Origin of the sequence: Rheinheimera sp. SA_1 (genome assembly GCF_001669775.1) — a bacterium.
Classification (GTDB): Bacteria; Pseudomonadota; Gammaproteobacteria; order Enterobacterales; family Alteromonadaceae; genus Pararheinheimera.
Genome location: NZ_LXWK01000021.1, coordinates 1 through 57,671, shown reverse-complemented (window position 1 = coordinate 57,671; position 57,671 = coordinate 1). Strand labels below are relative to the sequence as shown.

The window sequence follows — 57,671 nt, the reverse complement described above, 5'->3', positions numbered from 1 at the left end:
AGGCAATTTGCCCGACTAAAATAGCCAGCACCAGCCAGCCTAAGCGAGCCAGCCCGCTTTGTGCGGGTAACGATGCCGAAGGTTTGTGCCGGGGTGCTGTCAGTTGCCAGCGATAAATCACCAGTAAACAAAGCAAACTGAAACCACCGAGCAAATGCCCCATTACTACCAGCGGAAATAAATTCAGCGTCACTGTCCACATGCCAAGCGCCGCCTGAAACACGACCAAGCTCAGCAGAGCCGTTGGCAACAGGCAGATTTTGCGCTGTTGACGCCAACTGACAAAAAATATTGTAGCGATCAGTAAACCAAGGCTACCGGCAAAATACCTGTGCACCATTTCATTCCAGGCTTTATGTGCCTCCAGCGGCCGCTCCGGAAACCGGGCTTCAGCCACAGCCACATGCGTTTCATGCTGCGGCACTTTTAAAAAACCGTAACAACCTGGCCAATCGGGGCAGCCTAATCCGGCATCGGTCAACCGGGTATAAGCACCGAGAATAATGACCAACATGGTCAGTACAATCGCCAGACTGGCCAAAATTCGCTGCAACTTCATACCGGCCCCCGATCGTAGCTAATCAACTTTTTCAAATCGGACATCACGGCTTTACCGAGCAATGGCAATTGGCTGGCATCGGCCGGAAATTGATATTGCAGCAGTGCTAAGCCGTTATGCTCGACCAGAATAAGCTGACCTTCAGCTAAAACCGACGATTTGCCTTGTTGAAACTGCATGGTAGTCGCGAGCTCTTTTGGTGCCACATCACCCAGCACCACCAGCGTTAAATTGTCCTGTTTTCTACCCAAGGCAGTATAAATTTGCGTCATCAGATTCAGCGTCTGCTGGCACTGCTGCTGGCAGTCCGTTGGCGCCAAATACACTAGTCGCCAATGTGGCTGGTCGGCCGCTGTTGCTGGCAATAGTGTAATTTCCTCACTTAGCCACTGGCCTTTACTATTGGCACCTGCGGAAAACCAGCCTGCTGACAACACCAATTGCGCCATTGCCAACGGCACCAGACAACAAGCGGCGAACAACCACAAAAACTTCTTTTTTGGCATTTACACTTCCTTCTGATAACTGGCAGCCATCGCGACCATCACCACGGCGATGGCCAACAACAGCCACTGCAATGCATAAGCCCGATGTTTTTCCGGTGGCATCACCACAGGCTGATAATGATAAAGAAACGGGCTTTGTTGCTGGTAAAACACGCCGTTAAACATTGTATTAAACGCCTCACTAGACTGATTGCCAGACGCTTTATTACGCTCGTTATTTGTCAGCGGCTTGGATAGAGTCGACGCGAGCGATGGCACATCAATCGTTTGCACGCGCATCGGCCAGGAGCCGGTATCCTCCAAATTGTTGCCCAGTCGAAACGCGCCTAATTTAGTGCGTAGCACACCCTGTAATTCAATCCGGGCAGGAATTTCCACTTCGGGCAGTTGTAATCTGCTGTCCGGCGCCGCGACCCAGCCTAAATTCACCAGTAAGACCTCATCGGATGGCATCGGCATAGCGGTTTTATCCGTCGTGACTTGAACTGGAATAACCACATCGTAACCGGCTTTGCCGCGCCAGATTTGATTGTCCACCAACCACACTACTGGCGCGAGCCAATGCGCAGTACCGGTTAGTGGCGCGCCGTCTAAATCGGCTTCGCTGTAACGGGAAAACTCAGTAAAAGCGGGAGCGCCTTGTTGTTGCCAGTTCTGGATTTGGGTCAGGTGTTGCAGCTTTTCTTCAGCGCGTTGCCATTGCCATAGCGACAGCTTGATTAACAGACAAAAAGCGGCCAAAGTGATCACTACTAACCACCAGCGCAATACAAAATCCTGGTTAAACAACCGGATCTGCATTTGCGTCTCCTGCGAACTGAGGTCTTATGCTGATCAAATTACTGCTCATTGCGCTACTGCTCTTTATTGTTTTTAATTTGTTCCGCGCCTTGTGGCTAATGCTGAAAAACGATCCGGAAAAAGTCAGTATGTCGAAATTCCTCGGGCGTCGGGTGTTGGTCTCTGTCATCGTGATGATGTTTATCGTAATGGCGCTGACGATGGGCTGGATTAGCCCCCATCAGCGACCTTACTGATATTCCCTTCATCCTTGAAGTTGCAGGGTTGTTGCCATCCTGCAACTCCAATGATTTTGGATATACAGCACAGTGACTTACTAAAACCGCACTGCTTTAAGCGTTACAACACGTAGACAAATACAAACAAACATAACCAAACCACATCGACAAAATGCCAGTACCAGGCCGCTGCCTGAAACGCAAAATGGTGGTGTGCTGTAAAATGGTTTTTGAGCAAGATCCGCAGAAAAATCACCAGCAGGAAAATAGCACCCAGCGTCACATGCATACCATGGAAACCGGTCAGCAGGAAAAAGGTATTGCCATAAATCCCTGAATCCAGTTTTAAGCCAAGATCCTGGTAAGCATGGACATACTCGTACCCTTGTAACGTCAGAAAAGTTGCACCTAACAACACGGTTAACAACAGCATCAGTTTGAGCTGACCCCGTTTATTTTGCTCCATCGCGGTATGCGCAAACTGCAATGTAACCGACGATGTCAGCAGAATAATGGTGTTATACAGCGGCAACCCTTGCCATGGCATCGCCGTGGTTTCAGTGCCACCCGGCGTTTTGATCATCGGCCAGTGCGCAACGAACTCGGGCCATAATATTTCGGCAGTCATGGCATTGTTGCTGGCACCATCCAGCCACGGCATCGCGATCAGCCGGGCGTAAAACAAGGCGCCAAAAAAGGCAAAAAAGAACATTACTTCAGAAAAAATAAACCAGCTCATACCTTGCCGGAACGAGCGATCCATTTGTTTGCTATAAAGGCCGGTCATCGATTCATCAATGACATTTCGAAACCAGCCAACCAACATAAAGATTAAAATCGCGACGCCGGCTATCAGCAGGTAACTGCCATAACCTTCTTTATCGCGGGTCACTTCATTGACTAAATGCCCGGCACCAAAGGCGATTAAAAACAGCGCCACCGCACCCACAAAAGGCCACGGGCTTTGTTCGGGTACATAATATTTCTCGTAAGCGTTACTCATGATTGCCCCCTGTTGGGATCAGAGCTGCCACTGTTTCAGGCTGACTATGCTTGGTCATGTCGTACAAGGTGTATGACAAAGTAATAGTGCTGAACTGCTCGGGCAGAGCAGGATCCACATAAAATTGTAATGGCATCAACAGCTTCTGACCGGCAGTCAGCACTTGTTGGTTAAAACAAAAACATTCCATTTTATTCAGATACAAAGCAGCCTGACCTGGCGCCACTGAAGGCACCGCCTGACCGGTCATGGTCGCAGCGGTGATATTTTCAGCTTCGTAGTACACCAGTTTGATTTCGCCGGGATGAACTTTGATTTTTTGCGTCTGTGGTTTAAATAACCATGGCATGTCAGCATTGGGTCTGGCCAGAAACTCCACGGTAATTTCGCGTTTCAGATCAACCACTGCTTTATCGGCAGTGGCAGCCATCGAACTGGTTTTACCGTTAATGCCGGTCAAATCACAAAACACGTCATACAGCGGCACCAACGCATAACCAAAGCCAAACATCGCGAGCGTAATCACCAACAGCTTTTTGATCAGTGGTTTATGGTTCGGTTGAGCTATGTGTTGCTGCGAATCGGCCATCTGTAGTCCCTTATTTCACATGCGGTGGTGTAGTAAAACTGTGATAAGGCGGCGGTGACGATAATTCCCACTCCAGCCCTTCAGCACCTTCCCACACCTGATTAGTTGCTTTCTCACCACCCCGGATACATTTCACCAAAACCCAGACAAAGATCAGCTGCGACAGGCCAAAAGCAAAACCTCCGATACTAATAAAGGCATTAAAATCAGCAAACTGCAGAGCATAATCCGGGATCCGTCTTGGCATCCCCGCTAACCCGACAAAATGCATCGGGAAAAACAGCATGTTGACCGAGATCAGCGAACACCAGAAATGCCATTGCCCCAGGGATTCGTCATACATATGCCCGGTCCATTTTGGTAACCAGTAATAGGCCGCCGCAATAATCGAGAAAATAGCACCTGTTACCAGCACATAGTGGAAATGCGCGACCACAAAGTAGGTATCGTGATACTGGAAATCCGCCGGTGTGATGGCGAGCATCAACCCGGACAAACCACCTATAGTGAACAGCACAATAAAGGCCAGCGCGAACATCATCGGCACTTCAAAGGTCATCGCCCCCCGCCACATCGTCGCGACCCAGTTAAAGACTTTCACCCCGGTTGGCACCGCAATAAGCATGGTGCAATACATGAAAAACAGCTCGGCAAACACCGGCATGCCGGTGGTAAACATATGGTGCGCCCAGACCAGAAACGACAGTAACGCGATACTGGAGGTGGCATACACCATCGAAGCGTACCCAAACAACGGTTTACGGGCAAAAGTCGGCACAATGCTTGAGACAATACCAAAAGCCGGCAAAATCATGATGTACACTTCAGGGTGACCGAAGAACCAGAAAATATGCTGGAACAACACCGGATCACCGCCGCCGGCGGCATCAAAGAAACTGGTGCCAAAGTATTTGTCGGTTAAAACCATGGTTACAGTACCTGCCAACACCGGCATTACCGCAATCAGTAAAAATGCAGTGATTAACCAGGTCCAGACAAACAACGGCATTTTCATCCAGGTCATGCCAGGCGCACGTAAGTTGAAGATGGTTACAATCACGTTGATTGCACCCATAATCGACGAAATACCCATGATATGCACTGAAAACACAAACAAAGCTGTACTGTCACCGCTGTACTTAGTGGAGAGAGGTGCGTAGAAAGTCCAGCCAAAACCCGGACCACCACCCTCCATAAATAACGATGCCAGTAAAATGGAAAAGGCAAACGGCAGGATCCAGAAACTCCAGTTATTCATCCGCGGTAACGCCATGTCCGGCGCACCAACCATCATCGGAATGAGCCAGTTGGCGAGGCCGGTAAAGGCCGGCATTACTGCGCCGAACACCATGATCAGGCCGTGCACTGTCGTCATCTGATTAAAGAAATCAGCCTGTACCAGTTGTAGCCCTGGTTGAAATAACTCGGCGCGGATCACCATTGCCATCGCACCACCGATGAAAAACATCGTCAGAGCGAACAGCAGGTACAAAGTACCAATATCTTTATGGTTGGTGGTATACAACCAGCGTTTTAAACCGGCTGGTGGACTGTGGTGGTGCTCTTCATGGTGATCGCCATGAGCATGTGGATCGGTGGTGATTGTGCTCATCTGCTACTCCTTGTTGCCGGTTTTGGCTGCATGGATCGCAGCGGCCTGCACTAAATCGCCAGTATTGTTATCCCAGGCATTTCGCTCATAGGTAATGACGGCTGCAATTTCCTGCAGCGTCAGCTGCTTGCCGAAAGCCTGCATGGCGGTACCGGATTTGCCGTTAAGGACAATATCGATGTGGGCGGCAAGTTCGGTGGCTGTTGTGGCCATTTTGCTGCCTTTAAGGGCCGGGAATGCACCAGGTAAACCCTGTCCGCCTGGTTGATGACAGGCTGCGCAATAACCAAGGTAAGTTTTTTCGCCCAGAGCCATGGCTTCAGCCATCGTCATGTTCATTGACAGTAGTTCTTGCTCGGCTGCTTTGGCTTTGGCTTGCGTTTCAGCCTGTTGCTGGATCCAGCTCTCGAATTCAGCAGGCTCTTTCGCAATCACCACCACTGGCATAAAGCCGTGATCTTTGCCGCAGAGTTCCGCACATTGACCGCGGTAAATACCGGGCACGTTGACTTTGGCCCAGGATTCGTTGATGTACCCAGGGTTGGCGTCTTTTTTGACTGCAAAGGCTGGCACCCACCATGAATGGATAACGTCATCTGAAGTCATTAAAAAACGTACTTTTTTACCGGTTGGGATCACCAGCGGCCGATCAACTTCCAGCAGGTAGTTTTCGCCCTTGGCAATTTTGTTCTGAATTTGTTTTTGTGGGGTGGCAAGTAACGAATAATATTCAACCGGATAGTCGAGATATTTGTAATGCCACTTCCATTGCGAGCCGGTCACCAGAATGGTCACTTCAGCGTCGGAAGTATCTTCCATCGCAATCAGAGTTTTGGTAGCGGGTATGGCCATGACGACCAGAATAACCACTGGAATGGCGGTCCAGAGTATTTCTACTTTGGTGCTTTCATGAAATTGTGCAGGCTGCACTCCTTTTGCCTTGCGATGATGAAGAATGGCCCAAAACATAGCGCCAAACACCACCAAGCCAATTGCACAGCAGACGTACAATATCGTCATATGCAGGTCGTAAACCTGATGACTGATATCGGTAACCCCTTTGGTCATGTTTAGGGGTAACTCTGCGGCAGCAGCCGTTTCGACAAATAGCAAGGATAGCAGCGTGCAGCGATAACGACTCGTTTTCGCCACGTAACGTCTCCTCTGTCATTTTGCATAATACAAATTGCCAGAACCAGACACTACCACCCAAATTGCGCATCTTGTTCTGCAACTAATTGTTTTTTATTATTTATTTGTTACATCGCCTGTGACACAACATTTATCGTTCTGTGTTTTTTATCAGGCGCAGGTTAAGAATTGACCAGAAATAGCCCAATGTAAACCCCTTAAAGCAAAAAGCACCGGCGAAACCTAAAGGTCTGACCAGTGCTGTATTCGAAAAAGTATTGAGTTTACTAAAGTTTTAGCAAAAAACCTTACCAGGTTTGATTACGGATCACGCCAACCGCCAAACCTTCAATTGCAAAGAACTGCTGAGTTAAATCGACTTTTATCACATTAAAGTCGTTGTTTTCAGGGTGTAAGTATACAAATTGACCATCACGTCTAAAACGTTTTACTGTCACCTCATCTTCGACTCTGGCCACCACCACTTCACCCTGCCGGGCTTCCGTTGTTTTATGCACCGCCAGCAAGTCACCATCCATGATGCCAATGTCTTTCATACTCATACCAGAGACTTTTAACAGAAAATCGGCCGCCGGATGGAACAGATTCGCATCAAGCTGGTAATACTGGTCAATATGTTCGGTGGCTAAAATAGGCTGTCCTGCGGCAACACGGCCAATCAGCGGTAAACCCAGATATTCAGGTTCATTTGCCACCAGCTCTTCTTCAATCAACCGGATCCCCCGTGACGTACCCGGCATCATTTCTATAAAGCCTTTTTTGGCCAGTGCTTTTAAATGCTCTTCAGCAGCATTGGCTGACTTAAATCCAAGCTGTGTAGCAATTTCGGCGCGGGTTGGTGGCATCCCGGAGTGAGCCTGATAATCTTTCAGTAATTGTAATATTTCGGCTTGTCGTGGAGTAAGTGGACGCATGATGCTGAATGCCTATACAGTGAATACTGGGAGTATATACAGTGAAAATGCATGTGCCAAGTCGGATGTCGCAGAAAAATCAGCAAAAAATGCCAAAATTGGCGCTGATTTTAATCCATGGTATTCTAGCCGGCTGTTTTTGAGTGCAGGTAACGTATGTTTTCGCGATTAAAGTGGTTCGCCAGCATCTTACAATGGCTATTGTGGCCATTCGTTAAATATAAAATTATTCCATCCCAACCCGTCAGTAGCCTTGAGTTGCAGGCAAACAAGCCGCTGTTTTATATTACCCGGGTTGCCTCTGCCAGTGATTTAGCCACACTGAAACGTGCCTGCCTTGAGCAAGGGCTACCGGATCCGACCGCTTATGTCACACTGGGCGATATCACCTTACCCCGCACTTTATTTCTCGAACGTTCCGCTGCATTTTGGGGAAAAAGCCGCCCAACACTGGCACTGCAGCAGGGGCAAAAGTTATTGCAAGCCCATCTGGCACAGCCTGATCAAACCGCACAGCTAGTCCCGGTAGCCATCTGTTGGGGGCGTGCCCCTGGCAAAGAAGCCAGCGTCAAAGCCATTCTTGGCGAAAAAACCGCACCTGGCTGGTGGCATAAATTATTTGTGATACTGATTTCTGGCAGGCATACGCTAGTGCAGTTTTCCCGCGCAGTCTCCTTGCGCGAGATGGCCGACCAACATGGTGCCACCGAAGAAACTGCACATAAATTACTACGGGTTGCCCGCTTTCATTTTTATCGCCAACAACTGGCTGCAACCGGGCCACGACAGCCGGACCGTGCGGCGTTGTTTAATGCATTATTGGGCTCTGAAGCGCTTAAAAAAGCTATTGCTGATGAAGCGCGGAGCAAAAATATCAGCTATACCGAAGCCCGTAACGAAGCACGCAAGCTGCTGGAAGAAATCGCCGCCGATTATCGTGAATCAACCTTACGAGTGGGTGATCGGCTGCTGAGCTGGTTGTGGAAAAAACTGTATACCGGCATCAAAATAAATAACGCTGGTTTAATCCGTGATCTGGCGCAGCGTGGCCATGAAGTGGTGTATTTACCCTGCCATCGCAGCCATATGGATTACCTGCTGCTGAGTTATGTCATTTATCAACAAGGTCTCGCTGCCCCACATATTGCTGCCGGTATTAACCTGAATTTTTGGCCTATTGGTAAATTTTTCCGCCGTGGTGGCGCGTTTTTTATCCGGCGCAGCTTTAGCGGCCACAAACTTTATTCGGCAGTCTTTCGCGAGTACCTGTCGCAGCTGTTTCGCAAAGGTTATTCGGTAAAATACTACAGCGAAGGTGGCCGCAGCCGCACCGGGCGTTTGCTGCAACCCAAAACCGGTATGTTGGCGATGACGGTGCAAGCTCTGCTGCGTGGCATTGACCGGCCCGTCACGTTGGTGCCGGTATATCTCGGTTACGAGCACGTGATGGAGGTGAACACTTATCTGCGCGAATTAAAAGGTTCTGCCAAAACCAAAGAATCAGCGCTTGGCATCCTCAAAGCTGCCAGACAACTGCGCGACTATGGCTATGGTTACATCAATTTTGGTGAACCGATTTCACTGAACGGATATCTGCAACAACATGCGCCGGATTGGCGTTTGTCGGTGAACCCCATCGAACCGCAAAAACCAGCGTGGTTAAATCCACTGGTCGCGAAGTTGGCCGATGAAGTGATGACAAGGGTGAACCAAAGCGCCGCGCTGAACGCAATCAATCTGATCTCGACTTGCCTGCTCGCCACCGAACAATATGTACTGACCCGTACGGCGTTAATCCAGCAATTAAACTTATATCTGCAGCTGCAACAAGCTGCGCCTTATCATACGGCTGTCACGTTACCGGAAGGTGATGGTGCAGCGTTGTTGCAACATGCGCTGACGCTGAACAAAGTACAGTTACAGCAGGATGGTTTTGGCGATCTGGTGCGGCTTACCGCCGAAAACGCCGTGATCATGAGTTATTATCGGAATAATATCAGTCATTTATTTGTCGTTCCTGCGTTGATCGCGACTGCATTATTGCAACACCGACAGCTGACCGCTGTGCAGTTACTGAATATCTGCCAGCAATTATTGCCGTTACTGGAACATGAACTGTTTTTGGCACCACAGGATTTAAGACTTTATGTCACACAAATCCTGCAGTTTTTACAGCAACAGCAGTTAGTGCAACTGGCACAACAACATTATCAATGCGCCGAACTTCCGCAACATCTGACGCAGCTGAAATTGTTGGCACATAACAGCAATGATATCCTGCAGCGTTACGCCATTGTATTGAATTTATTACAGCAACAACAACGCATTGAACGCAGTGCGCTAGAGCTGGGCAGCCAGCAACTTGCTCAGCGCTTACTCACCATGCATGGCATTGATGCACCTGAATATCACGATAAACAACTGTTTGCGACCCTGGTGCATGCGCTAAAAGATGCCGATTATATTGCGGAAGCAGCGGATGGCCGGTTACAACCTGCGGCTAATTTCGCGCCACTGTTGGCAACCGTCAATGCACTGGTGCTGCCGGAAGTGCTGCAGACAATCCACCAAATCACCGCTGAAAGCTAATTAACAGCAAGATGGGTTCTATGGCGACAAAGTTCTTATCTTGCTGGCGGCTAACTGTTGAGGGAAATAGACCCAAAATCATTGAAGATTCGGGTAGGCGCCGAGGAGCGAGACTGGAACGCCAGCCCGACCCAGGAGCATAGTTGTCCTATGTGACTGGCCGCGCTGGCGTTCCAGTCGGACTGAAGCTTCAGCGAACGAAGGCAACAACCCCGAATCTTCAAGGATGACGGGTATAAACCTTATTCCGGTTTTGCTTTGTCGTAACTACGGATCACCCCTTCTTGCATGGTCGACGCAACCAGCACACCAGCACGGTTAAAAAACTGCCCGCGTACTAAACCACGCGCACCAGATGCACTAGGGCTGTCGACGGCATATAACAACCAGTCGTCAAAGCGGAAATCCTGATGGAACCACATCGCATGATCGATGGTCGCAACCTGCATCGTTGGCGCCATAAACGACTTGCCATGAGGTTGCAGCGCTGTCGGTAGGAAATTAAAATCTGATGCATAAGCCAGCATGTATTTATGCACCCGCAAATCGTCCGGCATCGCGCCATTAGCCTTAAACCAGACATAACGTTTAGCACTGCTGATCTGCGGTTTAAACGGATTATGAAAGGCTACCGGACGCATTTCGATTGGTTTTTCGCAAATAAACTTACTGCGTAGAGATTCCGGAATAAATTCGGCATGTTCGCGGTAAAACTCCAGATCGGAAATTAAATCCTCCGGCGCCGGCACTTGTGGCATTAAATCCTGATGCTCAAAACCAACTTCATCCGCCTGAAATGAAGCGGTCATATAAAAAATCGGTTTGCCAAACTGGATTGCGCTGACCCGGCGTGTGCTAAAACTTTTACCATCGCGGATGTTTTCAACTTCATAAACGATGGGTCTTGACGCATCACCCGGCCGTAAAAAATACGAGTGAAATGAATGGACTTTCCGATCTTCCGGAATGGTTTCTTTGGCAGCAGAAAGGGCTTGTCCCATGACCTGGCCGCCAAATACAGCTTTAAACCCCAGATCCTGACTCTGCCCCCGATACAACCCATACTCGATGGTTTCCAGCTTTAATAACGACAACAAATCGGCTAATACCTGGCTCATCTTTACGTCCTGCAATGCTTGAGAAACAGTTATTGTGCTACAGCCTCCGGTAAACTGCAAAACCGCAGGGCCAGTTCCGGAGATCTTTACTGATAAAGTTCCGACAGCAATACTGTGGCGGTGAATTTGCCAGCAATGAATGTCGATTCAGTGCGCACTGGTGCTGTAAACGCCGTCAAAATCGGTAGAATGTATGCAAAATCCGTTGAACCGATTGCGTTAGGCAGGTGATAGGCGGCATAATCTTGCCGGTTCCAACAGCGGAGTGGACGCATGCCGTGGGTATTTAAAACTGAGCCTGGCGAATGCAGCATCGATGATATTGGTGCTGCCGGAGCAGATGGAGTCATCTGGGAAGGTGTCAGAAATTATCAGGCAAGAAATTTCCTGCGGGATCAAGTCGTTGTTGGCGATTTGGTGTTGATCCACCATTCCAGTTGCGCAGAGATCGGCGTTGTCGGCATCGCACAAATAACTGCTGCTGCTTTTGCAGATCCCAGCCAGTTTCAGCCACTGAGCCAATATTTCGACCCGAAGGCCTCGGCAGAGAAATTTGCGTGGTTTGCCGTCAAGGTGAGTTTGGTTGAAAAGTTTACAAGAGTGCTCACACTGGCCGAGCTTCGTGCTTGTCCGGGGCTTGAAGAGCTGGCACTTGTAAAGAAAGGCAACCGGTTATCGGTAATGCCGGCAACAAAACAACAATTCGATCTTGTACTTTTTTTAACCAAGACATAGAGTGTATAAAACCAGCGGATTTTCACCTTGGGACTGTGCTGGTTTATGGAGTAACACAAATGATGGCAGCATTATCAGAAGATCGTCGTGATCAGCCCAAAGATTTAAATTATTTTTGGAATGAACTGAATATGGCGCAAAAGTTTTCGGTCGCCGAATTGCAGCGCTTTGGTTACGAGCTGGCATTTGTCAGACGCAGCCCAAGTTTCAGCATGGCGGTATTAAGAGCCGGTGATCGTATCGCAGCGGTCGATCAGGATGGCCAGATTGACACAGAGCCGAAAGTAATTATCCGCCACTAAGCGATTCTGGCAGAATAGATCAGGCCAGTTCTGGCCTGGTTCTCGTTGTTTTTATGGATTCTTTTACACTCTGCTCTTTCACCAGTGCCACTGCCGCCTGACATAGCTGCAAATACCCGGCAAAACTGTTTTTCTGCCAGCTTGGAATAAGTCGGCCATGCCGGTGAATAAACACTTCCAGCTCGGTATAGCCATCACTATTGTATTTTTTGCAATAACGCTGCAGAGCTTGGGCAATCGGTTGAGGCCGCAATACCAGTTCACGACATATCACCGGAATAGCCTGACATAATTGTTCAATATGTAATACTTCGTTGGGATTCAGCCGGGTTGATGTACGTTCCTGTCCGAGCTGCAGCAACAACATCTGGCAACATTCTTCCGCCAGTTCATAAGTCAGTTGCTGGACATGAGATGCTTCCTGATCCCGCAATTTAAATTGACTTAACAAGCGCTTATGTTCTTTGGTCAAACCATCAATTTTAATAACCAGCACTACGACAATCAGAAAAAAACCGATAAATACCAACACCGAACCCATATCGCCTCATTTGGCCACCTTGTGCGGATGGCCATTATTTTGTTTTAAGAATTTTCGCACTACCACCTGCTCGTGTGGGGTTGGATTATACCATTGAAATAAAACAATTAAGTGACGCCGGACAAACTAGCCTCCGGCGTTGCTGATTATTTCGATTGCTGGGTCCGGATATACTTCGCGACTTGTTGTTCCAGCACCGGCAGCGGCAGACTGCCATTTTGCAACACAACATCATGGAACTGGCGGACATCAAACTTGCTGCCTAACTTCTGTTCTGCTTCTGCGCGCAGGCGTTTAATGGTGATCTCACCCAATTTGTAAGACAAGGCTTGCGCTGGCCAACTGATATACCGATCCACTTCGGTTGTGACGTTATGCATCGACAATGCTGTATTGCTGGCAAGGAAATCAATGGCTTGCTGCCGCGTCCAACCCATAGTGTGCATACCGGTATCCACCACTAACCGGCACGCGCGCCACATTTCATAGGTTAAGCGACCGAAATTACTGTAAGGATCCTGATAAAACCCAACTTCTAATCCCAAAAACTCAGAATACAAACCCCAGCCTTCACCAAAAGCTGATGTATAAAAACTACGGCGATATGACGGCAAGTTGGTTTGTTCATTCGCCAATGCCACTTGTAAGTGATGGCCAGGAACCGCTTCGTGCAAAGTCAGCGCTTCCAGCTCGTACAACGGACGACGATCTAACGCATAGGTATTCACCCAGTAAAAACCAGCCTCTCCCGGTTCACGACCACCTGAATAACGGCCAGTGGTGTACTTCGGAGCAATTTCGGCCGGTACAGCTTCAACACCGTAAGGTGTGCGCGGTAAGGTGTTGAACAATTTAGGCAGTTGAGCGTCAATTTTTTTCGCCAGAAATGATGCTTCTTTTAACAGCTGCTCCGGCGTGGTGACATAAAACTGTTTGTCGGTGCGCAAAAACTGAATAAATTCAGCGAAACTACCTTTAAAGCCGGTTTGCGCGATGACGGTAGCCATTTCGGCACGAATTCGGGCGACTTCACTCAAGCCAATCTGGTGTACTTCGGCCGGGGTCATTTTTAATGTGGTGTAGTGTTCCAGCCGGTTTTGATAAAAAGCTGCACCATCAGGCAGCGAGCTCGCTGCAATATTGTCTCGGGCGGCTGGTAAATACTCACCGACAAAAAAGTCATAATATTGCTGATAGGCTGGCTGAATTTGCTCTGAAATAATGGTTCGGGCTTGTTGTTGCAACTGTTGCCACTTCGCAGCCGGAATGGTTGCAACGGGTTTTAACAGCGGGCGGAAAAACACACTTTGATCAATATCCTTTTGAATAAAAGATAAAATGCCCTGTTCATAGCCGGCTAACACTGCTTTTGGCTGAGTGTAACCTTTGGCGATGCCCTGGCGCATCCATGCTGTTTGTTGCGCCATATAACGCGGTACTGTACTGATTTTTTTCAGATATTTCTCAACATCTTCCGCAGTTTTGAACTTGCTGCCGGATAACATAAAGATCACGTCGCTATGAAAACCGGATTCTGCGGTTAACGGCATATAATGGCTACCATAATTGTATTCATCCACCTGATTCTGCAGGCGATACATCAAAATGGTGCGGTTAATCTGATTTTGCTCCGACAGCGTTTTCACATCTACGGCAGCCAGTTCAGCCAGTAATTGCTGCAGTTGCTGATGGGTTTTCGCGCCGGTTTCAGCCGACATGTCGGGTAACATCTGGTTGTCGTTCCGCCCAATGCTTTCCACTTTTTGCCATATGCCATTGGCTAATATGTCAAAGGTCTGGTTGGGGTCTACTTTGCTGCTGGCGCAGGCCGTTAATGTCGCGCACAGCAACAACAACCATAATTTTTGTTTCATATTTTTACCCATTGAATTTCATTGATAAGGTAATTGTATACATTACTCTACGCAACGGCTAAACCTCTTGCCTGACAATTCAGCGTTTTGACCGGATTTTATGCAGCAATTCGGTATAAAGTGCAGTTGAATTGCAGCAAACGACTGATAATTTTGTAAAAATTCTAAAAATATACAAAATTATCTTGGCGGAAGCAGGCTCTGTAGTTATTTTAAAGACTTGTATACGCTCAGATGTGTAGTAGACCTTGCGTTCAGCTGGCATTTCCGTAACATAAGGGCATTCATTTGCGCTAAGTCTATGTAGTATCCACTGGAGTTTTACTTGGCATGATGTATCAGGATTCAATCGATCAAGCGAGCGAAAAGGCGGCGTTGGCGCTGGCTTTTTTGCAACGGCATCGTTTGGCAGCACACCCGGTAAACTTCACTGTAGGTTACGACTATATCAGTGGCGTGAACGCCGAATTATGTCACGCCATCGAACAAAAGCTCGCTGCCCACATTCCCTTTGACGACTTCGTAATGGCGGAGTTGTACAGTAACTTTATCATCAGTACCAGCAAAGAAAACGAACAACTGGTCAATCAGGTCAACCAAATCGTCAGTAAACTCACCGGTAGTTCTGAGCTTGCCTCTGAAGCTATTACTGAATATATCGGGGTGTTGGATCACAGTTTACTGGCATTAAAAACCGATGACCCACATCAGGCGCGCGATACACTGCATCGTCTGCTCGATGCCACTTATGATGTCCGAACCAGCCAGCAAAAATTACGCGACCAATTAAAACACTCGACTGAACAAAGCCAGCAACTGCGCAACGAATTGGAAGAGCTGAAAAAAAGCCGGCAGGTTGATGCCTTAACCGGGCTCTATAACCGACTGGCAATGCAGGAACAGGTCGATGAATGGTTGACCAATGATCCCAAACGACGGATTGCTGCAATTGCCGTGGATCTTGATCATTTCCGGCAGTTTAATCAGGACTATGGCTTTAACATTGGCGATGTCATCCTGTCGAAAGTCGCAAAAAAAATCAGTGCATATGTCCAGGAAAGTGGCATGCCCGTGCGGGCAGGCGGCGAAGAATTCCTGATATTACTGCCGGATGTGGATTTACGCACCGCCAGCGAAATTGCTGAGCAAGTGCGTCGTGGTGTCGAAAAATTACGGTTTGTGTCATCACGCAGCAAAAAAGCTTTACCGAAAGTGACGATTTCGTTGGGCGTGACTTTGTATCAGGCACAGGAAAACTGGCATCAGTTCCTGGCAAGAACGACGTCAGTGATGAATGTCGCGAAAAAACGTGGCCGGAATCAGGTCGCAACTGAAGCCATGGTATAAGCCACGGCAATGAGTGCTCCCCTGTTGAAAGATCTGATCGACGTGGCGTTTGTTCAGCGTTTGGGCGATGCCTGTCAACAACTGCAGCCAACATTCGATAGCACAGGATTCGTCACCACTGTCGTTGACGAGAACTACCCGGCATTGGAACTCAAAGCGCGCATCCGGCGGGTGGCGACAATTTTGTTTCAGCAACTGGCGCTGCCTTTTGCTGAAGCCTGTGACGTATTAAAACCACTCAGCAGCCAGTTCGGCGGGATCCAGGGGTTTGTTTTCCCGGATGTTGTGGAACAATTTGGCCTGGAGCAACCGCTCATTGCTCTGGCCGTACTTGGCCATTTCACCCAATTTTCTACCAGCGAATTTGCCATCCGGCCTTTTATCATTCGTTATCCGGAACTGACTTTGCCGCAACTAGCGCTGTGGGCGCAAAGTGACAACCACCATTTACGCCGCCTTGCCAGTGAAGGCAGCAGACCCCGATTACCCTGGGGGCAGGCATTACCACAATTTAAAAAAGACCCTTCTCCACTGCTGCCGATCCTTGAACAATTAAAACAAGATCCGTCCGATTATGTCAGACGCAGTGTCGCCAATCATCTGAATGACATCAGTAAAGACCAGCCAGAACTAATGCTGGAGCTATGCCAGCGCTGGTTCGGACAACATCCGGACACCGACTGGATCGTTAAACATGCCCTGCGAGGTTTACTTAAACAGCGCCACCCGCAGGCATTACAATTGTTTGGTTATCAACCCGTGGCGGTTCAGGCACAACTGCAATTAGCCAGCAACAGAGTGGCGATGGGTGAGCGCTTAGTTTTTGAGGCGGTGCTTAGGCAACCTGCCGAACACACCGGTAAACTCCGACTGGAATATGCCATTGATTTTGCGAGCAAAACAGGCAAGGCACGCCATAAAGTATTTCAATGGCTGGAGCGGATCGTCAGCGAACCGGAATTAACGTTACAGCGTAGTTACCTGTTCAAAGACCTGACAACCCGGAAACATTATGCTGGCGAACACCGGCTTTATCTCATCGTCAACGGCCAGATTGTCACCAGCCAGAGTTTTCTGTTGGAAAGTGACGGCTAAGCAGCACGCCAACACTACCAACGCAGTTTTATTGATGGTCAGTAGAAACCCAAAATCATTGAAGTTGCAGAATGGCAACGGTGGAACCGCGACAAGTGAGCGAGACTGGAACGCCAGCCCGGCCCAGGAGCATAGTTGTCCTATGTGACTGGGTCGGACTGACGCTTCAGCGAACGAGCGAGGTCGCCACGAAGTGGCAACAACCCTGCAGCTTCAAGGACGACGGGTTTTTGATTGGCGGCACCGGCCAGATCTCTTACACTAGCACCAGTTTATCGCTGGCAAAGGCCCATTTATGACAGAGCAGCATCAAGACGCAGCAACCACTGCTTCCAACAACACCACTCACTTTGGTTTTAAAACAGTCGCCGCCGAAGAGAAAGTCTCGATGGTCGCGGGCGTCTTTCATAGCGTCGCCGCCAAATATGACGTGATGAACGACCTGATGTCACTCGGCATTCACCGGTTGTGGAAAAGATTCACCATCGACTGCAGCGGCGTGCGCCCTGGTCAAAAAGTGTTGGATTTAGCCGGCGGCACCGGCGATTTAACCGCATTGTTTTCCCGTCGGGTCGGCCCAACCGGTCAGGTAGTGTTAGCGGACATCAACGAATCAATGCTGAACGTTGGCAAAGACAAACTGCGTGATTTGGGTCTGGTGAATAACATAAGTTATGTGCAGGCGAACGCCGAAGCTTTGCCTTTTGCTGACAACAGCTTTGATATCATCACCATCGCTTTTGGCCTTCGGAACGTCACTGATAAAGACGCCGCTCTACGTTCAATGTTCCGGGTGTTAAAACCTGGTGGCCGTTTACTGGTGCTGGAGTTTTCCAAACCGACGCAGGAATGGCTAAGCAAAGTCTATGACGTCTACTCCTTTAAACTGTTACCAGCGATTGGCCAGCTCGTCGCCAATGACCGCGAATCTTATCAATATTTAGCAGAATCAATTCGCATGCACCCGGATCAGGCAACGCTGCAACAGATGATGGACGCAGCAGGTTTTGCCCAAACCAGTTACCACAACCTGACCGGTGGTATTGTCGCACTCCACCGCGGTTATAAGTTCTAAGCAGGCGGATGATGCTGACCCAGTTGTTACCTGCACTTTTACCTGCACTCTGGCCAAAAATGTTGCCGAGCCTGTTGTGCTCGGTGGCCGAGCCGGTGCTGAATAAAGTCATCGCGCTGGACCCGGCGGCACTGGCTCGATTGCAGGCATTACAAGGCCGGCAATTGGCGTTTGAACTGACCGATCTGAAACTGCGGGTAGTCCTTACCGCGCAGCCGAACGGGATCTGGTTGAATCAGCACCGCGAAGCGGTTGATTGTGTCGTCACAACCAATCTGGCTAGTTTGCGCCAACTGCGTGATCCAAGTCAGTTGACCCGGCTTATTCGCGAAAACGCTTTGGATATCACCGGCGACTTGCAGCAACTACAGAAATTTAATGATTTTTTTGCCAAGCTCAACCCGGATTGGGCTGAACATTTGTCAGGCTACATCGGCGACGCCGCGGCACATAAAGTAGCGCTGACCTTACAACAATTACAGCAGCTGCTGCAGGCAAAGTTGCAGCTGGCCGATCAAAGCGTCACAACTCTGTTGCAGGATGAATTGCAACTGAGCCCGGTATCCGCTGAGCTGGCACAGTTCAGCCAGCAAGTGAGTCAGCTAAACGCCCGCACCGAAAAATTGGCACAGCAACTTAAGCAGTTGAAGGGGAAATAAGTGAGTCTGAGCCGTTTTTACCAAATTCAAAAAACGCTGTTGCAGTACGGCCTCGACGAACTTGTCCCGGCGCAGTGGCAGCCTTGGTGGGCCAAAGCGGCCCGGCATTCGATGTTCTGGCTGCAAAATCAACATCCGGATAAAACCGTTGGCGTGAGGCTACGACTGGCGTTGCAAAGTCTGGGGCCGGTTTGGGTCAAGTTTGGTCAGATGTTGTCGACCCGCCGTGATTTGTTTCCACCTGAGCTGGCCGATGAACTGGCAAAACTGCAGGACAAAGTCGAACCTTTTGATGGCACTCAAGCACAAAAGCTGATTGAAAAGGCGCTCGGGCTCACTGACATCAGTGATTTATTCTGTGACTTTGCCGTCATACCGCTGGCATCAGCCTCTATTGCCCAGGTCCATACCGCACGGTTGAAACAGCCAGATGGCACTATCGCCGATGTGGTGATTAAAGTGATTCGGCCCGACATCGAACGGCAAATTCAGGCTGATTTAGAACTGATGGCCGATTTAGCCATCATGGCGGCAAAATTTTTACCGGATGGCAAACGACTCCGACCACGGGAAGTGGTGGCCGAATATCGTAAAACCATCCTCGACGAACTCGATTTACAACGCGAAGCCGCCAATGCGATTCAGCTGCGCCGCAATTTCGAGAATTCAGAGTCTTTGTATATCCCCTTTGTTTACAGCGACCACAGCCGTTCGAATGTGATGGTAATGGAACGGATTTATGGCATTCCGGTCTCCGATAATGCGGCACTGGAAGCGCAGGGCACCAACATGGAACTGTTGGCGCAACGTGGTGTTGAAGTGTTTTTCACCCAGGTATTTCGTGACAGTTTTTTCCACGCCGATATGCACCCGGGCAATATTTTTGTCTCGTACAACACACCGCATAATCCGCAATTTATCGGTATCGACTGCGGTATTGTCGGCACTTTAAATCGCGAAGATAAAAGATATCTGGCGGAAAATTTTGTGGCGTTTTTTAACCGCGATTACCGCAAAGTGGCACAACTGCATGTCGATTCCGGCTGGGTACCTTTTGACACCAGTATCGAAGAATTCGAAAGCGCCATCCGCACTGTGTGCGAGCCGATTTTCCAAAAGCCTTTGGCTGAAATTTCGTTTGGCCAGGTGCTGATGAACCTGTTTAACACCGCCCGGCGTTTTAATATGCAGGTGCAACCACAGTTGGTGCTGTTACAAAAAACGCTGTTGTATATCGAAGGACTGGGCCGGCAGCTATATCCACAACTCGATTTGTGGAAAACCGCCAAACCATTTTTGGAAGATTGGGTAAAACAGCAAATGGGGCCTTGGGCCATGCTGATGCAAATTAAGGAAAACTTGCCGTTTTGGGCGGAAAAGTTGCCGGAAATGCCAACGTTGCTGCACAGCTATTTGCAGCAACAACCAAAACAACAGCAGCAATTGCTGCAGCAACTACAAGTGTTGCAACAGCGGCAAGTGCAACAAGGGGCAGATTTGAAACTGGCCGTTCTGGCTGGAGCCGCTTTGCTGAGTGCCACAGTGCTGCTGGCCACAGGCTGGCCGCTATTGGCCGCACCGTTAGCGGTTTGCGCTTTGTTTTTTGCAGCGAAGGCGGTATTGTCATAATTATTTCTTACAATTGCCGCAACCTGCTTCAGCAGAACATATGACCCCTGCAACTACGACAACGCAGGGTATGTACCTTAAATCATTGACGATGCAGGTAAGCGGCAATTGAGCAAATCCCCAAGAGCATAGTAGTCCTATGTGACTGGGGGAGTGAAAGCGGCAACACCCCTACAACTTCAAGGATGCAGGGTATAGTGTTCTGGCGGCGCATCGGCGTATACTAATCATCTACAGTTTCAAAGGATATTTCTTATGGGTTTCGGTGGTATCAGTATTTGGCAATTGTTGATCATTCTGGTGATCATTGTGTTGTTGTTTGGAACTAAGCGTTTACGCAATATCGGCACTGATTTAGGCTCAGCTATTCGTGGTTTTCGCAGCTCAATTAAAGATGGCGAAGCAGACGCAGCTGAAGATGCTACTTTTGCTGCAGAAGCGCGTAAAGATCCGGCGGCTGTCAGTAACCAAACCTCAGCAGCACAACCTGCTGCCGACGCCAAACCAGCTTCAACCACCACGCAGAATAGTTCCGGTTCAGATAAAATCTGATGAGCTTCTGGGAACTGGTATTGTGTGGTGTGGTCGCGTTGATTGTACTTGGGCCGGAACGGTTGCCAGGTGCAATCCGCAGTACCAGTAAGTTTATCAATGGTATTCGCCAGTTTGGCCAGCAAATGAAGGCCGAACTGGGAGATGAATTACGGGCTCACGAGTTACACCAAAAGCTCAAAGACGCGGAAGAAAAAGGTTTGCTGAATCTGACTTCCGCGGAAATCAGTGCCTTAACTGAATTACGACAGGCAGCAGCAGACGTGACTCAGCCTTATGGTCCGGCAGCCGCAACGATACCCCAACCTACTCCTGTGCCGAGCGCCCCTGCTGTTGAAACTACAGCGCTAACCGGATCACCAGCTAAACCAAATGAACACAACCAAGACAAACCAGGCGTCGCCTAATAGCCTGATCGGGCATTTGATTGAAATGCGCAACCGCTTACTGAAAAGTATTGCGGCTGTAGTACTGGTGTTTATTTCATTAGCGTATTTTGCCAATGATATCTATCACATCCTGAGCATGCCGTTGATGAAAGTGATGCCGGCTGGCGCCAGTATGATTGCCACCGATGTAGCAGCGCCATTTTTTGCGCCATTTAAACTGACGTTTATCGTGGCCTGCCTGATTAGCGTGCCCTATATTCTGTTCCAGATTTGGCGCTTTGTTGCGCCAGCCCTTTACACCAAAGAGAAACACCTGATCGCACCGCTCATTGCCTCCAGCACCTTGTTGTTTTATGCCGGTATTGCCTTTGCTTATTTCCTGGTGTTTCCGATTATTTTTGGCTTTTTCACCAGCGCAGCGCCGGAAGGAGTCACCATCGCCACCGATATCAGCAGTTACCTCGATTTTGTGCTGAAACTGTTTTTTGCTTTTGGTTTAAGTTTTGAAATCCCGGTTGCCATTTTGTTGCTGATTTGGACCGGCGCGATGACTCGCGAGCAACTCATTGAAAAACGCTCATATTTTATTGTGATTGCCTTTATTATCGCGATGTTTCTGACCCCACCAGATGTGCTGTCACAAACTTTGTTAGCTGTGCCAATGTGTTTGTTGTACGAACTGGGTATTTGGCTGGGACGTTTTTATCAACCAAAACCTGATGAAGATGACGCCGTAGATGAAACCGCAGAGCCTGCAGCACAAATCGAAAATAAAGCGGACCAACCGCACCAATAGAATAGGATTGTTATGCATTTAAGAATTTGTGCTGCGCTGCTACTGATGTCGCCCGCAGCCTTCGCCAACAGCGTTGATTTAAAAACTCAGTTACAAAGTTGCCAGCAAATATCCGACGAAGAACAACGTCTGAACTGCTTTGATCAAATCGTTAGTCAACTCGATCGCGTTGCACCACAACAATCGGTGACCACAACAATTGCCAGTGTCACAACCACGGGCAAGACGGCCGAAACAGTAGTAGAGCAATCGGCTCCAACGCCGCCAAAACAAGAAATGGCGGCGGAATTTGGTTTGAAAAAGCCAAGACCGGACGCAGAAATTGAGGAAATTACCAGCACCGTCAAAGCCATAGCCCAGGATGTTCACAAGAAGTTACTGATTACTTTAGAAAATGGGCAGCAATGGCGGCAAATTGATCGAGAGTACCTGAACATCCAGGCCGGCGATCGCTGTGTGGTAAAACGTGGCGCCATCGGTTCCTTTTTATTGGGAATTGAAGGGACGAAAAAGAAAATCCGGGTGCGGCGTGTCGAGTAGTCCATTTTGCTGGTTTGATGCCGGAGTCAATCTGTTCAGCCAGCAATTTGATCAAGACCGTGACCAGGTTGTGGCACGTGCCAAAGATGCCGGCGTGCAGCAACAACTGTTGATTAGCAGCGACCTGGCAGAAACGGTGCTGAATATTGAATATTGCCAGCAGCACCAAGGATTGTTAACCACCGCAGGTGTACATCCGCATCAGGCGGCAGCCGTTGCCGTTGCCGACGGCTGGCTACCTCAACTCCAGCTCTTGTTGCAGCAGCCGGCAGTCGTGGCCGTTGGCGAATGTGGCCTCGATTTTAACCGAATGTTTTCCACCAAAGATCAACAAATCAGCGTTTTTTCTGCACAACTTTCACTTGCCAAACAACTGCAAAAAGCGGTTTACTTACATGAACGTGATGCATTTCCTGACCAGTTGGCATTATTAAAGCAGTATCAGATTGACCACGGCATCGCCCACTGCTTTACCGGAGATGCCTTGCAGCTGAAAGCTTATCTGGATTTAGGTTTGTATATAGGGATCACGGGATGGCTGTGCGATGAGCGCCGCGCCACAATGTTGCAGGATGCGTTACAGTATTTGCCATTGGATCGTTTGATCCTGGAAACGGATGCACCTTATTTGCTGCCACGTAACCTGATACCCAAACCAAAATCGCGCCGCAACGAACCATCTTATGTCAGCGCGATAGCCCACCAGATTGCGCAGTTTCGCGGCTGGAGCATTGCCGATATCGCCCGGCACAGCCACCAAAACGCCCAATCATTATTCTCAAGGTCGTCATCGTGATCACCATCGACCGGCTGGAACAGTGGCTCGCAACTATCACCCTTTATCCGGTGCATTTTCTGTTATGTAGTTTGCTCAGTTTTAGTCTTGGTGCTGCGATTTGTGCCTTTGTGGTGTACCGTCGTCAACTGCATTGGCAACGCGAGACCGCCGAGCGGTTGGAAGACAGTATTCAGACCCGCACTTTCGAATTACAGGTCGCCCTGAATGAATTGGCCGATAAAAACCGTATTTTGGAAGAACAAAATACCCTCGATGCCATGAGCGGCGTGCGCAATCGTGCTTATTTTGATAAAAAGATTCAGGCCGAACTCAAGCGCAGTCGCCGTGAACAAAGACCATTGGCGATAGTGATGTTGGACATCGACCACTTCAAGCAAATCAACGACAATCACGGCCATCTGGCGGGCGATGCGGTGATCCGAGGCGTGGCGCAGCGTATTCAGGATCTACTAAAACGCAGTAGCGACTACGTTTGCCGTTACGGCGGTGAAGAATTCGCCCTTATTTTGCCCAATACCGACGCCGAAGGTGTGCTGGCGCTGGCCGAACAAATCCGCCACAACATTGCCGAACAGCCTTTTGACACCGAAATAGGTGCTTTGGCAGTCCACATCAGCGCCGGTTGTTTTGCCAGTATCGCCGGCTCTGAGATGGTGAGTACTGATTTTATTCACGCAGCCGATCAGGCGTTGTATCTGGCAAAAACCTCTGGTCGCAATCAGGTTAAATTATCAATGGCCGCCGTGGTTGAAGCCACTGCAGTGGCGGTCGAAGGAACCCATGATGAACTCGTCAACTAGCTATTTCCCGGCAGCCCGCTTACGGCGGATGCGTCAACATGATTTCAGTCGCCGTTTAATGGCGGAAAACCAACTGACTGCCAATGATTTAATTTATCCGATGTTTATTATTGAAGGCGACAATAGCCGCGAGGCCATCGCTTCCATGCCGGGAATTGAACGGCTGACTTTAGATTTATTGCTTGAAGAAGCCAAAGAATTAGTCGCACTCGGCATTCCGGCCATCGCTTTATTTCCCGTGACGCCACTTTCGAAAAAAACGTTGCTGGCAGAAGAAGCTTATAATCCGGATGCATTAGCGCAACGAGCCGTTCGGTTATTGAAGCAGCACGTGCCGGAACTGGGCATTATTACTGACGTGGCACTGGACCCTTTTACTACCCATGGTCAGGATGGCATTATTGATGAGTCCGGCTATGTTCTGAACGATATCACCACCGATATTCTGGTCAAACAAGCCTTATCGCATGCCGAAGCCGGCGCTGATATTGTGGCACCTTCTGACATGATGGACGGCCGAATTGGCGCCATCCGCGAAGCACTGGAAGCTGCCGGTTTTCACAATACCCGTATTCTGGCGTACTCCGCTAAGTATGCTTCGGCCTATTATGGCCCGTTCCGTGATGCAGTTGGTTCCGCCGGTAATTTAAAAGGTGGCAATAAAAAGTCATATCAGATGGACCCTGCCAACAGCAATGAAGCACTGCGCGAAGTGGCGCTGGATTTAGAAGAGGGCGCCGATATGGTGATGGTGAAACCTGGTATGCCGTATCTGGATATTGTGCGCCGGGTGAAGGACGAATTTGGGGTTCCGACGTTTGCCTATCAGGTCAGCGGTGAATACGCCATGCATATGGCCGCGATTCAAAACGGCTGGCTGGCTGAAGAAGCGGTGGTGATGGAATCGTTATTGGCCTTTAAACGCGCCGGTGCCGATGGCATTCTGACTTACTTCGCGAAAAAAGCGGCTATTTGGTTAAAAGGCTAAAAATTTCTGGGGTCCGGGTCAATTGTTAACAGATTTCTGTTAATAATTGACTCGGACCCCAGTTTACTTCAGTTGCAACAACCAACCGGCCTGTTGCTGATAAGCCACTTCTTGCTCCAGCTCAGCCCGCATCAACGGATGTTGCTCTAACCAGCCTTTGGGCAGTGTCAGCGTCAGACTTTCCGCTTGCGCGCAAATTTCTACCTCAGGTAATACTTCATGGCGCCGGCGCATCGACAGCACCACCGACAACCGCAACAGCCGGGTCAGCCGCACTGCTAACAGCACTGACGTCATCGTTTGGCGGGCAATAATTTCGCGATTGATATCCGCACGATGGTTATACACCAGCGCCATCAACAGTTGTTGTTGGGCACGGGTAAAGCCAGGCAATTCAGTGTGGCTGATGATATAAGCGCCGTGATGATGATGATTTTTGTATTCGATCAGTAATCCGAGCTCATGCAATAAAGCTCCGGATTTAAGCATGCTCAGGCCTTCAAATTTACCGAGTTGCCACTGTGCCTGCAGCTGATTGGCCAGTTGCAGCGCCATTTCTGCCACCCGGTTGGCATGTTGCTCGTCGATGTAATACCGCACCATCAGACTGGCGATAGTCCGGTTACGGACATCCATATGCTGCAATTGCGGTAGCATGCCATACAACACACCTTCGCGCAGTGCGCCACCGGATAAGGTCATACCCGGAATGTGTAATTTGCGGAACAAGGCTATCAGGATCGAAAGTCCAGACGGAAATACCTGCTTACGCTCTTGTGCCAGTCCGACCAACGTCAGCTGCTCCAGCTGACCACAGACTAAGGCTTGTTGCAAAATGCCTTCTAAGCGCGCCAGTGTGATCACTTCGTCCTGCCCCTGCGCCACCAGAATTTCCTGCATCGCCTGCACTGTGCCGGAGGCACCAACGGAAATCTGCCAGCCGGACGCAATAAACTGCTGCGCGATGGTTTCAACTTCGGCTTCTGCTGCGGCAATCGCTGTATTAAAATTATCTTCGGTCAGCAAACCATCAGCAAAATAACGGTCCAGATAAGTCACGCAGCCCATATTCAGGCTGGCCAGCAATAAAGGTTCAAAACCGGTGCCAACGACAATTTCAGTCGAAGCGCCACCGATATCAATGACTAAGCGGTTGGAATCACAATTGGAGGTATGGGCAACGCCGAGATAAATCAGCCGGGCTTCTTCTTCGCCAGCGATGATTTCAATTTGATGGCCGAGAATTTTTTCAGCTTCAGAGAGGAAAACTTTGACGTTACGGGCAAGGCGTAAAGTAGCAGTGCCAACGATCCGGATATTGGCCGCCGGAATATCCTGCAGTCGCTCTGCGAACAGCGCCAGACATTCCCAACCACGATTCATCGCTTTTTTACTGAGCACCAGGCTGTCATTCAGACCTGCAGCCAACCGCACTTTGCGCTTGACCCGGCCTATCACCTGCACACTGCCGCCAACCACTTTCACCATCAACATGTGAAAGCTATTAGAGCCGAGGTCAATCACAGCATAAATATCTTCATGCTGTGATTGCGCAGGTGTCGCAACACCAGGCTTAACGTGGTCTGGCGCGTTGTGGTCTTGGACCATTCGGATTGCTACGTCCTGCATTACGCGCTTGTCCCGGACGACGACGAACCCTGGCTTTTGGCTGGATTAAGTCGGTCAGTAAGGCTTTGGCATCATATTGGGTGACTGCGATTGGATGACGGATGTAATCTTCAATGGCGGTCAGATTTAACGCGTAACGTTCACAGGCAAAACTGATGGCTTTGCCACTTTCGCCGGCACGACCAGTACGGCCAATGCGGTGTACGTAATCTTCGCAGTCATCTGGTAAGTCAAAGTTAAAGACATGACTAACCATCGGAATATGCAGACCACGGGCAGCAACATCGGTCGCTACCAGAATATCCAGTTTACCGGTGGTGAAATCATCCAGAATTTTTAAGCGTTTTTTCTGAATAACGTCACCGGTTAACATCCCAACACGATGGCCATCGGCTTCGAGCCAGGCGAAAATGTCTTCGCACCAATGTTTAGTATTGGCAAACACTATGGCTTTATCCGGCCATTCTTCTTCCATTAAGCTCAGCAACAATGGAATTTTGTGCTCGCTTGAAGGGTAAAATAATTCTTCGCTGATCCGGCTGCCGGTCATTTGCTCTGGGGCAATATGAATATGTTCTGGCTGATTCATTTGCTCGAACGCCAGTTCCTGAACCTTGTAAGATAAAGTTGCTGAGAACAGCAGGCTTAATCGTTCGGTGGCAGGCGGCATCCGGCTGAACATGTAGCGGATGTCTTTGATAAAGCCCAAATCGAACATGCGATCAGCTTCATCCAGTACCACCACCTGAATTTGTTTCAGGTCGTACAGACCTTGTTTCATGTAGTCAATCAGGCGGCCAGTGGTGCCAATTAAAATATCTGCACCATTTTCTAATAACTGGCGTTGAGAATCGTAACCCTCGCCTCCATATATCAGAGCAAGCTTCAGACCAGAATGTTTTGCCAGTAATAAGGCATCGGTATGGATCTGAACCGCCAGTTCACGCGTAGGAGCCATAATAATGGCACGTGGTTGACCTGAACCTCGTGGTTCATGGGTCAGCAGGTAATGGAAAGTGGCAGTCAGAAAGGCCAGGGTTTTCCCGGTACCGGTCTGTGCCTGACCTGCGATATCTTTACCGGCCAGTGCCAGTGGTAAACACTGTGCCTGGATCGGCGTACAATTGGAGTAACCTTGCGCAGCGAGTGCGGCAAGAACCTGAGGTGCCAATGCAAAATCGGCGAATTTATGCTGAGTGAGGTGTGTTTTATTCATACCGGCTTAGCATAACCGTTACGCTTGCAATAAGGAACAGTCAGGATAAAATTGATGCCAGATTTTTCACTGGTGCAAACAACGGTTTGGGTTAACCCAAAATGATGCACCCTAAAACAGCTGAATATTGCAGTAACCCTGCCCAGCCCTATCGGAGAGTACAATGAGCGAACATATTTTACAGGTTTCTGATGACAGCTTTGAGGCTGATGTATTAAAAGCTGAAGCACCTGTGTTGGTAGACTTCTGGGCTGAATGGTGTGGTCCATGCAAAATGATCGCGCCAATTCTGGCCGATGTGGCTCAGGAATATGCTGGCAGAGTAACAATTGCCAAAGTGAATATCGACCACAACCCGGCCACGCCGCCAAAATTTGGTATCCGTGGCATCCCAACTTTGCTGTTATTCAAAAACGGCCAGGTTGCAGCGACCAAAGTTGGCGCGTTATCTAAAACTCAGTTAAAAGAATTCCTCGATTCAAACATCTGATTTGAATCCTGGGATCTGACGAATTATTAGGCGTATTTTTGTACGCCTTTTTTCTGCCAGCTGCTGGACGGCCAAAACTTATCCTGCTAAGGTGTAGCTCAGCAACTTCTCAAATAACCCGCTTCCTCGTTGGCTAATTCAATTCTGAAAATCAATTGCTCAGCGAAAAGCTATCTTTCTGTTTTGATACACAAGAACCCATCAATATGCATTTAACCGAACTGAAGCTGAAGCCGATTAACGAGTTGGTTGATCTGGCCGAAACCATGGGCCTGGAAAATATGGCCCGGCTGCGTAAGCAAGATATCATTTTCGCCATTTTGAAATCTCATGCCAAAAACGGCGAAGAGATTTATGGTGACGGTGTCGTCGAAATTCTGGCCGACGGATTTGGCTTCCTACGTTCTTCTGACAGTTCTTATTTAGCTGGCCCGGACGATATTTACGTCTCGCCAAGCCAGATCCGCCGTTTTAACCTGCGTACCGGCGACAGCATTTCCGGCCTCATTCGCCCGCCGAAAGAAGGTGAACGTTATTTTGCCCTGCTCAAAGTCAACGAAGTGAACTTCGGCCGTCCTGAGCAAGCCCGTAACAAGATTTTATTTGAAAACTTAACGCCGCTGCATGCCAATTCACGGCTGCGGATGGAACGTGGTAACGGCAGTAAAGAAGACATCACCGCCCGCGTCCTCGATTTAGCCTCACCGATTGGCCGTGGCCAACGTGGTTTGATTGTCGCACCACCCAAAGCCGGTAAAACTATTCTGCTGCAAAACATCGCCCAATCGATTGCCGCCAATTACCCAGAATGTGTATTGATGGTATTGCTGATCGACGAACGTCCGGAAGAAGTGACCGAGATGCAGCGGATGGTAAAAGGTGAAGTGGTTGCTTCAACCTTCGACGAACCAGCCAGCCGTCACGTCCAAGTTGCTGAAATGGTTATTGAAAAAGCCAAACGCTTAGTTGAGCACAAAAAAGACGTGATCATTCTGCTCGACTCTATCACCCGTTTAGCCCGTGCTTACAACACCGTGATCCCTAGTTCAGGTAAAGTCCTGACCGGTGGTGTGGACGCCAACGCTCTGCACAAACCAAAACGCTTTTTTGGTGCAGCACGGAACGTGGAAGAAGGTGGCAGCTTAACCATTATCGCGACGGCGCTGGTTGATACCGGTTCCAAAATGGACGAAGTAATTTACGAAGAATTTAAAGGTACCGGTAACATGGAAATGCACCTTTCGCGCAAAATCGCCGAACGCCGTGTGTTCCCTGCCATCGACTTTAACCGTTCAGGTACCCGCCGTGAAGAACTGCTGGCGTCGTCTGAAGAACTGCAAAAAATGTGGATTTTACGTAAAATTCTCAACCCAATGGATGAGACCGATTGCATGGAATTCCTGATTGACCGTTTGCAGATGACCAAGACCAACGACGAGTTCTTCGATTCAATGAAACGGCAAAAAAATAGTTAATCCGAAGCCGGCATAGTTGCCGGCTTTTTTTATACCCGTCATCCTTGAAGATTCGGGGTAGTTGGCCGCCTTCACTCGCCCCAGTTACATAGACTGCTATGCTTTGGGCCGAGCTGGCGCTCCAGGCTCGTTCAGTTGCCGCGGTTCCACCGTGGCCATTCCGAATTTTCAATGATTTTGGGTATCACTCAGAAAACTACCGACTTCGAAATTTAAAAGAGTACAAAAGATGGCACGCGCAAGAATCATTGTTATCGGCGGTGGCGCCGGTGGTCTGGAACTGGCCACCCGTTTAGGCAACAAGCTTGGCCGAAAAGCCAAGGCCGACATCACCCTGGTCGACCGTAATCCCACCCACATCTGGAAACCGCTGTTACACGAAGTCGCAACCGGCACCCTTGACGTGGATATCGATCAGGTCACTTATCGCGCCCATGCCCGGGCGCATGGCTTTGATTTCCAGCTTGGCACGATGATTGGATTGGACCGGGAACAACGTCAGGTCATCCTCGCACCGTTGTTTGACGAAAACGGCGAAGAAATTTTATCTGAGCGTCAATTGAGTTACGACTATCTGGTGCTGGCAATTGGCAGCGTCTCGAACCATTTTGGCACTCCTGGCGTACCGGAAAATTGTATCTTTTTAGATAGTCCGACCCAGGCCAATCGCTTTCATCGCCGCTTGTTAGAAGCCTATTTAAAACTGAATTCACCCGGACATCCGAAAGACAATCTGAATATTGCGATTGTTGGTGCAGGTGCCACCGGTGTGGAACTGGCTGCCGAATTACACCATGCAGCGGCTGAGCTTAATTTATACGGTTTTAGCGATATGAAACGTGATCGCTTAAAAATCAGTGTGATAGAAGCGGGGCCTCGGATTTTACCGGCGCTGCCAGAACGTATCGCGGCGGCGGCCCACAAAGAACTGGTAAAACTTGGTGTGGACGTGCGGGTTTCAACAAAAGTGACTGCGGCGGACGAGCACGGCTTGCAGCTAGGGGATGAGCATTTATCCTCTGAACTGATGGTGTGGGCGGCAGGTATCAAAGCCCCTGATTTCTTAAAAGATTTGGCTGGCCTTGAAAATAACCGTATTAATCAACTGCTGGTGTTACCGACACTGCAAACCACCCGCGACAGCCAGATTTATGTGATTGGTGATTGCGCCGGATGTCCGCTGCCGGATAACAAATGGGTGCCGCCACGGGCACAATCGGCGCACCAGATGGCCAGTGTGGTGGCGAAAAACCTACTGGCGGCCATTCAGGGCAAACCACAACAGGTTTATCATTACCACGACCATGGCTCACTGATTTCACTGAGTCGGTTTGGTACAGTTGGCAATTTAATGGGTAACCTGGTTGGCGGTGCCATGATGATTGAAGGCCGGATTGCACGCTTGGCCTATATCTCGTTGTACCGGATGCATCAGGTGGCACTGCATGGCTGGTGGCGTACCATGATGATTTCAGTGATTGGCCGGATCAACAAAATTATCCGACCACGGCTGAAGTTACATTAAAAGTAGCATTAAAAGTGACATGACCAAGCTGATGATTTGAGTTCAAAAGCCTCTTTTGACCAAAACCGCAGCCTGCCTGCGGTTTTTTTATATCTAAAGTCAGGAACGACGGGAAATTGCTGGCTCATCAAAATACTGAAACTGCCCTTGCGACAACGCTGCCTTGCGTTGTTGCTGGTAACCGGCCGAACGGTCCTGCAGCGGATAGCCAAAGACTTCCAGATGCGCCTGTTCCATCAACTGCTGTAACTCATTTTTATCCGTCAATCCCAACAATTCACCAGCATATAAAAACCCTTCAGTCCGGTGCTTTTCGACAGTGACCGGCTGATTGGCTTTACTTTTTTGAAAAATCTGCAAAAACTGGTTTTTTGCCTGCTGCATAAATATCTGTTTATCCAAGATCATCGCTCCTGTTATGGCGGATTGTCGGCATCTGAACCGCAGCTACCACGCTTCTGACATCAAAGCTGGTGCTGCAAAGCAGACGCAACTCAAGGTAACTTAATGTTTTACAGCAGATTTTGATTCTTTTAAACCGTAATATTGCACATGTCCGCCCCGCGGCAAAACAATTCCAATGCTCAAAGACGGCCAAAAACTTGCGCTGGAACAAAGTCCGGTTCTGACAGTCCACTTAGAATAGTGGACGTTATCAGCTTGATTAAGGAACCGTGATGGCCTTCAGCACTCAGCATAAAGTTTATATTCCGGACACCGCCAAAGACAGCCAGTATATGCTGGCTGAATTTCAGCTTAGTCAGGCATTTTTTGCCTGTTATCCCGATGAAACCAGCTGTTACCGGCAACTCAGCCTACAATTTTTTAAGCTCGCTGATGCCGCCGGACTAACCAATGTGCATTTTATTGCCAACGACAAAATGCCGGTGGTGCGCTTTCACACCGAAGCATTCTGCTTTCAGACAGCAGATCAGATGCTGTTTTTCTACAATCCGGCCTACCACGAAGCCCAACATTGTTGGTCCGCCAGCCATTACCGGGCACGTAAGATCAGTTTGTTATGCTTGGCCACCGGTGCTGAAATACGCAATAAAGCCGCCGAATTTCATCAAAGAGTACGTCAGGTGATATTGGATTTTAAGGCGCTATTACCGCTTACTGATATTCCGGTTAAAATTCGCGACCATCAGCATTTGTCCTACGATTTATTTGCCCGTGCTAAGGGTTGTGACAGTAGCTTCGGCTACAAATTGCGTTCACTACCAGCACGTTATCTTGCCCGTGGCACCGCAGTTCCGGTTGATCATCACACCATGAGCTATGCAGCTGTTAGTTTACCGCTGTGCCGCGAACTGAAGCAGCGGTTATTAGCCGAAGCTACAACTGGTTATGCCAACCTCTATCAAAACCTTGAGCAACAATTTGTCGGTTGTGCCGAAGCCCAGCATCTGACCAGACTGGCATTTATCGCTGATGGCTCAACACCTTTGGTTCGCAATCGCCAGCTCGATAAACCAAAACAAAGTCCGGAACTGACCATGCTGAGTTTTGACACCAGTTCGCCGCAAACGCAATTGATCAGCCAATGGCAGGCCGATCAACTGGTCGATACCGCCCACCTGTTGCTGATTGCTGGTCAGGATGACAACACCGAATTTGGTTATGGCCGTTTTATGAATCAGGTTGAACAAAGCCTGCATGCATTGGCGCAGCAACTTGGGTTACAACCAGAAAAGCAGGATTTAACCGTGCGCTTTCATCAGCATTTGAGTTATCTGCTGCCTTAAAAGGCGATAATGGAGCATCAGCTTTGGCAGTCGTTTTAGCATTTGCGAAGAAAGGTTGCTAAGTAAAGTTGAAAGATTCAATTAAAATCAATTCGTTGATGAAGTATCATCCAGGTCTCGTTGCCACAGCGGGCGGTAACATACCCCTTGTGGCGTTGATTCACTGTGAAACAACACTATTGTCTTGGCTTGTAACCGTATTTGCAACGGCGGTAGTTCAGGCATGGTTTTGCTATGCCGTGCCAGAGTGATATGCGGTTTCAGGTCATGCTGCGGTGGTGTAAAACCATTGGTGCTCGCCACTTGCAGTAGCTGCTGATACAGCTCAGCCAAAGCCAGGTCGACCACGTCACCTGCCAGACACAATACCGCCGGCCCCGGCCACACCTGCCATTCATCCAACAGCACCGAAAAAGCCGGTAACGGTAATGCAGCTAAAGCATCGGTCAATTGGCGGGCCTGGAAGGCAGTGCCTTGCCCGAGAAACAATAAAGTCAGATGCAAGTTGGCTGCAGCAATAGGTTTTGCTGGCGTCGGGATCAACGGCAATATATCTGCCAGCAGCCTTGCATTGGCGGCGTCAGGCCGCACACCTAAAAACAACCGCCGTTCGCCTGTCCAATCCAGGTTTTTAGTTGTCGCGCCTGACTCAGTCTTCATCTGGCAATTGCGTGAACAAAGCACCCGTTAACTTTGATGCTTCTTCGGTTTTACTGGAGGTCAGCAACATGGTTTCTAAGGCGGTCATTTCCTCAACCGTCAGCTCACGCCACTGCCCGACATTTAAGCCCGCCAGCCGCACATTCATGATCCGCACCCGTTTTAGCTTGGTGACATTAAAGCCGAGGAATTCGGTCATCCGGCGAATTTGCCGGTTCAGCCCCTGCCGCAACACGATATTAAAGGTATGACGGGACTTTTGCGTGACTTGACATGGCAGAGTCACCGTCTCCAGAATTGGCACGCCAGCGGCCATTTTTTTGATAAAACCATCGTGAATTGGCTTGTCGACCGTCACTACATATTCTTTGTCGTGAGCATTGCCGGCACGCAGGATTTTATTGACGATATCACCGTCGTTGGTCAGGAAAATCAGTCCTTCGGATTCTTTATCCAAGCGGCCAATCGGAAAAATCCGCTCCGGATATTTCACCGCATCAACAATATTGCCTTTGATCTGCAGCTCAGTAGTACAAGTGATGCCTACCGGTTTGTGATACGCCAGATAAACCCGGCGTGGTTTGTTTTTCAGTGGTTTGCCAGCGACTTCGACGTTGTCGTCTGCTGAAACTTTGGTGCCGACCAGCGCCACTTGGCCATTCACTTTGACCTGGCCCGACTCAATCAGCTTGTCGGCTTCACGCCGCGAACAAAATCCGGTGTCACTGATAAATTTGTTTAAACGAAATAACGAAGCAGCGTCAGTCACTGTCGGGGCACCTGTGCGGGAAAAAGTGGCCAAAGTTTAAGGCGAGGCGCCGGTTTGAGCAAGTAAAGGCCGGTTTTAACTGGTTAGCTAAAGCGTGTTGACCTTTGGTGTATGAATTTTGTTCAACCGAGAGCCGCCTGTCCACCACAGGCACCGCGATGTACGCGGCTCCCGGTTGAACCCTTCGGGCAGCGCTTGGCTGACCTTTCTGCGGCGTTATCGCCCGCTCATGTAGAACAACTACACATCGCGGGCGATGCCTTGCATAAAATCCAGCCAAACTGCTGCAAAACTATCCACCAATGGTCAACACGCTCTAGGGATTTCCAGCGACGCTGCAACCAGCCACGTTGCAGAAACAAGCACCGCCTGACTGGTCAGCTCCAGTTGATCACCCATCCGGCGCACCTTAAATTCGCCGCCCTCGGCTGAACATTGTTGCGCCTGCCACTGCCCCGGCAACTTTGGATATTTTGCCTGCCAATATGGCAACAATGAACAATGCGCTGAACCAGTCGCTGGATCTTCGTCGATACCAATGGATGGTGCAAAATAACGCAGCACATAACAAGGATTGGTGGCCGTGTCGTCAAACGCAGTCACCAGCAGCGCATGCCAGGGTAACTGGCGGATTGCAGAAAAATCAGGTTGATAATCAAACACCTGCTGTTTTGACGCTAACTGCAGAATGAGATCACGACCGCTGGCCGCCGCTACCGTCTGACCTTGGGTGATTGCAACCGGCAATTCATCCACAACAACGGCTGACAACACAAACAACGGTAAACACAGGCTATAGCCTGCAGCATCCTTGCGTACTGAGATGTCACCATGCTGACTGAAAAACTCTACTTGTGACATTTCAGGAAAACGCGCAAACAGCACCGCGGCGGCGGCCAAAGTGCCATGACCACAAAGATTAATTTCCTGCTGTGGGGTAAACCAGCGGATTTGATAACCGCCATCTGCTGGCGCCAGCATGGCCGTCACCGGCTGTGCGCTTTGCAGCGCAAGCTGTTGCAATTGTGCTGGCGATGGGAACTGTGCAAAGCAAATCACCCCCGCCGGATTGCCACCTTGCGGCTGATCGGTAAAAGCCCGCACCAGTTGCAACTGTACCTTCGACCTTTGGCCTGAAGAAACTGCCATGGGTTACTCTGCCCAAATCGCCAGTTGATTGCCGCCTGGCTCCAGAAATTCAAAACGATGGCCTCCAGGAAAACTGAAAATGGGTTTGACGATGGTCGCCCCTATCGCCGTCACTTCAGCCAGACTTTGTGCCAGATTGGCACTTTTTAACACCACCAGACTGCCGCCTTGTGCTGGCGTGGCCACGATGTTCGAGCGGTAAAAACCACCATCGATACCGGCACCAAAAAACGCGATATAGTCCGGGCCATAATCTTCAAACCGCCAGCCAAACAGGGCGTTGAAAAAGTCTTTACTGGCTTGTGGATCCAGGCTTGGCAGTTCGAGGTAATTTATTTGGTCAGGTAAAGACATGCGATTCAAACCTTCTATCGAATGGTGGTTGATTCACACTACCATAAAATCGGGAATTTCAGACTGCGTTAAAAATTCCAAAGGCCCAAAATGCATCAGGGGCACCCTGTAAGTGCCCCTGACGGTTTTGTTTACGGCTATAAGCGCCTTTGCCTTTTTTCGGTTTTTCCACCTTGCTTCGAAACAGCACACTGGTGACTAAGGCTTCTAATGCATTGTGGCAAATGGTGCCACGCCCATGCTCAACAGTACCCTGTTGCGCTTTAGGTATACTTTTCTTCATCGTTTCCTCCATTAAAAACTCAGCGCATTGTAGCAACTTCTGACCCCATCTCAAGACCATCGGCAAGACCTTTCTGACATAATGCCGTGATGATCCTGTTTGCTTTCGGATCAGCTTTTGTAGACACCGGAGAACCCATGCTGAAGTACGACCACATTTTGTTTGATGCCGATGACACCTTATTTCATTTTGACGCTTTTAGTGGCTTACAACAGATGTTCGGCCGTTATCAGCTGCCCTTTGATCAGGATGAATTTCAGCGTTATCAACGAGTCAATATGCCGCTGTGGCAGCAATATCAGGATGGACAGATCAGCGCCACCGATTTGCAACAGCGCCGGTTTGAGCCTTATGCTGCGACACTTAACATTAGCGCTTTACAGCTGAACAATGACTTCCTCCAGACCATGGCGACGATCTGCACTTTGCTACCGGGCGCCCGCGAATTATTGGATTTTCTCAAAGGCAAAGCCCGGCTTGGTATTATCACCAATGGTTTTACTGCGATGCAACAAGCCAGACTGGAACATTGTGGGGTCGCTGATTTATTTGATCCGATGGTGATTTCCGAACAAGTCGGCGTCGCCAAACCGGATCCGAAAATCTTCCTGCATGCCTTTCGCCATCTTGGTGAACCGGATAAATCCCGGATCCTGATGGTCGGCGATAATCCGCATTCAGATGTCCTTGGTGCCCAAAACGCCGGAATCCACAGCTGCTGGCTGAATACCACAGCACAGCCACTACCCGCCGGCATTTCACCGACCTATCAAATAGCCTCGTTGTTTGAATTACCCGCGCTATTACACGGAGTTTCAGTGCGCTGAGATTTATTTTGCCCATCAGCGCGAGATATGGCCTAAGAAGTTGTCGTTGACTTGCCACCCGACGAAGCCTCGTCTTGACAAGAAATCAACTGGATCCAATCTTTACTGGCAATGCCTAGCTCTTCAGCCGCCTGATAAAACTGCTGACATTGCACAGCGTTAGGCGTTTTACTTCGGGCTAATAACCAGCCATAACTTAAATCCGGCCCCACCACCAACGCCATGCTGTAGTCCGGCGTTAATTTAACAATGTTGTAGGCACCGTAAAAAGGTCCGAAAAACGACACTTTTAGTCGTCCTTGATCCGGCGTATCGACAAATTTCGCCACCCCTTCTGCTTCTTGCCACTCGCTTTCTGCTTCCGAGTAACCACGATTGAGCACCTTGACCGTACCGTCCGCATTCAGACTGTATTCGGCGCTGACCTGGGTTAAACCGCGTTCAAAACGGTGATCCAATCTGGCCACTTCATGCCAGGTGCCCAGATAAGAAGGTAAATCAAAGGGCTTAACAACGGTCACGCCTTCAGGCACGCCAGTACAAGCGGCAAGTACACCACTGCAGATAACTGCCAATAGCCATTTTTTCATTCGAAACTCCGCTGAGGTTGGTTAGTGCACATACGGTGGCGGCAGACTTTTGTATCATTCTGGATAAAAGTACAATGCCGTAGGTGTGGAACAGTATGCGCTGCATGAATGATTAAACCTGTGTTTTGTTGCGGCATCACCAACGGTAGAGCAAAGTGTCCTTTAACTTTATTGCTCGTAAAAACAGCAATTTAGGAATTTAACTAAAATAGCCCTTGAATATCGTTAATTAACGATATATATTTCGATTAATCGCGATGTAAGGATATATTGAGTTTGGGCCCAAACTGAGTAGATAACCGATGAGTAATAACGAACTGGACGAAATGATTAAAGCGCTGTCGCACCCAATAAGGCGCGACATCCTGAACTGGCTGAAACAGCCGGACCTGTATTTTGCCGATCAGGAACACCCGCTGTCGTTTGGCGTCTGTGCCGGCAAAATTGATCAAAAAACCGGGCTGTCACAGTCCACCGTTTCGAACCATCTGGCGATTTTGCAACGCGCTGGTTTTATCAGCAGCAAAAAAGTCGGGCAATGGAATTTTTTCTCCCGCAATGAAGCTGCGGTGCAAGCGTTTTTAGAGCAAATGCAGCAGCAACTTTAGCCGGGTTTAAACCACCTAATGTTGAGCACTGAAATGATGAATACAGTCAATTTGTTTGATCCCATTCAACTGGGCGATTTAACCGCAAAAAACCGCATTATCATGGCGCCGTTAACCCGTTGTCGCGCCAGTGCTGGCCGGGTGCCGAATGCACTGATGGCTGACTATTATCGCCAGCGCGCCACTGCCGGGCTGATCCTAACTGAAGCCACCTCAGTGACGCCGATGGGTGTTGGTTACCCGGATACACCAGGTATTTGGTCGGACGAACAAGTCGCTGGCTGGAAAGGCGTGACCGAAGCGGTGCATCAGCAAGGTGGATTGATTTTCCTGCAACTGTGGCATGTCGGCCGGGTGTCTGACCCGTTTTATTTAGATGGCGCACAGCCGGTGGCACCAAGTGCGGTGAAACCTGCAGGCCATGTCAGTTTAATGCGGCCAATGAAAGATTTTGAAACACCACGGGCTTTGACCCTTGCCGAAATTCAGCAGGTGGTTGACGCCTACCGTCAAGGTGCTATCAATGCCAAAGCTGCCGGTTTTGACGGTGTGCACGTGCACGGTGCTAACGGATATTTGCTTGACCAGTTCCTGCAAGACAGCACCAATCAACGCACCGACAACTATGGTGGTTCACTGGAAAATCGCGCTCGCTTAATGCTGGAAGTAACAGACGCCTGTATTGAAGTTTGGGGCAAAGATCGGGTGGCGGTGCATTTGGCGCCAAGAATGGACGCGCATGATATGGGCGACAGCAATCCTGCTGAGACTTTTGGATATGTTGCCCGTGAGCTTGGTGCGCGTAAGATTGCCTTTATTTCAACCCGCGAACATGCGGCGGATAACAGCTTAACGCCGATGCTGAAACAACAATTTGGTGGCGTCGTCATTGCCAACGAGCAGTTCAGCAAAGCGCAGGCCAACCAATGGCTGGCCGAAGGCAAAGCTGATGCAGTCGCGTTTGGTGTGCCCTTTATCGCGAATCCGGATTTACCACGCCGGTTGGAACTAGACGCAGCATTAAATGCGCCGCGCAAAGAGCTGTTTTACGCCGCAGGCGCCGAAGGTTATACCGACTATCCGGCACTCGCATAATTCAGGTTGCTGGCACCACTGACAACAGTGGTGCCGTTCTGCTTTTTGCCCAATGCTAAATTAGAAACATTTACTCGTCAGACGACCATTAAAAAATTCCCTGCTATCCTTTTGAACAGCAACATAAAGTTATCTGTGTTCAAGGAGCCGTTACCGCATGGCAGCACTATCAACCCCTGGTTTCAGACTAAAACTGACCGGCAAATTGCTGGTGGTGATTACGGTGATCCTGGTTAGTTGTCAGCTGCTGATGTCGGGCTTTTATTGGGTAACTAACTCGCAAAAGCTGCAACAAGCCCATCAACAACGTCTGCAGCAATTACAAATCACCATCGGCCAAACCATCGCCATTGATGTCTGGAACTTTAACCCAGGAACGCTGGAAGTACTGCTCAAACCTTATTTGAATGACCCGGCCATCCAAGCCATTATCGTTCGCGATATGCAACAGAATCAACTGATCTTACCCCGCACCGCCGGCAACCCGGCACCGGTCACCTCACGCAGCAGCCAGCCATTGTTTCTGACCATTGCCGGCAACAACGAGCAAATCGGTCAGTTGCAAATCATCGACGACCTTGCGTACATCCACCAGGAACTGCGGCAAAACCTGCAACGCCAGTTCACAGAACTTTTAATTATGCTGGTGTTACTGGGCATCGGCCTGACCTTCACTTTGCACCTTTTGGTACTGCGGCCGTTATGCAAATTGCATCATGCGCTGATGGAAGCTATTCAAAATAAATCCGAAACGGTACAAAACCCGTTGCTTGGTTTGCACGATGAATTTGAAGAAGTTGCTGCAGGTATGGTGGCGTTATCGGATCGGTTATCTGGCGATATGCAGCAAATTCTGCAGTCCAGAACTGCGCTGATTGCCGCCAAGGAAAAAACCGAACAAGCACTGCTGGACCTGAAACAGACTCAAGAAGCTTTGTTGCAGTCAGAAAAACAAGCCTCGTTAGGCGCGTTGGTTTCAGGTGTGGCGCATGAGGTAAATACACCGCTCGGAATTATCGTCACCAGCATCACTTGCATGCATGAACAACTGCGGCGCATTCATCAGGATATGACCGTTGGCAAACTGACGAAGCAGGTGTTGCAGGACAATGTCAGCTCACTGCTGGAAGCGGCTGAATTAATTACACACAACGCCGACCGTGCTTCGCAATTGGTTTCCAATTTCAAGTTATTAGCCAAAGAGCAAAGTACCGAAGCCGAACGGAGCTTTGATTTGTCTGCATATTTAACTGAAGTATTGCAAAGTCTGCAGCCGCAACTGACCAAAGCCGGTATTGAATTACAAGCGCAAATTCTACCAAACATTAGTCTGGTGAGTATGCCGGGCTTGTTTCATCAGTTGATGTCAGCGATGGTGTCGAATGTGATTCAACATGCCTATCCGCATGGCAAAAGTGGCTTTTGCCGGGTTGAATTATACCGGCAGGATCAATGGTTAATCCTGGCCTGTAGCGACGGTGGTCATGGCATTGACCCTGAACAACAAAAACATGTGTTTGACCCTTTTTACACCACGCAATTAGGCGCGGGCACCAGTGGCTTAGGACTGGCGATTGTGCACCGTATCGTGCGTTCGAATTTACACGGCCACATCAGTGTGCATAGTCAGCCACCGGAGGGAACCCGCTTTGAAATCCAAATCCCGGCTTAACCATCAGCTCTGTGTATTGTTCGTGGGCTGTTGTATGTGGCTACCGGCACAAGCGCAGCAACCGGTGTCGGTCAATGGTTTTGGCTCAGTGCGGCTGGGAGAATTACTACCCTCCAAAGACAATCCGCAGTTGGTGGAGTTTTACAACGAAGATGGCCTCAGCTTTGCCGACGACACCTTGTTTGGCTTACAACTGCAGGCAGAACTCGATACCGATCTGAGTTACACCCTGCAACTGCTCAGCAAAGCGGTGGAAGACTATGATCCGGACGTTAGTCTGGCGTTTGTCCGTTATCAGCTTGATCCCAATCATCAGATCAAATTCGGCCGGCTGGCCGTGCCATTGTTTGCCCAGTCAGATATTCAATATGTAGGTTACAGCCATGATTATTCGCGCTTACCTAAGGCGATGTATTACCGTTTTGACTTTGAAGTCGCCGACGGTCTGGCTTTTGAAGGCCAGCAAATTATCCAGGATTTCAGTCTTAAGTATGTAATGCAACTAACTGAATTTAGTGGAAATGTATTTAAAAACCAGGGCTCTGGCGGGATCCCGATCAAGCTGCATCAAATGAAGAACCTGCGCCTTGAACTGGCCTATCAGCAATTACAATTGTTTGCCGGGGGTGTACGGGCTGACACCGAGGGCGATCAGTTAAACGTACAGTTGCTGGAACCGTTGCGACCAGCTTTGCAAGCATCTGGGGCAAGTCCGGAGGCGCAGCAGCAATTTATGGCGGCGCTAAATTTTAATAAAGACGCCGAATATGCCTTTTGGGGATTACGCTGGCAGTATCAGGCTTGGAAACTGGAGGCAGAACGCTCCCGCTATGGCATCACCGAGAGCGCAGATGTGTTGAATACCGCTGAGTATCTCGCCTTATCCTATCGGTTTGACCGGTTTATCGTGACTTTGCATCAGGAGAAACTAGCTGAAAATCCGGAAAATGTGCAATGGTTACAACAAGTAACAGCGCCAAAACTACGCCAAATCGGCCTCAATTTTTCAAAAAACGTCAATAACAATACGTACCGGATGCAGGTATTGTCGTGGCGATACGATTTACAGCCGGGGGTCGCGTTAAAAGCTGACATTTTCAGTGGCAAGCACCAGCTTGATCGCGTGGGACGGTTTAACGGTTTTTCACTGGGGGTGGATTTTGTGTTCTGACCGCGTCCGCCGCCTTTTAATGCTGGTTTTGTTCAGCGGCTGCTGGTCATTTATGCTGGCCAAGCCGCTGCATGCTGCCGACTTTGTGGTGGTGGTACACAAAGACAACCGAAGTGAGATTACACAGCAACTGCTGATGCAGCTGTATCTGAAAAAAACCGCGGCATTCGCTGATGGTAAAGCCGCGACACTGCTACATTTACCGCGATCGTCAGCCGAACATCAGCAATTTTGCCTGGAACTTCTAAATCTTACCGCCCATCAATATCAATCGTACTGGTCGCGGCTGGTGTTTACCGGTAACGCCAGTAACCTGCAATTTGCCAACGCCGACAGCATTTTACAGCAGGTACAGCAAAATCCGGCGGCCATTGCTTATCTGCCGGCAGATACCGCGTTGTCCGGCGTCCGCCAGCTGGGCTTTTTGCGCGATGGTCAATGGCGGGATGCGCCGGTAACTTACTAGAACACCCTAGAGCAGCAGATCCAGCAAAGTTCGCACTCACTACTAAAACTTCAGACTTCAGGCAAACGCAGTAGAGTTTGCTAAAGTAAAGCATCGACCGAAAATTGCAGTACTGTAGGAAAGCAGGCATTTAGCCGCTTTGTGCGGCGCCAGTGAGGTCACTATGCAGCTCCTGATCCGTTTTGGACTGTTGTTTTTGCTAGGGATTGGCGCCACAGGACACTCCATGACCAACCAGATGTGGTTATTGCTGAACAATAACAGCGATAGTCGCGATGGACGTGGTGATGTTGATATTCAAATTCTGAGTCTGTTGCAACAAGTGGCAGCACCGGAACTGCAGATAGAGCCAATGCGGCTGGGAGATGCCCGCAGTTGGTTGCTGCTGCGCCAGCATCCTAATTATTGCGCAATGAGTAAGATCTGGACGCCGGAACGGGCAGAATTTCTGCACTTTTCAGCCAGCCCGACCTCGGTATACCCACCGCTGCTGCTGGTCAGTGACCGTCAATTCGGCAGCGAATCCATCGATTTTCAAAGGCTGCTGCAACAACAGCCAAAACTTAAAATCGGTCTGGTGCAAGGGCGTAGTTATGGTGAAAATCTTGATGCATTGGTGAAGCAGTTTCCGAAGAATTTCTACCAGCGAGGTGGCGAATTTGCTGCCGAAACTTTACTACAAATGCTAAGTAAACAGCGACTTGACGCCATTGTTGAATTCGCCGCCACCGTACGTAGCCATGAACAACAAGTAGCACAAGCTGGCGAGTTTATCCGGCACCGGCTGCAATCTCAGCCGGTGATCAAAGGTTTTCTGGTCTGCCACAAAAGCCCGGCAGGTCAGTTGCTGATTGATATTGTTAATCAGAAAATGCAGTTACCACAGTACCGCAACACGGTGTTCAAACTGCATCAGGACTATTTTGATGCTGAAGACTTTGCCCTGATTAGCAACGACTTGCAGCAGATATTTAGCCCTCAGCTGACCGATCTATAAATGATTTTTCAGCACCGCCAGAATACGGCGCGTCAGCCACATCAGTAGCAAACCCAACACTGTCGCCACCGGCACCAATGCGATACCCAGCAATTCCTGCTCTGGTGGGAAAGGCTCGGACATAAAGCCAATCGTCAGACTGTTGCCCTCTGACATTGCCCACACACCCACTGCGTCCGGCGTGATGAGCTTAGCGCCCGCCAGAAACAATAAGCAAAACGAGATCATAAAACCAAACACCGCCATGCCGTAGTACAAACTGGCGGTCACGCCATACTTCACCCGCTGAATGGCTCGAAAGCCCAGTGGCGGTGGCGCACCGTCAGCTATATGTGCAACATACTGCGCGGCTAATTGGCGCGGTTCACCAAAGCCTTGCAAAATGCTCGCTGCATCAGCGGGTTGTCCGGCGGCTTCGCGTTGCTCGATTAAATCAAAAATATGGCTTTCGATTTCCCGAATCACTTCTTTGGCTTCTGCTGGGCTTAACCTTGCCAGATAACTTTGTAAGGTATTGAGATACTGATGAATAATTTGTTGTTCCATCTCAGACTCCTGTGACTTTGATTGGATCCGGCCCCGGATGAGCCAGTAAATATTCGATATCCTGCACCGATTGGCGCCACAAACCGGTTAAATCGCCAAGCTTGCTCAGGCCAGTAGCTGTGAGGCTGTAGTATTTACGTGGTCTGATATCACCTTCCTGCACCCACTGTGCCTCGAGCAATTCCTCGCGCTTTAACCGGTCAAGCAATGGATACAAAGTGCCTTCGGTGATCGCGGTGGACTTAAAACTCTGCAATACCTTCAGCAATTCCAGCCCGTATAAAGTGCGGTGTTGCAACGCCGCCAGGATCACCAGTTCCAGCGAGCCTTTGCGAAGTTGCACTTCCCATTTTTCCTGTGTTTTGTCATCGGTAGTCATTGGCAACCCATCGGTTGAATTAAGGGAGTCATTTCGAAATCCAGAATACTTTGCAATACATAGTATGGTGTTAACCATACCCATTAAACTTTGCAAGCGCAAGTCCATTCCGGCACATTAGGTACAAATTCGCATAAAAAAACCGCAAACAATGTCAGGTGACGCTGCGCTAGAGTGCAGCAACCGGTCGAAGCCAACATGTGGCACCCAAGGAGTAAGGAACCCGATGAAAGTACAAACGTCGATGCAGTATCAGCAACGCTTTCAGCGAGTGATTGATTATATTTATCAGCACCTTAGCGAAGACTTAACGTTGGAGCAGCTGGCAGAGCAAGCCTGGATGTCGCCGTGGCACTTTCATCGTACCTACCGCTTGTTGGCAGAGGAACCGGTCAACATGACAGTCCGGCGGCTACGGCTGCAATCGGCAGCAGGCCAGCTGTTACGCAGTGAGTTGTCACTGCTGCAGATAGCACGCCAGTTGCGGTATAGCAGCGCTGAAGCGCTGAGCCGGGCTTTTCGTAAACAATATGGCGTCAGTCCGCAGCTGTACAAGCAACAGCACCGTCATCAGCTGACAGCTGACGCCAGCGTTGAGGAGTTTAAAAACATGATGTTACAACCCAGTGCTCAGCCTGATCTGCAGGCGTATCCGATTGAAATTCAACCATTTGACACTATATCGCTGATTGGACTGCCGCATCAGGGCGACTATCTTGGCATCGGCCAGACCTTCGACAAACTGGCCATGCTGGCCGGCGCTGCGGGTTTACTCGGACAACACAGTCGTTTTTTCGGTCTGTATTACGATGACCCGTTAACAGTACCCGCCAAAGACCAGCGGGCACTGGCCTGTGTCAGTGTGCCTGCGGATACAAAACTCAATCCGTCGCAACCAGGTGCCGGCCAACTGCAATATCTGACACTACCGCAAGGTACCACCGTCAGTTTGCTGTTTCAGGGTGATTACGCCCAGTTGGAGCAACCCTACAATTGGCTGTTTGGCCAGTGGTTGCCGCATAGTGGTGAAGAGTTAGCGGATTTTCCGCCCTTCGAAGAATATCTGAATGATGTCAAAGACACGCCGCCAGCAGAGCTGTTGACGCAAATGCGTTGTTACTTAAAGCGGTAAAAACGCTTGACGCGTCATCCTGCTTGCAAGAAAAAACCCCGCGAAAACTGCGGGGTTTGTTATCAGTTGCAGGCTGCTTAACCGGGCGAAATTGATGCAGAACTTGCAGGTTCTGGTGATCAACCTTCAGCTCAGTTGAGGCTGACGGCGACGGGCAGTTAAACCCAAACCAAGCAAGCCTAAAGCAAACACACCAAGGGTACCTGGTGCAGAAACATCCAACTGTTCAGCGTTAATTAAAAAGCCAAACTGCGCTTTGTTTTCCTGGCCTTCAATGGTCTGAAAACCAAGACAACCAGCTTGTGCACCAGCGATCGCACAGGCAGCTGCACTTAATAAGTTCAGCGACTGAGTGGTTTCGATCAGATTGATGGTGTATTTAAAACCATCGTAAACAAACGAGGTTTGTAAATCTTCCTGGTTGATGATAACAAAAATGTCATCACATGAACTGACGCTGGTAAAACCACAGCTGGTGTTTGAGCCGTTGTTTGGCGTTTCTTTGAAGCGGATATCAAAGTTTAATACTTTTGCCGGAAAGGTCGGCCCCATTTCTGGTGCAAATGGTTTTAAGGTTAACGATGTGCGCAGAGTGGCACTTTGCAGGGTCTGAAAACCAGCGGTTAACACGTTATTATGGTGGGTAATACTGTTGGTTAATGCAGCAGCAGTATCGCCGGTGGTGGCAAAAGCGGTGTTGGCCATCTCATCAAGGACTAAGGCACTACGATTCAGCGAGCCGCCACCTTCGTAGTTACCACCAGTAGCACCCCAGCTGATGACTTTGTCTTCGACGACGGTTGTACCATTACCGCCACTAAATACCACCGGACTTTCCCAATCTGAACTGGCGAAATATTCCCAGGTGGTGACGAGGCCAGCGGTAGCGCTCAGAGGCGACAAAGCAGCAGCAAGTACCGAGGCAATTATAAGTTTACGCATTTCACACTCCATGTTTAGTTGAATTATTCAGACTAAAAACTTCAGTCCGACCTGCTATGGCAAGTTGTATGCCAGCGAATCAACTACTTGAATTTGTTCCTTAATTATGGAAAGTGAATATTTATGCTGTATAGGAAATAGACACTGCAGTACCCATATTTTCGAATACATCCTCATAAACAGTCGCTGGTTCCAGGCGATAGACTGCACTGCATCACGCTGACCCACTCGCCTTCGTATAACTCTCGATGATGCAGCTGCCAGCCGAGTTTTTCATAAAACAACTGCTGATCTTCGGTAAACAGATACAACACCGGCACACCACGCTCTCTGGCTTGCTGCATCAGTTGCAGCACCAAAGCGCGCCCTAACCCTTGGCCGCGATTTTCTGGACGCAGGAAAATGTTGGCAAGCCAAGGACTGAGCTGGTGATTGGTATTCATATCCCGCAGCAACAGCGAGCCCGTGCCGCAAATATTATTGTGCTCATCAAGCAGCAACCAGGTTTGCGGGATATGGTCACCATCCAATGACTCTGCCAGCTCAGCAGCAAAATCCGCCTGCGTTCTCTCGGGAAACAGCGCATGCCATTCGTCGAAATGCCATTGGGCGATTTGCGGGATGGCTTGGGGATGATTTTTTAAATTTGTGAGTTGCATTGTGGATAGATCTAAGAACGTATTTTGCACTAGATTGAATAACATACAGCAACAGTATTCAAATCTACATAAAAATCACCTATGAAAAGCCGGCTTTGCCACAATTTTGTAGGGTGACAAAATAGTTTGAAATGTATTCTCAAGGCTCAATAGTCCACCATCTATAAAGTGACAAAGTAATCCTAACCTAAAACTCTTACATGCCCTCTAAGTTCATGCCTCTAGGAAATCTGCGTCTAGTGAACTGCATGCTCGTTTTCTCTATCAAAAACAGTGATATCCAGAAATCAGTTCCCTAATTGAGCACAGGATCAGCGCCATCGAGCAGCTGCTTTTACCAAAAGCGGACACATCACACTCTGGAGCTGGCAAACACTGACCGATGCAATAACTGAACAAAAAATTTGATTATTTGGATGACTTTGCTACTTTTTAAGGCTGCTAAGTCAACTAGAATATTGATTCCGCTATATGTCGAATTGTTAATAGTACATTAACTGGTGTTTCGAATGGATTCGTCACATACAGGTGGTGCTATGGCCTTTAATTACATTAGTTTTTTTGGTTTAAATTTCCAGCTTGTCAGCAACAATTACAGGCTGATCCCCCCCATCCCTTCATTTGTCAAAAGTATTGCGCCTGACATTTCGCCCAGCAACGGCCCGTCAGATAACGTCGACATAAAGCGACTTTATATCGAGACAAACTATGGCGTTAAAATATGGTTTGCTTGCCCATTTCCGGTTAAGTTCGGCGGACAATTTTCTAATCAATTAAAACGGAGTGTCGGTACACCACAGGACATTCTGAACAATACAAGTGTAAAATTCGAGCTAGGACTTACGTCGACGAATAATGATCCCACTGGTTTAGATGTTGACATTGGGCCATTCAAATTCGGTGCGTCCGGCGGAAAAGTTTCAATTGAAGACAGTGAAAATGGCTTACGGGACTTTTGGGTCAGCACAAATGCCAATGAGGCATTGTTAGAGCATCCCCAATTACCAGTGGCAATTCAAATAAATAGTCATGGAAAATTCAGACTTTTTAATGAGTCCAACACTCGGTTAATCATTCAGTTTAGGCATATACCTTTTTCATTAGCTACCAAGTTAGGTATTCAAAATAGCTTATTGAAGCTTTGGCATATCCATCAGCAGGATTTGGATGTTGAGCATATTCTGAGTGGGGTGAACCTCAGGTTTGTTCAAGACAAGAGGTACCCAAACCCACTTTACCTTCACCCCTTTTTAAAGAGTGACCAGAAAGGCGTTAACCATACGGTCGCGGCTGTCGGACTCGACTGTGCTGCATTAGAGCTACACCTAGCACGCAACAATAACCTGAATAGTCCTCTTAAAATTGAGTCGCTCAAAGCTTTTCCAACCGGTGACAGAAGTCTGCATACTTATGGGCTCGTGGCTAACAATCGTGACGGCTATCATCGTTGGCATATCAGTAAGCCGGTTGAATTGGCCATTCGAGTAGCGGAACAAAATGACTATCATGGACTACTGCTCAGGACTCAAAGCAAATCATTGTCAGCTAAAAAAGTCTATCTAGAAGCTTACATTCTTGGGATACGAAGAGAAGTAAAGTTGTCTACTGATGGAAACGCAGAAATAAGCTTTAGTAATCAACTAGGCAGCAGTTCGCAAAACGACCATGTAGCTCAGGCTATTAACATACAAGTTACCAGCCCTTACTTTACTGACAATTTGAAAACCATTGCTATCAACCGCCCGGGTATCGCAATGTCGGTAAACGGCAGTGATGTAAATTGCTGGCAATTTAGGACACCAACTGATGAGCACAAAGTGTGCTTCCCTTTGTGTCCTGACGAAGCCATGATGTCGAGTACTGGCAATATTGTTACGGCGCTGCATGAACTTTGCAATCAAACCTATCGACAACTTTTCAGCGACAATGCTGCTGTTACTCACGAAAGCAATCTACTAATAGACGGTGTAGACCCTGAAACGAATCAGATGTCTAAACCTAGCCTCAAGCAATTGTTCAGAGGTGTAAATTTACAGTCGCCTCAATTTCACATTTCCGGGCTACCCGAATCAAGTGTCATGGCCGCCCCTGGACTTGGCGTCCACATCAACAAATATAATTTTGGAAATTATGTTATTACAAAAACTTGGCAAGACGGCCAAGTGCCAGAATATATACCGATAATTGCAGACAAAAATGGAAAAATTACTGACAACACAAAGGCAGTGCTCAGCAAAGGCTTTGCCATGGATCCTGACCACTCCGGGGATACGCAGAATATATCTGTTTCATCACTTACCCTTACTGATGGTTTAGCGATTCAAGGTTCAGAATTACACATTGTCGGTGTGGTAAAGCTTGGAAAAGAAACATCTTTACTGGATATTCTGCAGCAAGAAAAGGTGCTTCCTGTTTTGATAAGCGCTCCGGATGGAGGACTAAGAACGCAACTGCCTCACAAATTACAGTCTGCATCGTGGACGGGGTTAATTCTATTTCAACAAGCATTAGATATTTCAAAGTTTGAGCTATTAGAAAGCTTGCTTCCGAGCGGTTTTCAATTGAAGTTGCGCTTTGTCGCAGTGTCTCCTGACAGAGGATCTCATTTCTCGACGTATGGCCTGGTCGCTTGGCAAAATCCTGAACTCGGAACGCCGTCTGCTGAGCCTTCTATTGATTCAAGCGAAGAATTATTGGTGCAAATGGCTCAGGTCGAAATAACTTGGATTGCTCGAAAACTCACCCGCTTTATGACCAAAACCCTAATAAACTTCCGTTCATTTACCGGTGCGCGGAAAACAAAAACAGAAACAAATACGACATTCACGCGCATCGACGTAATTGGAAGCATTGATCAGGAAACTGAGGAAATTCGCTTTTTAGCTCAAGCAAACGAACCAATCACCTTGTTGGATAAAAACGGACCAGGGGTGGGACCACTCAAACAGGTGTACATCAAACAAGTTGAAGTGACACGAAATGGAAATCAAACCCGTTTTAATGTTGATGGAGATGTAGATCTCCAGCCTTTTGAATTGTCCGGTGCCGGAAATTGGGATTTTGATAAAGGAGATAAGATTCGCTTTGGAGGACTTAAGTTTAGTTTTTTGGATAATTTAAAGCTCAAAGGTAATTGGCTAAGTATGGATTATCCGAGTCTTCAATTTGAATTCGCCAAGGGTTGGAAAATTGCAGATTTTGGTTCTTTCAATCTTGATCTGAAACGTATTGGCTTCGATACCGCTGACTCTACATTTGATTGGGGTAACCTTTTACCCGTACTTGAAAATCCTTGGACTCGGCCAGCTATGAGACTGGGCTTACAACTCAACTTAGGCAAGCTTCCTCTTCTTTCCGAAAACCCGTTCAAAGAACTGATTTTCGACTTTGAATTGGCGTTACCTTTTGAAGAGAACGGCGGTTCATTAGATTTTACCAAAATAGATTGGTCAAAATGTCGCCTCTATCTTCGGGCGCTTGGGTTTAATAAGTTAAATCTCAAGCTCATGAGGTTTTTGGAAATTTCAGCTGAGGTCGTGTCGCTCGAAAATAAAAGTGGTAGTACCCTCTGGCTTTATCTCCAAAAACTGAGGTTAAAAATCCTAAATACGACCCTGATCGATGATTTCACTTTTGGTCATTACTGGTCAGATTCACAGAAAGGCTTCATCGGTTTGTTGGAAAATGAGAATTTGCCAAGCTTTTCTCTAATCACAATTGACTGGCTGCTGGTAGGTCGGAACCTCCGGCTTAACGGAAATGACAATGATGATTTGCTCAAAGCAATCGTTTCCGTTGAACCGTGTGAAACGTCACTGAAGAATAAAATACATGAAGCTTACAAAACCAACGCTTTGATACCCAGCAATGCAGAGCATATAGGGGAATGGGTGTTTGCTGCAGGCTTTAGGATGTTCGATGAATTCCTTATCGGAAAATTCTTGGTTCACGATGGTGCGTATTACGGCCTGGCCATTGAGGGACCTTTCCTTAAGAAGTGGTTTGGGTATGAATTAGCTATCTCGGTTCTTTACATCATCAAGGATCGTCCGGAAGAGGATATGTTCCGGTTATCGCTGCGTGTGCCTAGCGTCAGCTTGGGAGGCATAGCGTTCAATGGTGGTGTGATTGTCATTGAAGTACAAATGAATGGCGGTTTCCTACTAGATATGGGGTATCCATGGCTAGCAAACAATGGTGAGCGACAGTGGGAGAGAGGCTTCGGTGTAATGCTGTCTGGCTTGATGGGAAGAGGCGGTAGCTTTATTGCGAAGCGTTCTAGCGTTCGAATTAAGGAAATAAACGGCGAAAAACCAGGCAAGCTTACTCTTCTCGAAGGCGGCATGGCGGCCATGGTGGGTATTGGTGGTGACTTCAGAAGTGGGCCGCTTCGAGTAACTGTATATGCCGGGATTTATTATACCTGTGAAGGTAGCTTACTGTTCTTCACTCCAAGCAGCAGTAAAAGTCGGTTAGATTTGGTTGGTTTACGTTTATCTGGCGCAATCGGGATCCAAGCACGTGGTATCGCCGAGTTAGATTGGTGGATCATTTCAATACGAGTCGAGGTAGTTGCCGGTGCAGAAGCAAGACTTACCCTTTTCTGGGGAGCATTAGAGCACCATCAACCAGGCTCATCAGATCTCCCTGCTGATATAAATGGGGCTCAGAACCGCATTGGTGTCAGAGTCGATTTCGTTCTATACGCCAGGGTCAGTGCCAGAGCTTGTATTGGAAGCGGCTGGTTGAAAGTTTGCAAGGGGATCTCGGTCGGCATCTCATTACCGTACCAAACCACTCTTTACTTATCATAATATAGGGACATAGCTATGCCGACTCAAGTCATTCTGGCACTGGATATCTTTCCACATAATTGGCTAAAGAACGAAAGGAATCTTTGGATAGGTATCCAGCCCTATATTAACGGTTCACCACTAGACGTAGCGAACTGGATGAAAAGTGGTACCAATATCTTCGATGCAAGCGATTCTCAATTTCGCATCGCAGTACCTGGCGCTATAAATGACACGGCTATACCTGTGCTACTTCCAAGTGATGTATCCGTCAAATTACAGCTAATGGCTGATGATGACAGTGTAATAATTGAGCGCGCTGTTGATAGAACTGCACACTGTCTTCTAATTCAACCAGAGCGGCTCAGGCAATTAAATAGATTCTCTGAGGAACGCGACATTAATGAGAGTTTGACAGGTATCGGCGAAGCTAAGTCATATCCTCGGGTTTTCGCCACGCAGTTGTTACAAAGCTTAACGGTAAAAAATGGGATAGCCACGAGCGCCGACAGTATTGATCCACTAACTGCCAATCAATTGGCTGAGCATTTAACATTGAAGTTCGAACTTGGGCAAACCCAAAAGTATGATGCTTCCTGTTTTAAAAACTTAGGAAAGCCGTTTGATGTGCCCGTTCGAACAAATCCAGCTGATATGGGTGACGATGAGGTTTTAGCGACAAACACCCATTATTTACTGGGGCAGTTGATTTCACTCGGTGGGAATATTGATCAGCTAACCCGTGTTCGTACACTAAAAATTTTCCTTAATGGTCAAGAATGTCCTATTTCCGATCCCCAGGGTACCATTGGTCGAATCTTCTCTACCATTTCTGATACTTATTCTATGGGGGATTTCAGCCAATCGCTCGATTGGTCGAATAAACTGGCCAAACGCATCAATGCAAAAGAGCAAGGAGATCACTTTTCCGCTGAAAGGCTATCCCCCATAGACCGGTTCGTATGGAGACTTGGTTCAAAGGAAATATCAGCATCTACTGAAGGTAGTTCTGGTCATAGCGTGAGATGGAAAGCGCTCGAAAGACTCGATATTAGGGAGAAATCGGGAGTCGCAGATTCGCTGTTAATTGACCCGGATTTACAGAAAATCAACGTTACGCCAGCTCTGGCAATAGATGTAAAAATATCACGTTATCGCAATACCCCAGAGGTTCTAGCTGATAGCTCTGATCGTTTTCCAATTAACAGTATGGTCGTGGAAATTGAGCCGACAGGCGCAGACAGAACCAAATTTGAAGCCTTGATGCGCAATCAACAAGGATTGATTGAAAGTGCCATTCTTCTCTCTCTTTCGGTAAAAGTTAAAGAAGCGAGTAATCTGGAGCGCAATATCGATTATCAAATTACTCCGCATTCTTATTTGTATGCTGAATTCCCCTGGGATACGAAGAAAGTGTTGTTGGCTTTTTTTGATACAGAAAAGGAGAAATCTACTTTCGGAATTCCCAATAACGTTACGTTCAATTTCAATCAATTTGTTTATCAAAACGCGGTGATGCTTCTGCCACTGAAGCATACGTTTACTTTACAAAGAGTAGGCGTCGATCCAAGTAATAGCCTTCAACACTACATTGACCGGAGAGATCCGTTCGGCCCTCGCTGGGAGTATTGGCATGACGGCTCAGTCCCTGATTTACCTGACTTTGATGCACTTTTATGCGAACACCTCGACACAAAATTTGACCAGCTAGGCTGTGACCTTGGACAGCTCATATTCTCCGTATTTCATAATGACAAATATGATTATGAGCTTGCACAAAGCGCCCGAAGGTTGGAAGCGTTAATCCATGCACAGTTCATCAACATTCGGGAGACAGACACTGATGACCCTTCTACTTACGATTTTGACCAGGTTGTCATTGAGGACAAAACTAACCACAACCAGCTCAATATTTTAGAACATGTAAAAGATTACACTATTTCCCAAGCCGGTATTGAGAGTAAGCCGAGAACTATACATCGCAATGATGGCAGTGCAATTCCCAGTATCAAAGAAGTGACTTTCCAACACCCTTCCAGCATCAAAAAAAATCTCACATATGCTTTCTTTGGAGCGTTAAAAGACACCACATCGGCACAGCAGTCAAGTGTTGATTACTCGATTCAACGGAATGTCATAGAGCAAATCGGACGAACCGAATTTTCAGTGAGAGATTTTTACCTGGATGTCTATGAAAACATAGGCGACGGTCGGTCGATCTCCTTTAATATCGAGCACACCTATGGCTCTTGTATATTGGAACAAAAGGTTGATGGTGTTCCGAATCCTATAGACGAACCCATATTGCTGGCGACAGATGTGGCATATATAGATACAACACAGGAGCCCGTTCTGGAGCCCATACGTCTGCTGGAAGTATCGTTGGAACAAACCAATGACATAGAAACTATTACTGTACATCTTAACAAGCAAATGTTGGACCCTGCGTGGGTGGATAATGATGTAACAATAGCCCGTCCAAGTGAGTCAGATACACGTAAATCCCTAACCCACATTCAAGCATGGCAGGCATTCGCGGAAATGTATTATGCTGAATCAGTATCGCTGGTTGCAGAGTGCTACACTTTCAATGCCCATCAGTCAGATGTGGCAACACTGAAAAATCCGATCCAGCAAGGATTAGTCAGAAAAGATCTGCAAATAGTAGGTGCCAATTTAGCCCTCAAAAACATGATTGAGAAAGTCTTTCTTGAACTCCCTAATGCAAATAATGGTTTTACAATTCCGACTAGAGCTAATTTGTCCGGTACGTTCAATGCAATACGTTTTCGGTTGGAAGTAACACGACCTGATCACTTCATCCCAACCGATGATGTCAATCAATGGGAAATCCACAAGCGTTTAGCTAAATTGCCGCCTGAAAGTATCGAACACTTATATTCGCTGGATGGGCCTGCAACCGTCAGGTTAACAAGTGAGACTATTGTTAATCAGATTGGTCATTTTCTCAACAATCTGAAACTACGAATTGGCTATATACATCCTAGAGTAAATGACCAGGATAAAGAACGTAATCAGCAGTATTCTGCTCTGCTTGGAGATGGGCAGACGCCACAATTTGCAGTGCCGAACAATAACGCCTGGATCGTTCCATCAGAAATCAGGACAGAACAGGGGGAAATAGATCTAGCTTATTGCCCAATCGGAATTATTCCGATCGCGAATGATCCTTATCTTAAGCAGAATACATCTGTCACTATCCGCCGTTTCTATGAAGCCATACAAAGTGTCATTGATTTTGAGCAGTATGGATGGTTTAAACAAGACGCTGAGGGATTGTCTAAACGGGTGGCCGGATTGCTAGAAGACAAGCTCGGGACAAAATACTTGGATTTAGTTGCAGCTGCAGCGAATAAATTTAAGCCAATCCCAGATCCAAATGCTGCTCCGGAAGATTTAGTCTCACCAGTAAGGGCGCTTGCGAGAGAAAGTCAAACTCCAGAAAATCCTCTTTTTCAGGCTGTGCGTCGAAATGTTTCTGATATGTTGACTAAACAGCCTGTGTTATTTAGCTCGTTAAAAGCGCTTGGTTTGGTTGAAGCCATAAGCGTAGACGGTCAGGCTATCAGACAAGATTTTCATAACCTGTATTTAAATCGCAATATAGATGAGAAAAGTCAATTTGTAGAAGCTGTGTTCTTGCCAGAAAAGCTTGTTCGGCGAAGCAAGTTACGATTTACATTTCTAGAACAACTTGATGATTCGCTGTATGACAACGGATTTTCGTTCAAAGCGTTTCACGGCGAAACAGTAGAACGGGTATTCGAGCAACAACCGGTAGGCATAGATAAGAGTGAGTACAAGATACATACCAAAAATAATAAATACTATGTACCGATGGGAGAACCACTACCTCTTCATGAAGCAAACGTTAGATTGGCATCTCGTCGACCCGTTCAAAATCCCATTCTAGGGAGTGTTCGTCAAACACAGATAGCTGAGGATTTGTCTGATAAGTACTTGTCACTTACAGATACTCTCGCTGCGCGATTGCGAATATATGATGTAAAGCAAAGTGAGACTGATTTAGAGCCTCAGAAACATAGTATCGGTTTGTCTTCTGGTAAATTGGACAAGATCATTGTAACAGCAGTTTTTAAAGTCAATGGAGATGAGGAAAGTAGCAATCTTGGGGAGAACGATGCATTTATTAACGATGCTTTTTATGTCTTGGTATCGGACCAAAAACCTGAAGCTGAACTACAAAAAATCCACAAAGTTCCAGAAAAATTTGCGGAACTAGTAGCTCGATTACAGAGTGACACACCTTTATCGTTGCCAACCTTGGCCGAAGGGAAGGAAGGGGCATCACTAGTTGATCTCGTGTTTGACACTGAAAATCTTGAATACTGCACTGGAATCGTCAGCCAACCACCGCTTCAACGAAAGATGCCAGACAATAATCTGATTCAAAAGACCTTCGGAATCCAATCTCGGGGAGACAAACTTGAGATAGTTGAACTTCCGAATTTCATGACCGGTGTACCTAAGTATCCAATAAGCGTTTATTTATTTAAAAACAATGCGCAAGATACTGTGTTGTGGGTAGAGGCCGAAGTTCCTATATGGCAGGCAAAGTACGTCTCACTGGTCCAATCAAGGAATCAAGCTGGTAAAGGTGATCTCCAACAAAAAATCTTTGCGCCTGAATTTGCCACTATTAGTCAGGCAGTGGGTGATGCTGTTGACCGGATAACCAGATATGCACACTTAAGGGATACGTTCTTGGGGGTAGAATTGGACAATGGAACAAAGACGCCTATGGTGTTCGTCCAGGAAGTATTGGGACAATTTATCGATGATTTGAATAACTTCTTTGCAGGAAAGGTGAATATTTTAAACATCACCATTAAAGAGGATAGCTCTAGTTCATTCCCATCAAACACATCAGAATCACACTCGCTGCAAGTTTTTAATGGGTCATTTGCAGTGAAACTGTATCAGCTGACTGAGCAGGATTGGGACTCTGAAAATGCCAAAATAAAATGGTTCCCGGATCTAAGCTTGGTAACCCGATGGAGAATTGACTTTGAATGGCGTGATCCAAGCACAAATGATGAATTGCTTCGTATAGAGGATGTACCGGTGTTACTTAAGTAAGGATGTGTTTGTAACTAAGTGGCATAAGCTCGAGGTGGTTCCAATTTGGTTGAACCGAGGTGACTCGGTAATCCTCCCATTTTTAACCGAAGTTAAAAGTAGAGTTTATGCAGCCATCAATGGCGGCTTTCCGCCATTGGCTTTGTGCGGTCGTTCATGATTGTAAAACCATAACCATTTTGTGGCATAGTCC

The 57,671-nt window shown here is 48.2% G+C and carries 55 protein-coding genes (1 of these 55 running past the window's edge); 30 read left to right on the top strand and 25 right to left on the bottom strand.

The features are described 5' to 3' along the window. The 3 genes in view from A5320_RS20835 to A5320_RS20825 are tightly spaced (each overlapping or abutting the next) and all read right to left on the bottom strand, a layout consistent with a single transcriptional unit that may run on beyond the window. Positions 1-559: the 5' portion of a COX15/CtaA family protein gene (locus tag A5320_RS20835; RefSeq protein WP_068069806.1), read on the bottom strand. 452 nt of this gene lie to the left of the window's left edge; only the first 559 of its 1,011 coding nucleotides appear in the window; its start codon is at positions 557-559; the stop codon falls past the left edge of the window. Beyond that, positions 556-1,065, bottom strand: coding sequence for a hypothetical protein (locus A5320_RS20830; protein ID WP_068069805.1), 510 nt, complete (start codon positions 1,063-1,065; stop codon positions 556-558). Before A5320_RS20830 ends, A5320_RS20835 begins: the two co-directional genes overlap by 4 nt. Continuing rightward, positions 1,066-1,866 (bottom strand): SURF1 family protein, encoded by an 801-nt coding sequence (locus A5320_RS20825; protein WP_068069803.1) that lies wholly within the window; start codon positions 1,864-1,866, stop codon positions 1,066-1,068. 26 nt (positions 1,867-1,892) lie between these two features. Here A5320_RS20825 and A5320_RS20820 point away from each other — a divergent pair, with 26 nt between their 5' ends. After that, on the top strand, positions 1,893-2,102 hold the full coding sequence (locus tag A5320_RS20820) for a DUF2909 domain-containing protein (RefSeq protein WP_068069802.1): 210 nt from the start codon (positions 1,893-1,895) through the stop codon (positions 2,100-2,102). A 103-nt stretch (positions 2,103-2,205) separates the two neighbouring features. Here the strand turns inward: A5320_RS20820 and A5320_RS20815 are convergent, their stop codons facing one another. From A5320_RS20815 to lexA, 5 genes are all read right to left on the bottom strand, one after another. After that, the gene (locus tag A5320_RS20815; RefSeq protein WP_068069800.1) at positions 2,206-3,087 is read right to left on the bottom strand and encodes a cytochrome c oxidase subunit 3; all 882 of its coding nucleotides are present in this window, start codon (positions 3,085-3,087) and stop codon (positions 2,206-2,208) included. Beyond that, positions 3,080-3,676 (bottom strand): cytochrome c oxidase assembly protein, encoded by a 597-nt coding sequence (locus A5320_RS20810; RefSeq protein ID WP_068069798.1) that lies wholly within the window; start codon positions 3,674-3,676, stop codon positions 3,080-3,082. The genes A5320_RS20815 and A5320_RS20810 overlap by 8 nt, the downstream gene beginning before the upstream one ends. A 10-nt stretch (positions 3,677-3,686) precedes the next feature. Beyond that, the gene (gene ctaD, locus A5320_RS20805; protein WP_068069796.1) at positions 3,687-5,288 is read right to left on the bottom strand and encodes a cytochrome c oxidase subunit I; all 1,602 of its coding nucleotides are present in this window, start codon (positions 5,286-5,288) and stop codon (positions 3,687-3,689) included. Between the two features lie 3 nt (positions 5,289-5,291). After that, a complete protein-coding gene (gene coxB / locus A5320_RS20800; RefSeq protein WP_231916804.1) occupies positions 5,292-6,440 on the bottom strand; it encodes a cytochrome c oxidase subunit II in 1,149 nt (382 codons plus the stop codon). A 287-nt stretch (positions 6,441-6,727) separates the two neighbouring features. Beyond that, positions 6,728-7,354: a transcriptional repressor LexA gene (lexA, locus tag A5320_RS20795; RefSeq protein ID WP_068069795.1), complete on the bottom strand. Its 627-nt coding sequence runs from the start codon at positions 7,352-7,354 to the stop codon at positions 6,728-6,730. A 156-nt stretch (positions 7,355-7,510) separates the two neighbouring features. On the opposite strand from lexA, the gene plsB reads away from it, so the two are divergent. Further along, positions 7,511-9,943 carry a glycerol-3-phosphate 1-O-acyltransferase PlsB gene (gene plsB / locus A5320_RS20790; protein ID WP_068069793.1) on the top strand — a complete coding sequence of 811 codons (2,433 nt, stop codon included), beginning with the start codon at positions 7,511-7,513 and terminating at the stop codon, positions 9,941-9,943. Between the two features lie 242 nt (positions 9,944-10,185). Here plsB and tesB read toward each other — a convergent pair whose 3' ends face one another. Next, a complete protein-coding gene (tesB, locus tag A5320_RS20785; protein WP_068069791.1) occupies positions 10,186-11,061 on the bottom strand; it encodes an acyl-CoA thioesterase II in 876 nt (291 codons plus the stop codon). Positions 11,062-11,334: 273 nt separating this feature from the next. Here tesB and A5320_RS20775 point away from each other — a divergent pair, with 273 nt between their 5' ends. Continuing rightward, positions 11,335-11,796 (top strand): EVE domain-containing protein, encoded by a 462-nt coding sequence (locus A5320_RS20775; RefSeq protein WP_068069787.1) that lies wholly within the window; start codon positions 11,335-11,337, stop codon positions 11,794-11,796. A 59-nt stretch (positions 11,797-11,855) separates the two neighbouring features. Then, complete coding sequence (locus tag A5320_RS20770) at positions 11,856-12,098, top strand: hypothetical protein (RefSeq protein ID WP_068069785.1); 243 nt, start codon at positions 11,856-11,858, stop codon at positions 12,096-12,098. Positions 12,099-12,117: 19 nt separating this feature from the next. Here A5320_RS20770 and A5320_RS20765 read toward each other — a convergent pair whose 3' ends face one another. Both A5320_RS20765 and A5320_RS20760 read right to left on the bottom strand, forming a co-directional pair. Then, positions 12,118-12,639: a hypothetical protein gene (locus tag A5320_RS20765; RefSeq protein WP_068069784.1), complete on the bottom strand. Its 522-nt coding sequence runs from the start codon at positions 12,637-12,639 to the stop codon at positions 12,118-12,120. Positions 12,640-12,785: 146 nt separating this feature from the next. Then, positions 12,786-14,513, bottom strand: a complete 1,728-nt coding sequence (locus A5320_RS20760) for a DUF885 domain-containing protein (RefSeq protein WP_068069915.1) — start codon at positions 14,511-14,513, stop codon at positions 12,786-12,788. A gap of 330 nt (positions 14,514-14,843) precedes the next feature. Between A5320_RS20760 and A5320_RS20755 the strand changes: the two genes are divergently transcribed. The 12 genes from A5320_RS20755 (at position 14,844) to hemB (ending at position 25,182) form a co-directional block, all read left to right on the top strand. Continuing rightward, positions 14,844-15,860, top strand: coding sequence for a GGDEF domain-containing protein (locus A5320_RS20755; RefSeq protein WP_068069782.1), 1,017 nt, complete (start codon positions 14,844-14,846; stop codon positions 15,858-15,860). A gap of 24 nt (positions 15,861-15,884) precedes the next feature. Then, entirely contained in the window at positions 15,885-16,955 is a 1,071-nt protein-coding gene (locus tag A5320_RS20750; protein WP_197490236.1) for a DNA alkylation repair protein, read from the top strand. A 295-nt stretch (positions 16,956-17,250) separates the two neighbouring features. After that, positions 17,251-18,030 carry a bifunctional demethylmenaquinone methyltransferase/2-methoxy-6-polyprenyl-1,4-benzoquinol methylase UbiE gene (gene ubiE / locus A5320_RS20745; protein ID WP_068069778.1) on the top strand — a complete coding sequence of 260 codons (780 nt, stop codon included), beginning with the start codon at positions 17,251-17,253 and terminating at the stop codon, positions 18,028-18,030. An 8-nt stretch (positions 18,031-18,038) separates the two neighbouring features. After that, positions 18,039-18,689 (top strand): ubiquinone biosynthesis accessory factor UbiJ, encoded by a 651-nt coding sequence (locus tag A5320_RS20740; RefSeq protein ID WP_231916803.1) that lies wholly within the window; start codon positions 18,039-18,041, stop codon positions 18,687-18,689. After that, the gene (ubiB, locus tag A5320_RS20735; protein WP_068069776.1) at positions 18,690-20,318 is read left to right on the top strand and encodes a ubiquinone biosynthesis regulatory protein kinase UbiB; all 1,629 of its coding nucleotides are present in this window, start codon (positions 18,690-18,692) and stop codon (positions 20,316-20,318) included. A gap of 255 nt (positions 20,319-20,573) precedes the next feature. Beyond that, a complete protein-coding gene (tatA, locus tag A5320_RS20730; RefSeq protein ID WP_068069774.1) occupies positions 20,574-20,870 on the top strand; it encodes a twin-arginine translocase TatA/TatE family subunit in 297 nt (98 codons plus the stop codon). Continuing rightward, the gene (gene tatB / locus A5320_RS20725) at positions 20,870-21,277 is read left to right on the top strand and encodes a Sec-independent protein translocase protein TatB (protein ID WP_068069772.1); all 408 of its coding nucleotides are present in this window, start codon (positions 20,870-20,872) and stop codon (positions 21,275-21,277) included. The genes tatA and tatB overlap by 1 nt, the downstream gene beginning before the upstream one ends. Beyond that, a complete protein-coding gene (gene tatC / locus A5320_RS20720; RefSeq protein ID WP_068069769.1) occupies positions 21,243-22,055 on the top strand; it encodes a twin-arginine translocase subunit TatC in 813 nt (270 codons plus the stop codon). Before tatB ends, tatC begins: the two co-directional genes overlap by 35 nt. A gap of 12 nt (positions 22,056-22,067) precedes the next feature. Next, complete coding sequence (locus A5320_RS20715; RefSeq protein ID WP_068069767.1) at positions 22,068-22,595, top strand: hypothetical protein; 528 nt, start codon at positions 22,068-22,070, stop codon at positions 22,593-22,595. Then, entirely contained in the window at positions 22,585-23,391 is an 807-nt protein-coding gene (locus tag A5320_RS20710) for a TatD family hydrolase (RefSeq protein WP_068069765.1), read from the top strand. Before A5320_RS20715 ends, A5320_RS20710 begins: the two co-directional genes overlap by 11 nt. Next, the gene (locus A5320_RS20705; protein ID WP_231916802.1) at positions 23,388-24,194 is read left to right on the top strand and encodes a GGDEF domain-containing protein; all 807 of its coding nucleotides are present in this window, start codon (positions 23,388-23,390) and stop codon (positions 24,192-24,194) included. The genes A5320_RS20710 and A5320_RS20705 overlap by 4 nt, the downstream gene beginning before the upstream one ends. Further along, positions 24,178-25,182, top strand: coding sequence for a porphobilinogen synthase (gene hemB, locus A5320_RS20700; protein WP_068069763.1), 1,005 nt, complete (start codon positions 24,178-24,180; stop codon positions 25,180-25,182). The genes A5320_RS20705 and hemB overlap by 17 nt, the downstream gene beginning before the upstream one ends. 63 nt (positions 25,183-25,245) lie before the next feature. On the opposite strand, the gene gppA is transcribed toward hemB, so the two are convergent. Then, the gene (gene gppA, locus A5320_RS20695) at positions 25,246-26,790 is read right to left on the bottom strand and encodes a guanosine-5'-triphosphate,3'-diphosphate diphosphatase (protein ID WP_068069761.1); all 1,545 of its coding nucleotides are present in this window, start codon (positions 26,788-26,790) and stop codon (positions 25,246-25,248) included. Then, entirely contained in the window at positions 26,756-28,027 is a 1,272-nt protein-coding gene (rhlB, locus tag A5320_RS20690; protein WP_068069759.1) for an ATP-dependent RNA helicase RhlB, read from the bottom strand. Before rhlB ends, gppA begins: the two co-directional genes overlap by 35 nt. Before the next feature lie 163 nt (positions 28,028-28,190). Here rhlB and trxA point away from each other — a divergent pair, with 163 nt between their 5' ends. The 3 genes from trxA (at position 28,191) to A5320_RS20675 (ending at position 31,517) form a co-directional block, all read left to right on the top strand. Continuing rightward, the gene (gene trxA, locus A5320_RS20685) at positions 28,191-28,517 is read left to right on the top strand and encodes a thioredoxin TrxA (protein WP_068069756.1); all 327 of its coding nucleotides are present in this window, start codon (positions 28,191-28,193) and stop codon (positions 28,515-28,517) included. 206 nt (positions 28,518-28,723) lie between these two features. After that, positions 28,724-29,992, top strand: coding sequence for a transcription termination factor Rho (gene rho / locus A5320_RS20680; protein ID WP_068069754.1), 1,269 nt, complete (start codon positions 28,724-28,726; stop codon positions 29,990-29,992). 229 nt (positions 29,993-30,221) lie between these two features. After that, entirely contained in the window at positions 30,222-31,517 is a 1,296-nt protein-coding gene (locus tag A5320_RS20675) for an NAD(P)/FAD-dependent oxidoreductase (protein ID WP_068069752.1), read from the top strand. Positions 31,518-31,616: 99 nt separating this feature from the next. On the opposite strand, the gene A5320_RS20670 is transcribed toward A5320_RS20675, so the two are convergent. Continuing rightward, positions 31,617-31,919 (bottom strand): hypothetical protein, encoded by a 303-nt coding sequence (locus A5320_RS20670; protein WP_157606171.1) that lies wholly within the window; start codon positions 31,917-31,919, stop codon positions 31,617-31,619. Between the two features lie 275 nt (positions 31,920-32,194). Between A5320_RS20670 and A5320_RS20665 the strand changes: the two genes are divergently transcribed. After that, on the top strand, positions 32,195-33,265 hold the full coding sequence (locus tag A5320_RS20665; protein WP_068069748.1) for a DUF3083 family protein: 1,071 nt from the start codon (positions 32,195-32,197) through the stop codon (positions 33,263-33,265). An 87-nt stretch (positions 33,266-33,352) separates the two neighbouring features. Here A5320_RS20665 and thpR read toward each other — a convergent pair whose 3' ends face one another. The 5 genes from thpR to A5320_RS20640 form a co-directional block, all read right to left on the bottom strand. After that, positions 33,353-33,925: an RNA 2',3'-cyclic phosphodiesterase gene (thpR, locus tag A5320_RS20660; RefSeq protein WP_068069746.1), complete on the bottom strand. Its 573-nt coding sequence runs from the start codon at positions 33,923-33,925 to the stop codon at positions 33,353-33,355. After that, positions 33,915-34,694: a 23S rRNA pseudouridine(2604) synthase RluF gene (gene rluF / locus A5320_RS20655; RefSeq protein ID WP_068069744.1), complete on the bottom strand. Its 780-nt coding sequence runs from the start codon at positions 34,692-34,694 to the stop codon at positions 33,915-33,917. Before rluF ends, thpR begins: the two co-directional genes overlap by 11 nt. Positions 34,695-35,000: 306 nt before the next feature. Beyond that, positions 35,001-35,843, bottom strand: coding sequence for a PhzF family phenazine biosynthesis protein (locus tag A5320_RS20650; protein WP_068069742.1), 843 nt, complete (start codon positions 35,841-35,843; stop codon positions 35,001-35,003). Positions 35,844-35,846: 3 nt separating this feature from the next. Continuing rightward, positions 35,847-36,197, bottom strand: coding sequence for a VOC family protein (locus tag A5320_RS20645; RefSeq protein ID WP_068069740.1), 351 nt, complete (start codon positions 36,195-36,197; stop codon positions 35,847-35,849). A gap of 58 nt (positions 36,198-36,255) precedes the next feature. Further along, on the bottom strand, positions 36,256-36,480 hold the full coding sequence (locus A5320_RS20640) for a ribosome alternative rescue factor ArfA (protein WP_068069739.1): 225 nt from the start codon (positions 36,478-36,480) through the stop codon (positions 36,256-36,258). 137 nt (positions 36,481-36,617) lie between these two features. Here A5320_RS20640 and yjjG point away from each other — a divergent pair, with 137 nt between their 5' ends. Then, complete coding sequence (yjjG, locus tag A5320_RS20635; protein ID WP_231916801.1) at positions 36,618-37,307, top strand: pyrimidine 5'-nucleotidase; 690 nt, start codon at positions 36,618-36,620, stop codon at positions 37,305-37,307. Between the two features lie 32 nt (positions 37,308-37,339). Here the strand turns inward: yjjG and A5320_RS20630 are convergent, their stop codons facing one another. After that, the gene (locus A5320_RS20630) at positions 37,340-37,897 is read right to left on the bottom strand and encodes a lipocalin family protein (RefSeq protein ID WP_068069737.1); all 558 of its coding nucleotides are present in this window, start codon (positions 37,895-37,897) and stop codon (positions 37,340-37,342) included. A 302-nt stretch (positions 37,898-38,199) separates the two neighbouring features. On the opposite strand from A5320_RS20630, the gene A5320_RS20625 reads away from it, so the two are divergent. From A5320_RS20625 to A5320_RS20600, 6 genes are all read left to right on the top strand, one after another. Next, on the top strand, positions 38,200-38,505 hold the full coding sequence (locus A5320_RS20625; protein WP_068069735.1) for an ArsR/SmtB family transcription factor: 306 nt from the start codon (positions 38,200-38,202) through the stop codon (positions 38,503-38,505). 33 nt (positions 38,506-38,538) lie between these two features. Continuing rightward, positions 38,539-39,600, top strand: a complete 1,062-nt coding sequence (locus A5320_RS20620; RefSeq protein ID WP_231916800.1) for an alkene reductase — start codon at positions 38,539-38,541, stop codon at positions 39,598-39,600. Between the two features lie 157 nt (positions 39,601-39,757). Next, positions 39,758-41,272: a sensor histidine kinase gene (locus A5320_RS20615; protein WP_068069733.1), complete on the top strand. Its 1,515-nt coding sequence runs from the start codon at positions 39,758-39,760 to the stop codon at positions 41,270-41,272. Then, complete coding sequence (locus A5320_RS20610) at positions 41,250-42,443, top strand: hypothetical protein (RefSeq protein WP_157606168.1); 1,194 nt, start codon at positions 41,250-41,252, stop codon at positions 42,441-42,443. Before A5320_RS20615 ends, A5320_RS20610 begins: the two co-directional genes overlap by 23 nt. A 19-nt stretch (positions 42,444-42,462) precedes the next feature. Continuing rightward, on the top strand, positions 42,463-42,909 hold the full coding sequence (locus tag A5320_RS20605; protein ID WP_068069729.1) for a hypothetical protein: 447 nt from the start codon (positions 42,463-42,465) through the stop codon (positions 42,907-42,909). Positions 42,910-43,135: 226 nt separating this feature from the next. Further along, positions 43,136-43,906 carry a hypothetical protein gene (locus A5320_RS20600; protein ID WP_157606165.1) on the top strand — a complete coding sequence of 257 codons (771 nt, stop codon included), beginning with the start codon at positions 43,136-43,138 and terminating at the stop codon, positions 43,904-43,906. Here A5320_RS20600 and A5320_RS20595 read toward each other — a convergent pair. After that, on the bottom strand, positions 43,901-44,452 hold the full coding sequence (locus tag A5320_RS20595) for an HAAS signaling domain-containing protein (protein ID WP_068069725.1): 552 nt from the start codon (positions 44,450-44,452) through the stop codon (positions 43,901-43,903). The genes A5320_RS20600 and A5320_RS20595 overlap by 6 nt on opposite strands. A 1-nt stretch (position 44,453) precedes the next feature. Next, entirely contained in the window at positions 44,454-44,831 is a 378-nt protein-coding gene (locus A5320_RS20590) for a PadR family transcriptional regulator (RefSeq protein ID WP_068069723.1), read from the bottom strand. Positions 44,832-45,057: 226 nt separating this feature from the next. Here A5320_RS20590 and A5320_RS20585 point away from each other — a divergent pair, with 226 nt between their 5' ends. After that, the gene (locus tag A5320_RS20585; RefSeq protein WP_068069721.1) at positions 45,058-45,963 is read left to right on the top strand and encodes an AraC family transcriptional regulator; all 906 of its coding nucleotides are present in this window, start codon (positions 45,058-45,060) and stop codon (positions 45,961-45,963) included. Positions 45,964-46,089: 126 nt separating this feature from the next. On the opposite strand, the gene A5320_RS20580 is transcribed toward A5320_RS20585, so the two are convergent. Both A5320_RS20580 and A5320_RS20575 read right to left on the bottom strand, forming a co-directional pair. Next, entirely contained in the window at positions 46,090-46,905 is an 816-nt protein-coding gene (locus A5320_RS20580; RefSeq protein WP_068069720.1) for a THxN family PEP-CTERM protein, read from the bottom strand. A 173-nt stretch (positions 46,906-47,078) separates the two neighbouring features. Continuing rightward, the gene (locus A5320_RS20575; RefSeq protein ID WP_082971955.1) at positions 47,079-47,564 is read right to left on the bottom strand and encodes a GNAT family N-acetyltransferase; all 486 of its coding nucleotides are present in this window, start codon (positions 47,562-47,564) and stop codon (positions 47,079-47,081) included. Between the two features lie 509 nt (positions 47,565-48,073). Here A5320_RS20575 and A5320_RS20570 point away from each other — a divergent pair. Together A5320_RS20570 and A5320_RS20565 are read left to right on the top strand one after the other, a co-directional pair. Continuing rightward, entirely contained in the window at positions 48,074-52,378 is a 4,305-nt protein-coding gene (locus A5320_RS20570) for a hypothetical protein (RefSeq protein ID WP_157606162.1), read from the top strand. Positions 52,379-52,393: 15 nt separating this feature from the next. Continuing rightward, a complete protein-coding gene (locus A5320_RS20565; RefSeq protein WP_068069714.1) occupies positions 52,394-57,478 on the top strand; it encodes a hypothetical protein in 5,085 nt (1,694 codons plus the stop codon). Between the two features lie 105 nt (positions 57,479-57,583). On the opposite strand, the gene A5320_RS22075 is transcribed toward A5320_RS20565, so the two are convergent. Further along, on the bottom strand, positions 57,584-57,671 hold an 88-nt coding region (locus tag A5320_RS22075), incomplete at its 5' end, for an integrase core domain-containing protein (RefSeq protein ID WP_147291831.1).

Bases quoted from the DNA above. Each gene is read 5' to 3' on its own strand.
- A5320_RS20595 (WP_068069725.1), bottom strand. From the start codon at position 44,452: ATGGAACAACAAATTATTCATCAGTATCTCAATACCTTACAAAGTTAT.
- A5320_RS20625 (WP_068069735.1), top strand. From the start codon at position 38,200: ATGAGTAATAACGAACTGGACGAAATGATTAAAGCGCTGTCGCACCCA.
- A5320_RS20565 (WP_068069714.1), top strand. From the start codon at position 52,394: ATGCCGACTCAAGTCATTCTGGCACTGGATATCTTTCCACATAATTGG.
- tesB (WP_068069791.1), bottom strand. From the start codon at position 11,061: ATGAGCCAGGTATTAGCCGATTTGTTGTCGTTATTAAAGCTGGAAACC.
- A5320_RS20650 (WP_068069742.1), bottom strand. From the start codon at position 35,843: ATGGCAGTTTCTTCAGGCCAAAGGTCGAAGGTACAGTTGCAACTGGTG.
- A5320_RS20665 (WP_068069748.1), top strand. From the start codon at position 32,195: ATGGCCTTCAGCACTCAGCATAAAGTTTATATTCCGGACACCGCCAAA.
- ubiE (WP_068069778.1), top strand. From the start codon at position 17,251: ATGACAGAGCAGCATCAAGACGCAGCAACCACTGCTTCCAACAACACC.
- A5320_RS20715 (WP_068069767.1), top strand. From the start codon at position 22,068: ATGCATTTAAGAATTTGTGCTGCGCTGCTACTGATGTCGCCCGCAGCC.
- A5320_RS20765 (WP_068069784.1), bottom strand. From the start codon at position 12,639: ATGGGTTCGGTGTTGGTATTTATCGGTTTTTTTCTGATTGTCGTAGTG.
- thpR (WP_068069746.1), bottom strand. From the start codon at position 33,925: ATGAAGACTGAGTCAGGCGCGACAACTAAAAACCTGGATTGGACAGGC.
- tatC (WP_068069769.1), top strand. From the start codon at position 21,243: ATGAACACAACCAAGACAAACCAGGCGTCGCCTAATAGCCTGATCGGG.
- ctaD (WP_068069796.1), bottom strand. From the start codon at position 5,288: ATGAGCACAATCACCACCGATCCACATGCTCATGGCGATCACCATGAA.
- A5320_RS20615 (WP_068069733.1), top strand. From the start codon at position 39,758: ATGGCAGCACTATCAACCCCTGGTTTCAGACTAAAACTGACCGGCAAA.
- gppA (WP_068069761.1), bottom strand. From the start codon at position 26,790: ATGGTCCAAGACCACAACGCGCCAGACCACGTTAAGCCTGGTGTTGCG.
- trxA (WP_068069756.1), top strand. From the start codon at position 28,191: ATGAGCGAACATATTTTACAGGTTTCTGATGACAGCTTTGAGGCTGAT.
- plsB (WP_068069793.1), top strand. From the start codon at position 7,511: ATGTTTTCGCGATTAAAGTGGTTCGCCAGCATCTTACAATGGCTATTG.
- A5320_RS20770 (WP_068069785.1), top strand. From the start codon at position 11,856: ATGATGGCAGCATTATCAGAAGATCGTCGTGATCAGCCCAAAGATTTA.
- A5320_RS20825 (WP_068069803.1), bottom strand. From the start codon at position 1,866: ATGCAGATCCGGTTGTTTAACCAGGATTTTGTATTGCGCTGGTGGTTA.
- yjjG (WP_231916801.1), top strand. From the start codon at position 36,618: ATGCTGAAGTACGACCACATTTTGTTTGATGCCGATGACACCTTATTT.
- A5320_RS20740 (WP_231916803.1), top strand. From the start codon at position 18,039: ATGATGCTGACCCAGTTGTTACCTGCACTTTTACCTGCACTCTGGCCA.
- tatA (WP_068069774.1), top strand. From the start codon at position 20,574: ATGGGTTTCGGTGGTATCAGTATTTGGCAATTGTTGATCATTCTGGTG.
- hemB (WP_068069763.1), top strand. From the start codon at position 24,178: ATGAACTCGTCAACTAGCTATTTCCCGGCAGCCCGCTTACGGCGGATG.
- A5320_RS20600 (WP_157606165.1), top strand. From the start codon at position 43,136: ATGACCAACCAGATGTGGTTATTGCTGAACAATAACAGCGATAGTCGC.
- A5320_RS20675 (WP_068069752.1), top strand. From the start codon at position 30,222: ATGGCACGCGCAAGAATCATTGTTATCGGCGGTGGCGCCGGTGGTCTG.
- A5320_RS20585 (WP_068069721.1), top strand. From the start codon at position 45,058: ATGAAAGTACAAACGTCGATGCAGTATCAGCAACGCTTTCAGCGAGTG.
- A5320_RS20590 (WP_068069723.1), bottom strand. From the start codon at position 44,831: ATGACTACCGATGACAAAACACAGGAAAAATGGGAAGTGCAACTTCGC.
- A5320_RS20620 (WP_231916800.1), top strand. From the start codon at position 38,539: ATGATGAATACAGTCAATTTGTTTGATCCCATTCAACTGGGCGATTTA.
- A5320_RS20820 (WP_068069802.1), top strand. From the start codon at position 1,893: ATGCTGATCAAATTACTGCTCATTGCGCTACTGCTCTTTATTGTTTTT.
- lexA (WP_068069795.1), bottom strand. From the start codon at position 7,354: ATGCGTCCACTTACTCCACGACAAGCCGAAATATTACAATTACTGAAA.
- A5320_RS20760 (WP_068069915.1), bottom strand. From the start codon at position 14,513: ATGAAACAAAAATTATGGTTGTTGTTGCTGTGCGCGACATTAACGGCC.
- A5320_RS20630 (WP_068069737.1), bottom strand. From the start codon at position 37,897: ATGAAAAAATGGCTATTGGCAGTTATCTGCAGTGGTGTACTTGCCGCT.
- A5320_RS20605 (WP_068069729.1), top strand. From the start codon at position 42,463: ATGCTGGTTTTGTTCAGCGGCTGCTGGTCATTTATGCTGGCCAAGCCG.
- A5320_RS20815 (WP_068069800.1), bottom strand. From the start codon at position 3,087: ATGAGTAACGCTTACGAGAAATATTATGTACCCGAACAAAGCCCGTGG.
- A5320_RS20830 (WP_068069805.1), bottom strand. From the start codon at position 1,065: ATGCCAAAAAAGAAGTTTTTGTGGTTGTTCGCCGCTTGTTGTCTGGTG.
- rho (WP_068069754.1), top strand. From the start codon at position 28,724: ATGCATTTAACCGAACTGAAGCTGAAGCCGATTAACGAGTTGGTTGAT.
- A5320_RS20580 (WP_068069720.1), bottom strand. From the start codon at position 46,905: ATGCGTAAACTTATAATTGCCTCGGTACTTGCTGCTGCTTTGTCGCCT.
- A5320_RS20755 (WP_068069782.1), top strand. From the start codon at position 14,844: ATGATGTATCAGGATTCAATCGATCAAGCGAGCGAAAAGGCGGCGTTG.
- A5320_RS20570 (WP_157606162.1), top strand. From the start codon at position 48,074: ATGGATTCGTCACATACAGGTGGTGCTATGGCCTTTAATTACATTAGT.
- A5320_RS20775 (WP_068069787.1), top strand. From the start codon at position 11,335: ATGCCGTGGGTATTTAAAACTGAGCCTGGCGAATGCAGCATCGATGAT.
- A5320_RS20640 (WP_068069739.1), bottom strand. From the start codon at position 36,480: ATGAAGAAAAGTATACCTAAAGCGCAACAGGGTACTGTTGAGCATGGG.
- A5320_RS20645 (WP_068069740.1), bottom strand. From the start codon at position 36,197: ATGTCTTTACCTGACCAAATAAATTACCTCGAACTGCCAAGCCTGGAT.
- tatB (WP_068069772.1), top strand. From the start codon at position 20,870: ATGAGCTTCTGGGAACTGGTATTGTGTGGTGTGGTCGCGTTGATTGTA.
- rhlB (WP_068069759.1), bottom strand. From the start codon at position 28,027: ATGAATAAAACACACCTCACTCAGCATAAATTCGCCGATTTTGCATTG.
- A5320_RS20810 (WP_068069798.1), bottom strand. From the start codon at position 3,676: ATGGCCGATTCGCAGCAACACATAGCTCAACCGAACCATAAACCACTG.
- A5320_RS20575 (WP_082971955.1), bottom strand. From the start codon at position 47,564: ATGCAACTCACAAATTTAAAAAATCATCCCCAAGCCATCCCGCAAATC.